This window comes from Rhodospirillales bacterium (assembly GCA_016872535.1).
GTDB lineage: Bacteria > Pseudomonadota > Alphaproteobacteria > Rhodospirillales > 2-12-FULL-67-15 > 2-12-FULL-67-15.
In genome coordinates this window covers 1-56945 of record VGZQ01000006.1, presented here as the reverse complement: position 1 = coordinate 56945, position 56945 = coordinate 1, and the positions used below count along the sequence as shown (strand labels likewise).

General features: G+C 63.8%; 55 protein-coding genes (1 of these 55 running past the window's edge). 32 read left to right on the top strand and 23 right to left on the bottom strand.

Going from position 1 to position 56945, the window contains the following annotated elements:
- The 5 genes from FJ311_02560 to FJ311_02540 form a co-directional block, all read left to right on the top strand.
- Nucleotides 1-658, top strand: partial view of a D-glycerate dehydrogenase gene (locus tag FJ311_02560; GenBank protein ID MBM3950314.1) — the 3' portion only. The gene continues 308 nt to the left of window position 1, outside the view; 658 of the gene's 966 nt are visible here — the last part of the coding sequence; its start codon lies off the left edge, out of view; it ends in the stop codon at nucleotides 656-658.
- A 223-nt stretch (nucleotides 659-881) separates the two neighbouring features.
- The gene (locus FJ311_02555) at nucleotides 882-2009 is read left to right on the top strand and encodes a TRAP transporter substrate-binding protein (protein MBM3950313.1); all 1128 of its coding nucleotides are present in this window, start codon (nucleotides 882-884) and stop codon (nucleotides 2007-2009) included.
- Between the two features lie 124 nt (nucleotides 2010-2133).
- The gene (locus tag FJ311_02550; protein MBM3950312.1) at nucleotides 2134-2742 is read left to right on the top strand and encodes a TRAP transporter small permease subunit; all 609 of its coding nucleotides are present in this window, start codon (nucleotides 2134-2136) and stop codon (nucleotides 2740-2742) included.
- A gap of 2 nt (nucleotides 2743-2744) precedes the next feature.
- Nucleotides 2745-4094, top strand: coding sequence for a TRAP transporter large permease subunit (locus FJ311_02545; GenBank protein MBM3950311.1), 1350 nt, complete (start codon nucleotides 2745-2747; stop codon nucleotides 4092-4094).
- Between the two features lie 16 nt (nucleotides 4095-4110).
- The gene (locus FJ311_02540; protein MBM3950310.1) at nucleotides 4111-5490 is read left to right on the top strand and encodes an amidase; all 1380 of its coding nucleotides are present in this window, start codon (nucleotides 4111-4113) and stop codon (nucleotides 5488-5490) included.
- A 200-nt stretch (nucleotides 5491-5690) separates the two neighbouring features.
- On the opposite strand, the gene FJ311_02535 is transcribed toward FJ311_02540, so the two are convergent.
- Nucleotides 5691-6866 (bottom strand): site-specific tyrosine recombinase XerD, encoded by a 1176-nt coding sequence (locus FJ311_02535; protein MBM3950309.1) that lies wholly within the window; start codon nucleotides 6864-6866, stop codon nucleotides 5691-5693.
- 1911 nt (nucleotides 6867-8777) lie between these two features.
- Here FJ311_02535 and FJ311_02530 point away from each other — a divergent pair.
- From FJ311_02530 to FJ311_02510, 5 genes are all read left to right on the top strand, one after another.
- Entirely contained in the window at nucleotides 8778-9356 is a 579-nt protein-coding gene (locus FJ311_02530) for a shikimate kinase (protein ID MBM3950308.1), read from the top strand.
- A complete protein-coding gene (locus tag FJ311_02525; GenBank protein MBM3950307.1) occupies nucleotides 9353-10507 on the top strand; it encodes a 3-dehydroquinate synthase in 1155 nt (384 codons plus the stop codon). The genes FJ311_02530 and FJ311_02525 overlap by 4 nt, the downstream gene beginning before the upstream one ends.
- A gap of 52 nt (nucleotides 10508-10559) precedes the next feature.
- Complete coding sequence (locus FJ311_02520; protein ID MBM3950306.1) at nucleotides 10560-11855, top strand: HlyC/CorC family transporter; 1296 nt, start codon at nucleotides 10560-10562, stop codon at nucleotides 11853-11855.
- Nucleotides 11856-12011: 156 nt separating this feature from the next.
- Nucleotides 12012-12458, top strand: a complete 447-nt coding sequence (locus FJ311_02515; protein MBM3950305.1) for a CBS domain-containing protein — start codon at nucleotides 12012-12014, stop codon at nucleotides 12456-12458.
- Nucleotides 12459-12471: 13 nt separating this feature from the next.
- The gene (locus FJ311_02510) at nucleotides 12472-13026 is read left to right on the top strand and encodes a DUF2889 domain-containing protein (GenBank protein ID MBM3950304.1); all 555 of its coding nucleotides are present in this window, start codon (nucleotides 12472-12474) and stop codon (nucleotides 13024-13026) included.
- Nucleotides 13027-13030: 4 nt separating this feature from the next.
- Here FJ311_02510 and FJ311_02505 read toward each other — a convergent pair whose 3' ends face one another.
- The gene (locus tag FJ311_02505; GenBank protein MBM3950303.1) at nucleotides 13031-13303 is read right to left on the bottom strand and encodes a BolA family transcriptional regulator; all 273 of its coding nucleotides are present in this window, start codon (nucleotides 13301-13303) and stop codon (nucleotides 13031-13033) included.
- Between the two features lie 104 nt (nucleotides 13304-13407).
- Here FJ311_02505 and FJ311_02500 point away from each other — a divergent pair, with 104 nt between their 5' ends.
- From FJ311_02500 to FJ311_02480, 5 genes are all read left to right on the top strand, one after another.
- A complete protein-coding gene (locus FJ311_02500) occupies nucleotides 13408-14007 on the top strand; it encodes a J domain-containing protein (protein ID MBM3950302.1) in 600 nt (199 codons plus the stop codon).
- A 58-nt stretch (nucleotides 14008-14065) separates the two neighbouring features.
- Nucleotides 14066-15073: a cobaltochelatase subunit CobS gene (gene cobS / locus FJ311_02495; GenBank protein MBM3950301.1), complete on the top strand. Its 1008-nt coding sequence runs from the start codon at nucleotides 14066-14068 to the stop codon at nucleotides 15071-15073.
- 7 nt (nucleotides 15074-15080) lie between these two features.
- Nucleotides 15081-16961 (top strand): cobaltochelatase subunit CobT, encoded by a 1881-nt coding sequence (gene cobT / locus FJ311_02490; protein MBM3950300.1) that lies wholly within the window; start codon nucleotides 15081-15083, stop codon nucleotides 16959-16961.
- A gap of 19 nt (nucleotides 16962-16980) precedes the next feature.
- Nucleotides 16981-17229, top strand: a complete 249-nt coding sequence (locus FJ311_02485) for a DUF1272 domain-containing protein (protein ID MBM3950299.1) — start codon at nucleotides 16981-16983, stop codon at nucleotides 17227-17229.
- A gap of 65 nt (nucleotides 17230-17294) precedes the next feature.
- Nucleotides 17295-18260: a hypothetical protein gene (locus tag FJ311_02480; GenBank protein MBM3950298.1), complete on the top strand. Its 966-nt coding sequence runs from the start codon at nucleotides 17295-17297 to the stop codon at nucleotides 18258-18260.
- 53 nt (nucleotides 18261-18313) lie between these two features.
- Here the strand turns inward: FJ311_02480 and FJ311_02475 are convergent, their stop codons facing one another.
- The 3 genes from FJ311_02475 to FJ311_02465 all read right to left on the bottom strand — a co-directional run bounded on the left by FJ311_02475 (nucleotide 18314) and on the right by FJ311_02465 (nucleotide 20593).
- A complete protein-coding gene (locus FJ311_02475) occupies nucleotides 18314-18622 on the bottom strand; it encodes a 50S ribosomal protein L28 (protein MBM3950297.1) in 309 nt (102 codons plus the stop codon).
- Nucleotides 18623-18749: 127 nt separating this feature from the next.
- Complete coding sequence (locus FJ311_02470) at nucleotides 18750-19964, bottom strand: NADP-dependent isocitrate dehydrogenase (protein ID MBM3950296.1); 1215 nt, start codon at nucleotides 19962-19964, stop codon at nucleotides 18750-18752.
- A 44-nt stretch (nucleotides 19965-20008) separates the two neighbouring features.
- Nucleotides 20009-20593: a TIGR00730 family Rossman fold protein gene (locus FJ311_02465; protein MBM3950295.1), complete on the bottom strand. Its 585-nt coding sequence runs from the start codon at nucleotides 20591-20593 to the stop codon at nucleotides 20009-20011.
- 162 nt (nucleotides 20594-20755) lie between these two features.
- Between FJ311_02465 and FJ311_02460 the strand changes: the two genes are divergently transcribed.
- Complete coding sequence (locus FJ311_02460) at nucleotides 20756-21751, top strand: LysM peptidoglycan-binding domain-containing protein (protein MBM3950294.1); 996 nt, start codon at nucleotides 20756-20758, stop codon at nucleotides 21749-21751.
- A gap of 6 nt (nucleotides 21752-21757) precedes the next feature.
- Here FJ311_02460 and FJ311_02455 read toward each other — a convergent pair whose 3' ends face one another.
- Nucleotides 21758-22078 (bottom strand): helix-turn-helix transcriptional regulator, encoded by a 321-nt coding sequence (locus tag FJ311_02455; GenBank protein MBM3950293.1) that lies wholly within the window; start codon nucleotides 22076-22078, stop codon nucleotides 21758-21760.
- A 155-nt stretch (nucleotides 22079-22233) separates the two neighbouring features.
- On the opposite strand from FJ311_02455, the gene FJ311_02450 reads away from it, so the two are divergent.
- From FJ311_02450 to FJ311_02395, 12 genes are all read left to right on the top strand, one after another.
- The gene (locus tag FJ311_02450) at nucleotides 22234-22659 is read left to right on the top strand and encodes a DoxX family protein (protein MBM3950292.1); all 426 of its coding nucleotides are present in this window, start codon (nucleotides 22234-22236) and stop codon (nucleotides 22657-22659) included.
- A 51-nt stretch (nucleotides 22660-22710) separates the two neighbouring features.
- Nucleotides 22711-23316 carry a glutathione transferase GstA gene (gene gstA, locus FJ311_02445; protein MBM3950291.1) on the top strand — a complete coding sequence of 202 codons (606 nt, stop codon included), beginning with the start codon at nucleotides 22711-22713 and terminating at the stop codon, nucleotides 23314-23316.
- A 151-nt stretch (nucleotides 23317-23467) separates the two neighbouring features.
- Nucleotides 23468-24154, top strand: a complete 687-nt coding sequence (locus FJ311_02440; protein MBM3950290.1) for a phosphatidylserine decarboxylase — start codon at nucleotides 23468-23470, stop codon at nucleotides 24152-24154.
- Nucleotide 24155: 1 nt separating this feature from the next.
- A complete protein-coding gene (locus FJ311_02435; GenBank protein ID MBM3950289.1) occupies nucleotides 24156-25001 on the top strand; it encodes a phosphatidylcholine/phosphatidylserine synthase in 846 nt (281 codons plus the stop codon).
- A 97-nt stretch (nucleotides 25002-25098) separates the two neighbouring features.
- On the top strand, nucleotides 25099-26076 hold the full coding sequence (locus FJ311_02430) for a tripartite tricarboxylate transporter substrate binding protein (protein MBM3950288.1): 978 nt from the start codon (nucleotides 25099-25101) through the stop codon (nucleotides 26074-26076).
- Nucleotides 26077-26154: 78 nt separating this feature from the next.
- Nucleotides 26155-26637: a tripartite tricarboxylate transporter TctB family protein gene (locus tag FJ311_02425; GenBank protein ID MBM3950287.1), complete on the top strand. Its 483-nt coding sequence runs from the start codon at nucleotides 26155-26157 to the stop codon at nucleotides 26635-26637.
- Nucleotides 26638-26651: 14 nt separating this feature from the next.
- On the top strand, nucleotides 26652-28328 hold the full coding sequence (locus FJ311_02420) for a tripartite tricarboxylate transporter permease (protein ID MBM3950286.1): 1677 nt from the start codon (nucleotides 26652-26654) through the stop codon (nucleotides 28326-28328).
- Between the two features lies 1 nt (nucleotide 28329).
- On the top strand, nucleotides 28330-29121 hold the full coding sequence (locus FJ311_02415) for an alpha/beta fold hydrolase (GenBank protein MBM3950285.1): 792 nt from the start codon (nucleotides 28330-28332) through the stop codon (nucleotides 29119-29121).
- A gap of 48 nt (nucleotides 29122-29169) precedes the next feature.
- The gene (locus tag FJ311_02410; GenBank protein MBM3950284.1) at nucleotides 29170-30762 is read left to right on the top strand and encodes a gamma-glutamyltransferase family protein; all 1593 of its coding nucleotides are present in this window, start codon (nucleotides 29170-29172) and stop codon (nucleotides 30760-30762) included.
- A 100-nt stretch (nucleotides 30763-30862) separates the two neighbouring features.
- Complete coding sequence (locus FJ311_02405) at nucleotides 30863-31144, top strand: hypothetical protein (protein ID MBM3950283.1); 282 nt, start codon at nucleotides 30863-30865, stop codon at nucleotides 31142-31144.
- A 55-nt stretch (nucleotides 31145-31199) separates the two neighbouring features.
- Nucleotides 31200-32054 carry a ferritin-like domain-containing protein gene (locus tag FJ311_02400; GenBank protein ID MBM3950282.1) on the top strand — a complete coding sequence of 285 codons (855 nt, stop codon included), beginning with the start codon at nucleotides 31200-31202 and terminating at the stop codon, nucleotides 32052-32054.
- The gene (locus FJ311_02395) at nucleotides 32051-32740 is read left to right on the top strand and encodes a hypothetical protein (GenBank protein MBM3950281.1); all 690 of its coding nucleotides are present in this window, start codon (nucleotides 32051-32053) and stop codon (nucleotides 32738-32740) included. Before FJ311_02400 ends, FJ311_02395 begins: the two co-directional genes overlap by 4 nt.
- A 7-nt stretch (nucleotides 32741-32747) precedes the next feature.
- Here the strand turns inward: FJ311_02395 and FJ311_02390 are convergent, their stop codons facing one another.
- Complete coding sequence (locus FJ311_02390) at nucleotides 32748-33977, bottom strand: M20/M25/M40 family metallo-hydrolase (protein ID MBM3950280.1); 1230 nt, start codon at nucleotides 33975-33977, stop codon at nucleotides 32748-32750.
- 195 nt (nucleotides 33978-34172) lie between these two features.
- Between FJ311_02390 and FJ311_02385 the strand changes: the two genes are divergently transcribed.
- Both FJ311_02385 and selD read left to right on the top strand, forming a co-directional pair.
- Complete coding sequence (locus FJ311_02385) at nucleotides 34173-34793, top strand: glutathione S-transferase family protein (GenBank protein MBM3950279.1); 621 nt, start codon at nucleotides 34173-34175, stop codon at nucleotides 34791-34793.
- Entirely contained in the window at nucleotides 34730-37087 is a 2358-nt protein-coding gene (gene selD, locus FJ311_02380; GenBank protein ID MBM3950278.1) for a selenide, water dikinase SelD, read from the top strand. The genes FJ311_02385 and selD overlap by 64 nt, the downstream gene beginning before the upstream one ends.
- On the opposite strand, the gene FJ311_02375 is transcribed toward selD, so the two are convergent.
- Nucleotides 37041-38045 carry a TIGR04348 family glycosyltransferase gene (locus FJ311_02375; GenBank protein MBM3950277.1) on the bottom strand — a complete coding sequence of 335 codons (1005 nt, stop codon included), beginning with the start codon at nucleotides 38043-38045 and terminating at the stop codon, nucleotides 37041-37043. The two genes, selD and FJ311_02375, sit on opposite strands and share 47 nt — an antisense overlap.
- A 26-nt stretch (nucleotides 38046-38071) precedes the next feature.
- Between FJ311_02375 and egtB the strand changes: the two genes are divergently transcribed.
- On the top strand, nucleotides 38072-39370 hold the full coding sequence (egtB, locus tag FJ311_02370) for an ergothioneine biosynthesis protein EgtB (protein ID MBM3950276.1): 1299 nt from the start codon (nucleotides 38072-38074) through the stop codon (nucleotides 39368-39370).
- Here the strand turns inward: egtB and FJ311_02365 are convergent.
- From FJ311_02365 to FJ311_02330, 8 genes are all read right to left on the bottom strand, one after another.
- On the bottom strand, nucleotides 39367-41046 hold the full coding sequence (locus FJ311_02365; protein ID MBM3950275.1) for a hypothetical protein: 1680 nt from the start codon (nucleotides 41044-41046) through the stop codon (nucleotides 39367-39369). The two genes, egtB and FJ311_02365, sit on opposite strands and share 4 nt — an antisense overlap.
- Complete coding sequence (locus FJ311_02360; GenBank protein MBM3950274.1) at nucleotides 41046-41672, bottom strand: BON domain-containing protein; 627 nt, start codon at nucleotides 41670-41672, stop codon at nucleotides 41046-41048. Before FJ311_02360 ends, FJ311_02365 begins: the two co-directional genes overlap by 1 nt.
- A 66-nt stretch (nucleotides 41673-41738) precedes the next feature.
- Nucleotides 41739-42605 carry a dienelactone hydrolase family protein gene (locus FJ311_02355; GenBank protein MBM3950273.1) on the bottom strand — a complete coding sequence of 289 codons (867 nt, stop codon included), beginning with the start codon at nucleotides 42603-42605 and terminating at the stop codon, nucleotides 41739-41741.
- A 26-nt stretch (nucleotides 42606-42631) separates the two neighbouring features.
- Entirely contained in the window at nucleotides 42632-43456 is an 825-nt protein-coding gene (locus tag FJ311_02350) for a metal-dependent hydrolase (protein ID MBM3950272.1), read from the bottom strand.
- 97 nt (nucleotides 43457-43553) lie between these two features.
- Nucleotides 43554-45053 carry a 3-hydroxyacyl-CoA dehydrogenase gene (locus FJ311_02345; GenBank protein MBM3950271.1) on the bottom strand — a complete coding sequence of 500 codons (1500 nt, stop codon included), beginning with the start codon at nucleotides 45051-45053 and terminating at the stop codon, nucleotides 43554-43556.
- Between the two features lie 6 nt (nucleotides 45054-45059).
- Entirely contained in the window at nucleotides 45060-45533 is a 474-nt protein-coding gene (locus tag FJ311_02340; protein ID MBM3950270.1) for an adenylate/guanylate cyclase domain-containing protein, read from the bottom strand.
- Nucleotides 45534-45574: 41 nt separating this feature from the next.
- Nucleotides 45575-46240, bottom strand: a complete 666-nt coding sequence (locus tag FJ311_02335) for a cupin domain-containing protein (GenBank protein ID MBM3950269.1) — start codon at nucleotides 46238-46240, stop codon at nucleotides 45575-45577.
- Nucleotides 46104-48308, bottom strand: a complete 2205-nt coding sequence (locus FJ311_02330; protein MBM3950268.1) for a hypothetical protein — start codon at nucleotides 48306-48308, stop codon at nucleotides 46104-46106. Before FJ311_02330 ends, FJ311_02335 begins: the two co-directional genes overlap by 137 nt.
- A gap of 151 nt (nucleotides 48309-48459) precedes the next feature.
- On the opposite strand from FJ311_02330, the gene FJ311_02325 reads away from it, so the two are divergent.
- Entirely contained in the window at nucleotides 48460-48927 is a 468-nt protein-coding gene (locus FJ311_02325; GenBank protein MBM3950267.1) for a MarR family transcriptional regulator, read from the top strand.
- Between the two features lie 8 nt (nucleotides 48928-48935).
- Here the strand turns inward: FJ311_02325 and FJ311_02320 are convergent, their stop codons facing one another.
- The 7 genes from FJ311_02320 to FJ311_02290 form a co-directional block, all read right to left on the bottom strand.
- Entirely contained in the window at nucleotides 48936-49748 is an 813-nt protein-coding gene (locus FJ311_02320; GenBank protein MBM3950266.1) for a phosphate ABC transporter substrate-binding protein, read from the bottom strand.
- A 1-nt stretch (nucleotide 49749) separates the two neighbouring features.
- Nucleotides 49750-51039: a TRAP transporter large permease gene (locus tag FJ311_02315; protein ID MBM3950265.1), complete on the bottom strand. Its 1290-nt coding sequence runs from the start codon at nucleotides 51037-51039 to the stop codon at nucleotides 49750-49752.
- A 16-nt stretch (nucleotides 51040-51055) separates the two neighbouring features.
- The gene (locus tag FJ311_02310) at nucleotides 51056-51595 is read right to left on the bottom strand and encodes a TRAP transporter small permease (GenBank protein ID MBM3950264.1); all 540 of its coding nucleotides are present in this window, start codon (nucleotides 51593-51595) and stop codon (nucleotides 51056-51058) included.
- A gap of 28 nt (nucleotides 51596-51623) precedes the next feature.
- Complete coding sequence (locus tag FJ311_02305) at nucleotides 51624-52571, bottom strand: TRAP transporter substrate-binding protein (protein ID MBM3950263.1); 948 nt, start codon at nucleotides 52569-52571, stop codon at nucleotides 51624-51626.
- Between the two features lie 196 nt (nucleotides 52572-52767).
- Nucleotides 52768-54552 (bottom strand): asparagine synthase (glutamine-hydrolyzing), encoded by a 1785-nt coding sequence (asnB, locus tag FJ311_02300; protein MBM3950262.1) that lies wholly within the window; start codon nucleotides 54550-54552, stop codon nucleotides 52768-52770.
- Between the two features lie 87 nt (nucleotides 54553-54639).
- Nucleotides 54640-55758: a glycosyltransferase family 4 protein gene (locus FJ311_02295; GenBank protein ID MBM3950261.1), complete on the bottom strand. Its 1119-nt coding sequence runs from the start codon at nucleotides 55756-55758 to the stop codon at nucleotides 54640-54642.
- A gap of 5 nt (nucleotides 55759-55763) precedes the next feature.
- Complete coding sequence (locus tag FJ311_02290; GenBank protein ID MBM3950260.1) at nucleotides 55764-56795, bottom strand: glycosyltransferase; 1032 nt, start codon at nucleotides 56793-56795, stop codon at nucleotides 55764-55766.
- Between the last annotated feature and the right edge of the window lie 150 nt (nucleotides 56796-56945).

Genomic DNA, 56945 nt, shown 5'->3' with positions numbered 1-56945 from the left:
CAACGACGCGACCGCCGAAATCGCCATGCTGCTGATGCTCGGCGCCGCCCGGCGCGCGGCCGAGGGCGAGCGAATCATGCGGAGGGGCGAGTGGCGGGAATGGAGCCCCGCCTTCATGGTCGGGACTCAGGTCACCGGCAAGATCCTCGGCATTCTCGGCATGGGCCGGGTCGGGCGGATTTTCGCCAAGCGCGCGCGCGGTTTCGAGATGAAAATCCATTATTTTAATCGCCATCGCCTGCCGTCCGAGCAGGAAGAAGGTGCCGTCTACCATACGCGCGTGGAAGACCTTCTGCCCCACGCCCAGTTTCTGTCCATCCACTGCCCGGCGACCCCGGAGACGCGCGGGCTCGTGAACGCCGAACGGCTGGCGCTGCTGCCCAAGGGCGCGATCGTGATCAACACCGCGCGCGGCGCCGTCGTCGACGACGAAGCCCTGATCGCCGCCCTGAAATCGGGCCACATCGCCGCCGCCGGGCTCGATGTCTTCAACAACGAGCCCCGCTTCCATCCCGGTTACGCCGAGCTTTGGAATACTTTCCTTCTACCGCACATCGGCAGCGCCACCCGGGAAACCCGCAACGCGATGGGATTCAAGGCCCTCGACAACATGGACGCCATCGTCGCCGGGCGCGAACCCACGGACCGGGTTGTGTAATCCCCCTTCATCAGAGCCCGCTGATGTAATCCTTCGACGGCATTTGCATTGCATCCAAAGAGCCCGAAACCTCTTGCGATGGCGTGGCAAATGGCCGAAAGTACGCCCCCAACGACCGCCGCTTTGCGGGCGTTTCAGAAGGCCCGGAAGGCGCGTCAAGCTGCACCAAAGGGCTCTATCCTTGCCCGTTCCGGGCAACCATCGACAACTGGGAGGAATGGATATGACCAAGATCGACAAAAACTATTCTCGCCGCAAGTTCCTGCGCGCGGGCGCCGTTGCTGCGGGCGCGACCGCCGCGACCATCGCGATGCCCAACGTCAGCCGCGCGCAGACCGCGGTTTTCAAGATGCAGGGCTCGTGGGGCGCCAAGGACGTGTTCAACGAAATGGCAGAGGACTACGTCAAGCGCGTCAACGAGATGGGCGGCGGCCGGCTCAAGATCGACTATCTGGTCGGCGGCTCGGTCGTGCATCCCTTCCAGGTGTTCGACGGCGTCCATGGCGGCCAGATCGACGCGGCTCACACCGTGACGGTCTACTGGTACGGCAAGCACAAGGCCGCCTCGCTGTTCGGCACCGGCCCTGTGTTCGGCTTCAACGCCAACGAAGGCCTCGGCTGGATCCACAACGGCGGCGGCAAGGAGCTGTTCGACGAGCTCCAGACCCAGATCATGAAGGTCAACATCAAGAGCTTCTTCGCCATGCCGATGCCGACGCAGCCGCTCGGCTGGTTCAAGAAGCCGGTGAAAAGCATGGCCGACATGAAGGGCCTCAAGTACCGCACCGTCGGCCTCGCCGCCGATCTGATGCAGGCCATGGGCCTGGCGGTCGCGCAGCTTCCGGGCGGTGAAATCGTGCCGGCCATGGAAAAGGGCGTGATCGACGCGTTCGAGTTCAACAACCCGACCTCGGACCGCCGCTTCGGCGCCCAGGACGTCGCTAAGAACTACATGATGGGCAGCCACCATCAGGCGACCGAGTACTTCGAACTCATGTTCAACAGGACCAAGTACAACGCCCTGCCGAAGGAACATCAAGCGATCCTGCAGTACGGCGCCGAAGCCATTTCTTCCGCCAACGAGTGGAAGGGTATGGACTACTATTCGAAGGATCTGGTCGAACTACGCGAAAAGGACAAAGTCAACGTGCTGCGCACGCCCAAGGACGTGTTCGACGCCCAGATCAAGGCCTGGGATGGTCTGATCGCCGTCCTCGAAAAGGACCCGTTCATGAAGAAGGTCATGGAGTCGCAGAAGGCGTGGACCAAGCGAGTGGTGTACTACAACATGTTCAACGCCACCGACTACCGCGGCGCCTACGAGCATCACTTCGGCAAGCTGGCGCTGTAACCGGTCCTCGTCACGTAACGTCATCGGCTTGTTCACGGGAAGGGCGGCGCAGGCTTGCGCCGCCCGACCTGCGAAGAGCCCCGTGCATAGGATAAGGGCGACCTAAGCCACCGTTCGGGCAGACATGACCAAATTTCTTTTCTTTATCGATTCCCTTAGCACCTGGGTCGGCAAGGCATTCGCCTGGCTGCTCCTGCTGCTCACCTTCGGCGTCGGCTACGAAGTGTTTGTGCGCTATGTCCTGAACGCGCCGACCACCTGGGCGTTCGACGTCAGCTACATCGCCTATGGCGCCATGTTCCTGATGGCCGGCGCCTACACGCTGTCGCGCAACGGCCACGTCCGCGCCGACATGCTCTACCGGCTGTGGCCGCCGCGCGTGCAGGCGCTTATGGACCTTTCGCTGTATATCTTGTTCTTCTTGCCGGCGGTCGCGGCGTTCATTTATTCCGGCTGGAATTACGCGGAAATGTCGATCCGGTTCCGCGAAGTCAGCATCTTCAGCCCGGCCGGCGTGCCGGTCTTTCCCTTGAAGACCTTGATCCCACTCACCGGCGTGTTCCTGCTGCTGCAAGGGATCGCCGAGATCATCCGCTGCATTATTTGCATCCGCCAGAACGGCTGGCCGCAGCGGCTGCATGACGTCGAGGAAATGGAAAGCATTATCCTGCGCGAGCAGCAATACCTCAAGGAACACGGCGAGGCGGCGTCGCCCGGCCGGAAGGGAGCCTAACGATGACCGATCCTCAGGTCGGCATGTTGATGCTGTTTCTGTTCATTTTCGTCATCGTTTTGGGCTTCCCGATCGCATTCTCGCTGATGGCCATGGGCGTCGGATTCGGCTTCTATGCCTTCTTCGTACCCGCCCAGGAATTCGCCCAGAACCGGATCTTCACCTTGTTGGTGCAAAAGACCTTCGAGGTCACGTCCAACGACGTGCTGACGGCGGTGCCGCTGTTCCTGCTCATGGGTTATATCGTCGAGCGAGCAAACATCCTCGATCGCCTGTTCCACGCATTGCAGATCGCGGCCAGGAACATTCCGGGTTCCCTCGCCGTCGCCACCATGGTGACCTGCGCCTTGTTCGCGACCGCAACCGGCATCGTCGGCGCGGTCGTGACGTTGATGGGGCTGCTCGCGTTTCCGGCGATGCTGCGCGCCGGCTACAACACCAAGCTCGCCGCCGGCGTGGTGTGCGCGGGCGGCTGTCTCGGCATCCTGATTCCACCCAGTATTTTGCTGATCGTGTACGCCGCCATGGCCGGCGTTTCGGCGGTTAAGCTCTACGCGGGCGCGTTCTTTCCCGGATTCATGCTCGCCGCATTTTATATCCTGTATATCATCGTCCGCGCCGTTCTCAATCCGGCGCTATGCCCCAAGCTGCCTCCGTCGGAAACCCAAGCGTCCGTGACGCAAATATTTTTGGAACTTTTGACATCCTTTTTCCCGCTCGCGATCCTGATCTTGTCGGTGCTCGGCGCGATCCTGTTCGGACTGGCGACGCCCTCCGAAGCGGCGGCGGGCGGCGCGCTGGCCAGCATAGCGCTCGCCGCCGGATACCGCTCGTTCAATTTCCAGATGCTGAAGGAATCGGTCTATCTGACGACGCGTTCGACGGCGATGATCTGCTATCTGTTCATCGGGTCGTGGACGTTTTCCGCCGTGTTCTCGGTGCTAGGCGGGCATCACGTGATCGAGAGTTTCATTCTCGGTCTCGATATGACCCCGGTCCAGTTCCTGATTCTCGCCCAGATCATCATCTTTCTGCTCGGCTGGCCGCTGGAGTGGACGGAAATCATCATCATCTTCGTGCCGATCTTCCTGCCCCTGTTGAAGCATTTCGACATCGATCCGATCTTCTTCGGCATCCTGGTCGCGCTTAACCTCCAGACGTCGTTCAACACGCCGCCGATGGCGATGGCGGCATTCTACCTCAAGGGCGTAGCACCACCGCATGTGAAACTGACCGACATCTTCAACGGTTCGTTGCCTTTCGTGTTCATGGTCTTCCTGAGCATGGTCCTGATCTACATCTTCCCGCAGATCGTGCTCTGGCTGCCGGATTATCTCTACACGCCGAAGTGAGGACCCCGTTCCGGCGATGAACCCGCACGAGCTGTCGCTGGCGCAGGCCGCGCTCGAGATTCGCGAGGGGCGCCTGAAGTCCGCCGAACTGGTGCGATCCTGTCTCGATCGCATCGCGGCGGTCGACAAGGACGTCCAGGCCTGGCGGTGCCTCGATCCCGAACACGCCATGCGCCAGGCGGAAGAGCTCGATTCCCGCCGCTCCCGGGGACAAGCCGTCGGTCGGCTCCACGGCATTCCGGTCGGAATCAAGGACCTGTTCGACACCGCCGACTATCCGACCGAGTACGGCTCGCCCATCTACGCCGGTCACGCGCCGCGACGCGACGCCGCCTGCGTGGCCAGCTTGCGCGCGGCCGGCGCGGTGATCCTGGGCAAGACCGTGACCACCGAGTTCGCCTATTTCTTTCCCGGCAAGACCCGCAATCCGCACGATCCCAAGCGCACCCCCGGCGGCTCCTCGAGCGGATCGGCGGCGGCCGTCGCCGCAATAATGGTGCCGGGCGCGATCGGCACGCAGACCAACGGCTCGGTGATCCGGCCGGCGTCCTATTGCGGCGTGGTCGGCTTCAAGCCGACACATGGGTTGATCCCGCGCACCGGCGCGTTCCTCCTTTCCCGTACCCTCGATCACGTTGGCACCTTTGCTCGCACGATCGAGGACGCGGCGCTGCTGGCCGAGATCATGGCCGGCCACGACGAAGACGATCCCGACACCCGTTCGGTCGCGATCCCACCGCTCGCGCAGACGGCCGCGGAAAACCCGCCGCTCCCTCCCCGCTTCGCGTTCGTCAAGACGCCGGTCTGGAACCAAGCCGAGCCGACGACGCATGCCGCCTTCGCCGAACTGGTGAACGCGCTCGGCGACGCTACGGGTGAGGTGGAGTTGCCTATGATCGCGCGGGAAATCGTCGCCATGCACCAGATCGTCATGGACGTGGAAATGGCCCGCAATCTGCACCGCGAATACGAGAAAGCGCGCGATAAATTAAGCCGGCAGATGCGGGAACTGCTCGAGCGCGGGCGCAAGCACCTGGCATTCGACTACCGCCGGGCGGTCGACATGATCGAGCCGATCAACGCCACGGTCGACGCCGTATTCGACGAATACGACGCCATTTTGACGCCTGCGACCACCGGCGAGGCGCCGGTCGGCCTGGACGCAACCGGCAGCCCGGTTTTCTGCACGATTTGGACTTATCTCGGCTTGCCCGCCGTGACCTTGCCGCTGCTCACCGGTCCGAACGGACTGCCGGTCGGCGTCCAACTCGTCGGCCGACGCGGTAACGACGCCCGGCTGCTCAGAACCGCCCGTTGGCTCGCCGCGACGCTGTCGGGCAAGCGCCCGGGCACGAAGTCGAAATCCGCAAAACCGAAGAAAGGCAGAACCCCATGACTCTCCTGATCTCCGGCATCATCGGCGCGATCCTGATGATCGCATTTCTCGGTTTCATGGCGGCCTGGGTCAAGGCCCCCCCGCTGGTCACCATCATCCTGATCGTCGTCGCTTTGATGGTTTTCGATCTCTATAAAGAAATCCGTGCCAGCCGTGATAACAACGCTTAAGGGCCGCTCCGGATCCTTGCGTGCCCTCGACTATCCGCGCTTGCGCGCGAGCGGATGGCTTGCCGCCACCAACGCCTTGAGGCGATCCTCCAGCACGTGGGTGTAAATCTGGGTCGTGGCGATGTCCGCGTGCCCAAGCATTTGCTGAAGCGCGCGCAAATCCGCCCCGCGCGCGAGCATGTGACTGGCAAACGAATGCCGGAGAACGTGCGGGGATACCCGTCGGGGGGCGACGCCGGCCTCGACCGCCAATTCCTTGAGCAGCTGCTGGAACCGCGCGCGGGTCAGATGCCCCCCCTTGCCGCGCGACGGAAACAGCCATGGGCTCTCGCGCTCGCCCCGCCGACCCTTGACCGTGCGCCCCGGAAGAAACTGCTCGCGCACTTTTTTCCAGTCCCCGAGCGCGGCCTCGGCGGGGTCGCTTAACGGCACCATACGTTCTTTGCCGCCCTTGCCGCGTACGATCAGCATGCGGCCCGCGCGCGGCAGTGCCGAGAGCGGCAATGCGACCAGTTCGGAAACGCGCAAGCCCGTCGCGTACAACACCTCAAGCAGGGCAACCAACCGGATTCCCTCCGCTCCTCCCCGCGCGCGGGCGGCGTCCAGCAACTTGTCGACCTCTACTTCGCTCAGGTACTTGGGCAACGGCCGCGACGCACGTGGGCCTTCCAGGGCCGCGGTCGGGTCGTCGCCGCGCAGCCTCTCGCCATGGAGAAAGCGAAAGAATCGGCGCAGCGCCGACAAGCGGCGCGCCGACGTGGCTGCGCTCATGCCCGTTTGCGCCAAGCGGGCGAGATAATCGCGCAAAAGCCGCGCGTCGGCATCCTCGGCCTTGTTCCCGCGCTTGGCGGCGAAGGCGGCAAAATCCGAAAGATCGCGGCGGTAGGAGTCGATAGTGTTGGCGGCCGCGCCACGCTCGGCCGCGAGCATTTCGAGAAACGTTTCCAGATGCCGGGATTCGCCTTCACGTCCGAATGTGGTCCGGCGGGCCTCTCCGCCGGAACCTCGGCGAAGGCGGGTCACAGGCCGAGCGCCACTGCCGCCTCGAGGGCGAGCGCGCGCGCCTCGGCTTTGAACCCGGCGGTATCCAGCGCCCGTAGCGTGCGGGTGAGCGTGAAAGGACCGGCCTGCGCCGGCCCGCCTTCGCCTAGCGCCAACAGGGCGAGCAGCACGGTTTCGCCGATCCGGCGTTCGCGCGCCGCCGATTCCAGCCGTGCCCACAACGCCGGGCTCGCCACCGGCACGGGCGTGCGCTCGGCCGTCTGCAACAGCAGGTCCCAAGTCGCGGGCGGCACCGGCTCGACCATCAGGTCGTAGAGACTAAAGAACATTTCCGCAAGAACGCGGGCATTATCGCGGCCCTTGGCCGTTTCCCACCACTTGGCGAGATCGGCCGCCTGGAACCCCTGTCCCTCGACCGAGCCTGCGAGCTTGGCGAGCGGAACAAGCGACGCCAACGCGCTCGCCGCATCCTTGTCGACGTGGGACGCACCGCGCAGGACGGCGAACCAGCCGCGTGCGGCCTCGGCGTCGCCCGCGAACAGCGACGCGCGCGCAGCTTCGGGCGCGAGCCACAGCAGGTCGGCCGACGCCGGAATCCGCTTCAGCACCGGCATGAATACGCGCACCGCCGACGGATAGCGCCCGCCGCGCCGGGCGAGCGCCAGCGCCTTGGTCACCGGTTCGGCCTGCGCCGCCGGCACGGTTTGGATCATGGCGGTGCGGTAGAGCAGTGCCCGGCTCAAGGGACCGCTCTCGGCTTCGGCCTTGCTCAGCGGATTGGCGAGGTCTTGTTCGGTGAAGGAGACACCCATGTAGAGCTGGCGGAGCGCCTCGGTTGGCAGCGCGCCCGCCGTTTCCGCGCGCTCGGCGGCATCGAGCCGCACGTCGATGGGCGCGTTGGGGCTGATGGAAATGGTCCTGAGCACCCCCGGACTGGTGACGCTGAGAACATCCTTGGGCAATTGCACGTTGGCGGCACGCGCCATGGCGATGTGCAACGGTGTCGGGTTGCGTAGCGACGCGAGCGGCGTAGGCGCCGCACCGGCAAAGCGGTCCATGATCTGGGTGAAGACGGCGTCTTCCTCGCCCATTTCTCGGAGCAGCGCGGACGCAAGCTGAGCCTTGCCCACCTCGCCTGCCAGCGCTTGGCAGAAGGCGAATGCCTTGAGCCAGTAAGAATCGCGCCCCTCGCGCACTTGGCCGGCGGCGGTTGCGCACGCGCGCGCATTATCGTTGCCGAGAAAGCGTACGTCGGTTTCCAGCCGGAGAAGAGCGGGATTGTTGGCGCGACCCGGTATCGCTTCCAACAACGCCGTCACCCCCGCTTGGTCGCCCATGGCGGCGAGAAGTCGCGTACGTTCGACGATCAGGCTCCCGCCTTCCGTCGGCCCTTCCGGCGCCGCCGCCGGCGTCAACAACAGCCGTCGCATCAGGCCGCGCATCGCCGGCGAAACCACGTTGACCGGAAGCTTCGGCAGCAAGGAGTCGACCAACGATCTGGGGGTACCTTTCCACATCTGCGCGCCGAGACCGCCGTCGGCGTCGGCCAGCGTGCCGGCGCTGTCGAAATTGAGGCTGGTGAGCTTATCGACCTGCACTTCGGGCCCGACCAAGGCCGCGGGCGGCTGGACGCGCTCGCCGCCGCCGTCCGCCCCAGCCGGGGCCGGTACGGACGGCGGCGGCGATCCGGTCGCCGACGGGGGAATCAGGCGCACAGGCCCCTCCTGCGCGCCGACGGAGAATGCGGACGCGAGCGACATGAGCGCGAGCACCGCGACGAGGTGGCCCGGCCGCGCGCGTCGGAAATTTGCGTTAACGCGGAAAGCGTTCATCGGGGATGACTTTCTCGACCTTGGCCTTCGGCGCCGGAATTTCCCAGGTTGCCAGAAAAACTCCACCGCCCACCAGCACCAGGATCAACACCGACAAAACGACGATCGAGAGCCCTTTCATGAATTTCCTTCGCGGGCGGGAAAGCCTCGCGGTTTGGGGAGGGCGCCTTGGTTGTCCGCCCGCCGGTATGTTAAGCTGGAAACGCGGCGAATTTCGGGCAGTTTATCGGCCGCGCCCCCGGCTTTCAACGCCTCGTCGCCGGCTATGGACCTTTCGAATCTCATGACCTCGACCGCCTCCTCCGCCTCGACCGGCCGCGCTCTACCCCTGACATCGGGCAAATCCGTGGTCCTGGTCGGACTCATGGGTGCGGGCAAGTCAAGCGTCGGCCGCCGGCTAGCCAAGATTCTCGACCTGCCTTTCGTCGACGCCGACGAGGAGATCGAGCGCGCCGCCGGCTGCTCGATCGAGGACATTTTCCGCCTCTACGGCGAACCGGCCTTCCGCGACGGTGAGGAACGGGTCATCGCCCGCCTGCTCGAATCGGGACCCCAGGTGCTCGCCACTGGCGGCGGCGCGTTTATGAACTCGCGCACCCGCGAACGCATCCGCGAGCGCGCGATCTCGATCTGGCTCCGCGCCGATCTTGACCTGCTGGTCCGGCGCACCGCGCGCCGGGGCGGGCGTCCCCTGCTCGCTCATGGCGATCCGCGCGCGACCTTGGAACGCCTGATGGCCGAACGCTATCCGGTTTATGCCGAAGCCGACATGACTGTCGACACCACCGACGAGAACATCGAGCGGATGATAGACCGGATTCTCGCCGGCCTGCACGAGCGGGCCGAAAAGAGGGTGCCATGACCGCGCCGGTTCGCGCCGCCGATGCCGCTGGCGAGGAGCGCCTGACCGTCGGGCTCGGCGCGCGCGCCTACGACATTGTCATCGGCGAGGGGCTGATCGCCGACGCTGGACGCCATCTCCGGCCGCTCCTTAAGCTGCCCCAGGTCGTGATCGTCACCGACACCAACGTGGCGGCCAAGCATCTTGATCCATTCCGCGCCGGGCTCGAACGCGCCGGAATCGCGAGTGAACCCATCATCCTGCCACCCGGCGAATCGACCAAGAGCTTTTGCGAACTCGAAAATCTGAGCGAAAATATTCTCGCTCTCGGCATCGAGCGCTCGACCGTGCTGGTCGCCCTCGGCGGCGGCGTGATCGGGGATCTGACCGGCTTCGCCGCGGCAATCTTGTTGCGCGGGATCGATTTTGTTCAAGTGCCGACCACGCTGCTGGCCCAGGTCGACAGCGCGGTCGGCGGCAAGACCGGCATCAACACCCGCCAGGGCAAGAACCTGGTCGGCTCCTTCCATCAACCGCGTCTGGTGCTGGCGGACATGGGTGTGCTCGACACTCTCCCTCCGCGCGAACTGCTCGCCGGTTATGCCGAAATTGTCAAATACGGCTTAATCAACGACGCCGGCTTCTTCGCGTGGCTGGAGGCGAACGGCCGGGCCCTGATCGCGGGCGATCGCGCGCTTCGTCGCCACGCCGTGCGTGTCAGCTGCGCCGCCAAGGCGGCCATCGTCGCCGCAGATGAAAGGGAAAAGGGCGAGCGCGCGCTCCTCAATCTCGGTCACACCTTCGGCCACGCCCTGGAAGCGGAAACCGGCTTCGGCCCGGCGCTGATTCATGGCGAGGCCGTCGCCGTCGGCCTCGCGCTTGCGTTCGATTTCTCCGCGCGGCTCGGTCTCTGCCCAGCCGAGGACGCGGCGCATGTCCGACGCCATCTCGACGAGGTCGGCCTGCCGGCCGCCCTCGACCGGCTCGGCGATTATGGACGTAAAGATGGCTGGACCGCAGCCCGGCTGATGGCCCATATGGGCCGCGACAAGAAGGTCGCTGGCGGCAAGCTCACGTTCATTCTCGCGCGCGGTATCGGTCGGGCCTTTGTTTCCCACGACGTCGACGAAGCCGAACTCGGCCGGTTTCTCGCGGACCGCCTCGGCGGCTGAACCGCGATCCCGCGTGTGCGCTGGGCTTTTTCCTGATCGATGAGGTAATCCCATGACCCTGATCGCCATTTTTTTTCTGCTGATCGCATCCGCCTTTTTTTCCGGCGCGGAAACGGCATTGACCGCCGCCTCGCGGCCGCTCATGCACCAACTTGCCACCACCGGCGACAAGCGCGCGGCGATGGTCAACGAACTCCGCCAGCATCGCGAGCGGCTGCTCGGCGCACTCCTTGTCGGCAATAACATTGTCAATATTCTCGCGTCGGCACTGGCAACCGGCGCACTGGTCGCAATGTTCGGCGAGGTCGGCGTCGCCTACGCCACTGTCGCCATGACCGCCCTGGTCGTCATCTTCGGTGAAATTCTTCCCAAGACCTATGCTTTCCGCAACGCCGATCGCGCCGCGCGCGCGCTCGCGCCGCTGGTGGTACCGGTGGTGTTTGTGCTGGAGCCCGTCACCCATGTTCTCAACACCGTGATTCGACGCGGCTTGTTACTGTTCAATGTCGATTTCAAGGCTGAGGACGGTTTCGCTGCGTCGGTCGAGGAACTGCGTGGCGCAATCGAATTGCACGCGGGCGAGGATATCAAGGCCGTCCGCCACGAGCGCGCCATGCTCCACGGCGTGCTCGATTTGTCCGAGCTCCAACTCGGCGAAGCGATGATCCACCGCAGCCACGTTGTCGCCTTCGATGCCGACGAGCCGGCCGAGGCGATTTTCGAGAAGGTCCTGGCAAGCCCGCATTCCCGCTTTCCCCTTTGGCGCGAGAATCCTGACAACATCGTCGGTGTACTGCACACCAAGGACATTTTCCGCGCCGTGCGCGACGCCGGCGGCGACGCACGCAAAGTGAACATCGCCCAGATCGCGACCAAGCCCTGGTTTGTTCCGGAAACGACGCCCTTGCTCGATCAGTTGCGCGCGTTCCGCGAGCGGCGCGAGCAGTTCGCGGTGGTGGTGGACGAATACGGCAGTCTGATGGGCATCGTCACGCTCGCCGACATTCTCGCCGAGATCGTCGGCGATATGCCCGAAGCCCGCGATACCGCCGGATCAGCCGAGCCGCTGCCCGGCGTGCGCCCGCAGGCGGACGGCAGCTACCTGATCCAAGGGTCCGTGACCATCCGCGATCTCGACCGCGAGTTGAACTGGAACCTGCCCGATGAGGCGGCGACGACGCTCGCGGGACTGGTGTTGCATGAGTCCCGGCGTATCCCCGAGGTCGGCCAGGCGTTCATCTTCCATGGCTTTCGCTTCGAGATCGTCCGGCGCCAGCGCCACCAAATCACCCTAATCCGAGTGACGCCGCCCGGCGACCGGAATCGCTCTAGGGTCCGGACCCAATAACCGGTACCGAGCCGCGTTTCGAAGGAAAATCGCCGCATACCCAGGCCGACCTTTCCAGGAATGTATATTTGCGTATTATGATGGATATTCGCGTGTGAACCTGTCGGACCCGAGAACGACAAGGGTACGCGCACACGGCCAAGGGAGGACGTCGCCATGCAGCTCAAGATCATTCCCGATGTGGTCCCGCGCCGGAATATCCGTACGGTCAAGGAGAGCACGTCGATCCTCGAGTGCGCCAAGCTGATGACCGAAATCCATGTCGCCGCCATGATCGTGGTGAACGATATCGGCAAACTGATCGGCATTCTGACCGAACGCGACTTGGTCCAGCGAGTGCTGGCCAAGGGGCTCGATCCGGTCAAGACCACGTGCGGCGCGATCATGACCGCCAATCCCGACACTCTGGCACCCGATGACGGAGCGATGGACGCCCTCGAACTGATGACTTCGCGCAACTATCGCCACCTGCCCGTGGTCGAGGACGGCCGTTGTGTGGCAATGGTCTCGATCCGCGACCTTTACGCCGCGGCTAAGGCGGGGCTCGAGGAAGACATCCGCGAAACCGAGGCTTTTGTCTTCGGCGACCGCTACGGGGCGTAAGCGTACCAGTCTTATGCCGCTCTCGAAACCGGTTCGCCGCCAGCACCTGCACACGCGCGAGATCGTCTGCCGCGGCTACAAGCGCGACGACGGTTTGTGGGACATCGAAGCAGGTTTGACCGACACCAAGACGTATGCGTTCGACAACATCGACCGTGGCGTCATCAGCGCGGGCGAGCCGCTGCACGGCATGTTCATACGCCTCACGGTCGATGACTCGCTAACCATGATGGATATCGAAACGGTGAGCGATCTCACGCCCTTCGCCGTATGCCCCGCTGCCGCATCCGCCTATGCGTCGCTCAAGGGCCTGCGCATGGGGCGCGGCTGGCGCGAAGCAGTGCGCGAGCGCGTTGGGGGAGTCAAAGGCTGTACCCATCTGACCGACCTGCTGGTAGGGCCGCTGCTGACGGCAACAATCCATACTGTCAACGCCGCGCGCGAAAAACTGAGCCACGCCGGAACCGACGGGAAAACCCGCCCGCCGCTTCTCGAAACTTGCCAGGCTTTCGCGACCTCGAGTCCGGTGGTCAAACGGCGCTGGCCGGCGTTCTACACCGGTGACTGATTCCTTACCGGTCTTCGGCCGGCGTCAGCGTGGCAAGCGAGAGCGCGTGGATGCGGGTTGCCATAAGCTCCTTGAGCGCCGCGTAGACCATACGCTGGCGCTCGACGCGGGATTTGCCGGCGAAGGCATCGGCAACCACCGTCAGGCGGAAATGGGTCTCGCCCTCGGGTCGCGCGCCGGCGTGCCCGGCATGGCGATGCGATTCGTCCTCGATCTCCAGACGCACCGGATCAAGTGATTCCCGCAAATTACGTTCGATCGCGTCGCGAACCCGCATTTTTGCTCCTCGGAAATCATGTGAAGATGGCGCCGATTTCCGCCGGGGCCGCGCGTGCGCCTTCGGCGCTTGCCTCGCGGGGGCCCGGGAGCCATATTTACCCGATGCTCCAGTCGAAGCAAACCCGAGGGAAAACGGATGCCAAGGGCCGCGCGCTGCACCCCGCACGGAACGCTGGCCACGCGCGCCCTTGTTCCTGGCCGGGCTGCTCCGAAGAGGGCAAATTCCGCGCGCCCAAGTCCCGCGAAAACCTCGCCGTTTACCACTGGTTCTGCCTTGACCACGTCAAGGCCTACAACATGTCCTGGAACTACTATGCCGGCATGAGCGAGGCGGAGGTCGAGGCCGATCTGCGCCACGACACGGTTTGGCAACGCCCGTCTTGGCGCTGGGGTACCGGCAACGGGCCGAGCGAGGACATGCTGCGCGAAGCGATCCGTATGCATGCATTCGGCCCCGAATTCGCCGAAGCCGATGCCGCGCCGCCCTACCGCCGCCGCGGCGGGGTCGAAACCGAAACCGATAAGGCGATGGCCGTGCTGGGTCTGAAGCCTCCGTTGACGAAAAGCGCGCTCAAGACCCGCTACAAGGAACTGGCCAAGCGCCATCACCCCGACGTCGCCCGCAATGATGAGGCGTCAGCCGACAGGATCCGCGAGATCAACCACGCCTATAAGGTCCTGATGGACGGTCTGACGGTCTGACCGCCTGACGCCCAAGTTTCGCCGCCTGTCGCCCGCAACCCCAACCGGAAAAGCACTCATGCCCACGCCCGCCGCCGACTCCGCGCCCGCCCGCAGCCTGCAAGCGCCCGATATCAAGTTGTCGGTGCGCCAAGTGTTCGGTATCGACACCGACATGGAAGTGCCGGCCTTTTCCACGCGCGAGGATCATGTGCCCGATCTCGACGAGGCCTATCGGTTCGATCGCGATACGACCATGGCGATTCTCGCCGGGTTTGCCTTCAACCGGCGTGTCATGATCCAGGGCTACCATGGCACCGGCAAATCGACCCACATCGAGCAGGTGGCGGCACGCCTCAACTGGCCGTGCGTGCGCGTCAACCTCGACAGCCATATCAGCCGCATCGACCTAATCGGCAAGGACGCCATCGTGCTGCGCGACGGCCAGCAGGTAACCGAGTTCCGCGAGGGCATCCTGCCTTGGGCGCTCAGCAACCCAACCGCGTTGGTGTTCGACGAATACGATGCCGGCCGCCCCGACGTCATGTTCGTGATTCAGCGCGTGCTCGAAGTCGAGGGCAAACTGACGTTGCTTGATCAGAATAAGGTGATTCGCCCGCACCCGTACTTCCGGCTCTTCAGCACCACCAACACCATCGGGCTCGGCGACACCACCGGCCTCTATCACGGCACCCAGCAGATCAACCAAGGGCAGATGGATCGCTGGAACATTGTCGCCACTCTCAACTACCTGCCGCACGACGCGGAGGTGGAGATCGTGCTCGCCAAGGCACCCTCTTACGCCAAGACCAAGGAGGGCCGCGAGGAAATCTCGCGCATGGTCCAGCTCGCTGATCTCACCCGCGCCGGGTTCATGGGCGGCGATATCTCGACCGTCATGTCGCCGCGCACGGTCATCACCTGGGCCGAGAACGCGCTTATCTTCAAAGATCGGGCTTACGCCTTTCGGGTCACGTTCCTCAACAAATGCGACGAACTCGAACGCCCGGTGGTGGCCGAGTATTACCAGCGCTGCTTCGGCGAGGAACTTCCGGAATCCGCCGCCAAGCGCGTAGGCCCGGCCTGATCCTCCGATGGCCGGCGCCGAAGATCCGGGCGATCTGGCGAAGCGGGTGACGGCGGCCGCATTCAAGGCGGTGGCCGACCGCAAGGACCTGACCGTTACCTACGTCCAGGGAGCGGCCGGAGTCGCCGCCGACGGCGCGCGCCTGCCGGCGCCGCAGGGCCGCGTGGATGAGGCGGCGTTCGAGCGGATGCGCGGTGTGGCGGATTCGCTCGCGGTCCGCGTCCGCTACCACGACGACACCCTGCATCGCCGCCGCCAGCCCCAGAACCGCGATGCTCGCGACGTGTTCGACGCGGTCGAGCAGGTCCGCTGCGAGGTGGTGGGCGGGCGCGACTTTTCCGGCATACGCCGCAACCTCGCCCGTCATTTCGAAGAACGCTGCCGCGCACGCGGCTACGGCGGCGTGACCGAGCGCCACGAAACCATGCTTGCCGACGCCGTCGCACTGATCGCGCGCGAGCGCCTGAGCGGCCAGCCGCTGCCGGAGATCGCCCGCGCCATGGCCGAGGAATGGCGCGGCTGGCTCGAATCCCGCGCCGGAGCGGAAATGACGCGACTCGCGCGCACGGCCGGCGATCAGGGCGCGTTTGCCGCCGCCGCCCTCGACCTGTTGCGCGCTCTCAAACTGCTCAAGGACCAGGATTCCGGGGCCGACGAAGACGAAGACAACGACGACCAAGCCGAGACCAGCGAAGGTGAATCCGAACCCGACTCCACGAGCGAATCCCGCGAATCCGAGGGCTCGATGGCCAGCGACACCGGCGAAAGCGAAAGCGAGGCCGCCACCGAGGCCGCCGCCAGCGGGCTGGAAGAGGACGCGCTGCCCGGCCAGGGCGACGAGGAGCCAGCGGGACCGTCCTCGCGCGAGACGCGCTGGCCCTCGAACGCGCCGCAAGCGTCGGCCTACAAAGCCTTCACCACCGCCCACGACGAAGTGGTCGATGCGGTGAGCTTGTGCGATCCGGGCGAACTGGCCAGGCTCCGCCATCAGCTCGACCAGCAGCTTTCGCACCTTCAGGGCATTGTCGCCAAGCTCGCCAACCGCCTGCAACGTCGCCTGATGGCGAAGCAGACCCGCAGCTGGGAATTCGACTTGGAGGAAGGGTTGCTCGATTCCGGGCGACTCGCGCGCGTGGTGATCGATCCGGTGCACCCCTTGAGTTTCAAGCGCGAGCGTGACACCGATTTTCGCGACACCGTGGTTTCGCTCCTGATCGACAATTCGGGCTCGATGCGCGGCCGGCCGATCACGATCGCCGCCATTAGCGCCGACATCCTCGCGCGAACGTTGGAGCGTTGCGGCGTCAAAGTCGAGATTCTCGGTTTCACCACGCGCGCCTGGAAGGGCGGCCAGTCGCGCGAAAGCTGGGTCGCGCGCGGCAAGCCGAAGAACCCCGGCCGCCTCAACGATCTCCGTCACATCGTCTATAAGTCGGCCGATGCGCCCTGGCGTCGGGCGCGCCCGCAACTCGGGCTGATGCTGCGCGAAGGCCTGCTCAAGGAGAACATCGACGGCGAGGCGCTGCTGTGGGCCCATTCCCGCCTGATGGCGCGATCGGAGCAGCGGCGGATCCTGATGGTGATCTCCGACGGTGCGCCGGTCGACGACGCGACCCTTTCGGCCAATCCCGGCAATTACCTGGAGCGGCATCTGCGCGAAGTCATCCATTGGATCGAAACTCGCTCGTCGGTCGAGTTGATTGCCATCGGCATCGGCCACGACGTGACGCGCTATTATCGCCGCGCGGTGACCCTGCTGGATGCCGAGGAACTGGGCGGCACCATGATGCAGGCGCTCGCCGATCTGTTCGATGAGGAAACGGCCTCCGACCTGCGCCGCGCCGGCACCAAGACAAGTGGGCCGCGCGCCCGAATGACGACCCATTGAGAAAGCAAGGGAGATCGCCATGCTTGAATTGAGGCCCAATTGCGAGTGTTGCGACAAGGATCTACCGCCTGACTCGACCGAGGCGCTCATCTGCTCCTACGAATGCACGTTCTGCCGGACGTGCGCCGAAACGAAGCTCGGCGGACGCTGCCCTAACTGCGGTGGCGGGCTCGTGAGCCGCCCGATACGGCCGGCCGAGCGATTGGCCAAACATCCGCCCTCGACCAAGCGCGTTTTCAAGCCTGCGGGATGTGCATCGGCGGCTTAGTTCTCTTTTTTGCCGCACAAGAGTTGCGTCGGCGCGACTCGTCCATCCGAGGATAATCCCGTGCCATGCTTCGCGCCTTCGTTTATTCGTTCCTGGTCGCCGACGCCCTCCTCGCCGCCGTGCCGGCCTGGGCGGTGGCGATCGAGGTGCACGCCGAGCCGGTGTCCCTGAACGAGCAGGACCCGGCGCAAGCGACGACAGGTAAGCTTCGTTACCGGGGCGGTGTAGTGCTTAAATCGCCCGATTCCCGCTTCGGCGGCTTTTCCGGCCTTGCCGTCGCCGTCGACGGTTCACGCTTGATCGCGGTTTCCGACCGCGGCCTTCGGCTTAGTGCGGAAATCGTCTACGACCCCGACGACGATCTTGCGGGCATCGCGGATGCCGATCTCGGCTCGCTCGCGGGCGAGGACGGGCACTCCCTCCGCTCCAACACCGAGCGCGACGCCGAAGCCTTGGCGGTCGGACCTGCGGGAGAAATCATCGTCGCCTTCGAGCGCGACCATCGCCTGCTCCGTTATCTGCCCGGCCAACTGGTGCCCGAGCGGATTCCGGCGCCGGAGGAACTGACGGCAGCGCCCGCCAACGGCGGTATCGAAGGCCTGACGTTTCTCGATGACGGACGGCTGTTCGCCGTCGCCGAGGAATTGAAATGGGGGGATCGGGCCGTCGGCTGGGTCAGCGACGAAACCGGTTGGTCGCCGCTCACTTATGCCCTGAGCGACGGCTTCGTGGTCACTGATCTCGCTAAGCTACCTTCGGGCGACGTGTTGGCGCTGGAGCGACGCTACACCATGCGAATCGGCGTCGCCGCGCGCGTGCGCCGCATCGCCAAGGACGCGATCGCACCTGGTGCTGAACTAATGGGCGAGTTGCTCGCCGAACTGCGCCCGCCGCTGACGGTCGACAACATGGAAGGAATTTCCGCGCGCCGCGACGCGGCGAGCGGCAAGACGCTGATCTATCTGATCTCCGACGACAACTTCAACATCGCCCAGCGCACGCTTTTGCTGATGTTCGAATTGATTGAATGAAAAAGCCGGCTCTTCCGAACCGGCCTCGATCACATGGATCGGTTGACGCCGAGTCAGGCCGCTGGCTGCGCCGGCACCTTGCGCGCGAGGGCTTTCTTGACCCGGCGCTTGAGTCGGAGGCCGTCGGCATCCAAAGTTTCCGCGCGGGCGCCGAGCAGATAAGCATCCAACCCGCCCCGCTTCTCGACCGTGCGCAGGCCGCTGACCGAGAGCCGCACCCGCACCGTCTGGCCGAGGACGTCGCTCAACAGCGATACCGTCTGCAGGTTGGGCCGGAACCGGCGCTTGGTGCGGTTGTTGGCGTGGCTGACGTTGTGGCCGACTTGGGCGCGCTTGCCGGTCATGGAACAACGGCGGGTCATGGCGAAAACTCCAGAGGGTCGGGGATACGAACGGGAGGCCGCTTTTTAGGGGATGGGACGTGCCTCGTCAAGCCGAGCCCGAGCTCGGCCTAACCTGGAAATCTCTGAAATCGCTTCCATTTTCGACTCAGCCCATGGCCTTTTTCAGGTTCTGGTCGATCGCGTCCAGGAACTGGCGGGTGGTGAGCCAGGGCTGGTCCGGTCCGATCAGGATGGCAAGGTCCTTGGTCATCACGCCCGACTCGACCGTCGCGACGCAGACCTTTTCCAACGTCTCGGCGAAACGGGTGACGTCGGGCGTGCCGTCGAACTGGCCGCGATAGGCAAGGCCGCGCGTCCAGGCGAAAATCGAGGCGATCGGGTTGGTCGAGGTCTCGCGCCCTTTCTGGTGCTCGCGGTAGTGGCGGGTCACGGTGCCGTGCGCGGCTTCGGCTTCCACCGTCTGGCCATCGGGGGTCATCAGCACCGAGGTCATCAGGCCGAGCGAGCCGAAGCCTTGTGCCACCGTGTCCGACTGGACGTCGCCGTCGTAGTTCTTGCACGCCCACACGAACGCGCCCGACCACTTGAGCGCGCTCGCCACCATGTCGTCGATCAGGCGGTGCTCGTAGACGATGTTCTTGGCCTTGAACTGGGCGGCGAATTCCTTATCGAACACCTCTTGGAACAGGTCCTTAAAGCGCCCGTCGTAGGCTTTCAAAATCGTGTTCTTGGTCGAAAGATAAAGCGGCCAGCCGAGCGAAAGCGCGTAGTTCATACAGCTCCGCGCGAAGCCGCGGATCGAATCGTCAAGGTTGTACATGGCAAGTGCGACGCCGCCATCGGGAAAGTTGAACACCTCGTGTTCGATCGCCGGACCGCCCCCCGCCGGCTCGAAACGGATGGTGAGCTTGCCCTTGCCCGGCACGACGAAGTCGGTCGCACGGTACTGGTCGCCGAAGGCGTGACGGCCGATGACGATCGGCTGGGTCCAGCCCGGCACCAGACGCGGCACGTTCTTGCACACGATCGGCTGACGGAAGATAGTGCCGCCGACAATGTTGCGGATGGTCCCGTTGGGTGACTTCCACATTTTCTTGAGGTTGAATTCCTTGACCCGGGCTTCGTCGGGGGTGATGGTCGCGCACTTGACGCCAACGCGGTACTTTTTGATCGCCTCGGCGGCTTCGACCGTGACCTTGTCCTCGGTCTTGTCGCGGTATTCGATGCCGAGGTCGTAGTACTTCAGGTCCACGTCGAGATAAGGGAGAATCAATTTTTCCTTGATGAACGCCCAGATGATGCGCGTCATTTCGTCGCCGTCGAGTTCGACGACCGGATTCTTGACCTTGATTTTCGCCATGGAATGCTCCTTCGGCCGGAAGCGGCCGGGAATTTAGATCGGACTCAGAGGTGGCTGGTCAAGACCCGTTCGTCCACCGCCGGCGCGGCGCGGAGCGCGGGCAGGACGGCCTCGGGCGTTTCGACCAGGGTGAACAGGTCGGCGACGGCGGGGTGGGCGAACCCACCCGCGACGATCGCCCGAACCAAGTCGGCGAAAGGCGACCAGTAACCATTGACGTTGAGCACGACGATCGGCTTCGAGTGCTGGCGCAGCTGCTTCCAGGTGACGATCTCGAAAGTTTCGTCGAGGGTGCCGAGCCCGCCCGGCAGAATGACAAATCCATCCGCAAGCTCGAACATGCGGCGCTTGCGCTCGTGCATCGAATCGACCACCACCAGGTCGGTGATGCCGGTGTCGGCAACCTCGAGCTTGATCATGAAATCGGGAATCACGCCGCTGACCCGCCCGCCCGCGCGCATAACGGACTGGGCGACCACGCCCATCAGGCCGATTCGGCCGCCGCCGTAGACGAGACGAATGCCGGCCTCCGCGAGTAGAACGCCGAGCCGGTCGGCGGCGCGAGCCCAAGTCGGATCGTTGCCGAACTTGGAACCGCAAAATACGCATACGCTGTCGATTTTAGCCACGCTTCTCTCTCCCGGATCGGATGCGCGACTGTATCAGGCCGATCTTGTCGCGTCGCCGGCTTTGCTCGGCCCGAGGTCCGGTGTATGATGAACGCCTTCCCCGCCGACGGCTTTCCCTTCGCGGGCGAAGACCCAAAGCCCGTCGCCCAGGAGCTCGACGATTTGAAGCAACCCATCGTCATCGCCACGATCGGAGCCGCCGCCGTGTTGACGGCGATTGGGGTCAATCTGTTCCTCTGGAAGGAGGACAAGGCCTCGCTCCCGTCGACGGCCGCGCCCGCCGTCGTCGCGCCGACCCCGTCACCAGCGACGGCCCCGAAGACCGAAGGGCTGCCTTCGTTCGACGTGGTGCGGGTCAACCCGAACGGCGACGCGGTCATCGCCGGCCGCGCGCTGCCGGGCAGTACCGTAGTTATTTTCGAAAACGGTCGGCCGATCGGCGAGGTCCGAGCCGACGCGCGCGGCGAATGGGTGTTCGTCCCGGCGAAGCCGCTGGAGCCGGGCAATCGGGAGTTGTCGCTCGAAATGCGCGCCGCCGATCAGCCGCCGGTGCTCTCGGACCACATCGTCACGCTGGTGATTCCCGAGCGCGACAAGGACGTCGCCGGCCGGCCCTCCGCCGGCGGCCAAGCGCTGGCGCTGCGCGTGCCGCGCGACGGCCGCGGCCCGGCTCAGGTTTTGCAGAAGCCCGCGCTCGAAACCGCCGTGACGTTCGCCATCGACGCGATCGACTATGACGACAAAGGCGGCATTTCCATCAGCGGCCGGGGCACGCCCAAATCGACGGTCCGGCTCTACCTTGACGGCCGCTTCATCGGCAGCGCCGAAGTCGGCGCCGATGGGCGCTGGCTGTTTCTGCCGCGCACCGCGATTCAACCCGGCACCTACACGCTCCGCGCCGACCAGTCGGGACCCGACGACAAAGTGACGGCGCGAGCCGAGATCCCCTTCGCCCGCGCCGAAGCCATCCCCCAGCTCGAGCCGGGTTCGACCGTGGTGGTGCAGCCGGGCAATTCGCTTTGGCGGCTGGCGCGGCGTACCTACGGCCAAGGGACGAGCTACACGGTCATCTATGAAGCCAACAAGTCGCAGATCCGCGATCCGGACCTGATCTTTCCAGGTCAAATCTTCCAGCTACCGAAGCAGACTGGCGGCTGAACGCCGTCACGCCGCCGACCGTTTGGGGCGAGCCGTATCTTCCGCCGCCCAACGCTGCGCGATTTTATTCAATTGATCGATGACGCCGGAAAGCTCCTTGCCCCGCGGCGCCAAACTGTATGTCACCTGCGGCGGTATGCTCGGCACATATTCGCGCCGCACCACTTCGGCCGCCTCGAGGAGCCGAAGCCGCTCGGTCAGCATTTTGGCCGAGACTCCGCCGACTTGGCGCTTGAGTTCGCCGAAGCGGGTCGGCCCCCGGGTGCGCAGGACATAAAGGATATACGTGGTCCACGGACCCATCAGCAGGCGCAGGATAGCGTCCATGGGGCAGCCTTTAGGGCTTTTGGGCAGGCTCATTGGCGGACTCCGTGAGGTTACGGACGGCTCACATAGTTACTATAAAGTATCTACTTTACAAAATATATCAAGATAAAAATATTATACAAGTTACTTTTTTAAACTTAAACAGGAGAAACGCCATGACTGATACCGCGACCGCACCCTACGGGGCCCTGCTGCTGAGACTGGCTTTGGGCACCATGTTCATCGCCCACGCCTTGCTCAAGCTGTTCGTCTTTACGCTCCCCGTTACCGCGAAGTTCTTCGCGTCGATCGGATTGCCGGGCTGGCTCGGCTACGCCGTGTTCGCGGCCGAACTTGCGGGCGGCATCCTGCTGATCGCCGGCGTCTATGCCCGCGCCGTGGCGCTGGCGCTGGTGCCGATCTTGCTCGGGGCTACTTGGGCACATCTCGGCAACGGTTGGCTGTTCACGAGCCCCAACGGGGGCTGGGAATATCCGCTGTTTCTGACCATCGCGGCGTTGGTGCAAGCACTCGTCGGCGACGGCGCCTTTGCCATCAAGCTCACGCCGTCTTTCGCTCGCTCGTTGCCGCGAACAGCGTGAGCCCCATCCCCTCGACAACCACCCACTCTTCCCTCCTAGGAGAATACCCTTATGAAACTCTACTTTTCCCCCGGCGCCTGCTCGCTCTCCCCGCATATCGTGCTGCGCGAGGTGGGCTTGCCGTTCGCATTGGAGCAGGTCGATCTCGCTACGAAAAAAACCAAGCGCGGTGACGACTTCTCCGCCGTTAACCCGAAGGGCCAAGTGCCAGTGTTGCAACTCGACGACGGCGCGATCCTGACCGAGGGTCCGGCCATCGTGCAGTACCTCGCCGACCGGAATCCGGCATCGGGCTTGGCGCCCGCCAACGGCACCCTCGATCGCTACCGCCTCCAGGAATGGCTCAATTACATCACCTCGGAACTGCACAAGGGTTTCACGCCGCTGTTCAAGCCGAATACGCCGGATGCCTATAAGACGATTACGCGGGACAACCTCGCCAATCGCTTTGGCTATCTCGACCGTCACCTCGCCGGCAGGCCGTATATAATGGGCGAGCGCTTTACCGTCGCCGACGCCTACGCATTCACCGTGGTCGGTTGGTCGAAATACATGAAGATCGACCTGACGCCTTGGCACAACCTGAAGACGTACATGGACCGCATCGCTGGGCGACCCAAGGTCCAGGAAGCGATGAAGGCCGAGGGCTTGAACTGACATTGCGGGCGGCGCGGGGTGCATTCCTGCGCCGCCCGCGATTAACCGTTAATAGCAACGGCGTTTCCGTTCCCCCGCGAACCGTTTATTCTGGGCCCGCCTGTCCAACCGTCCGGCCAACAACCCGCTGGCAACCCTGGGCCCCGACCGCATGCGCTATACTCTGATTCCGCCGATTCACCGCGCCGGTTTGCCGTTCATCGGCGCGTTCGCGATCGCGACGGCCGTGCTCGCCGCTATCGCCGCGCCGTTGGGCTGGTTCGGAGCCGTTCTCACCCTCTGGTGTGCGTGGTTCTTCCGCGATCCCGAACGGGTGACGCCGACCCGCGACGGCCTGATCGTCAGTCCCGCCGACGGGGTCGTCCGCCTCATCGATCGGGTCCCGCCGCCCGCCGAGCTGGAGATGGGGACGGAGCCCCGCTGGCGGGTCGCCGTGTTCATGAACGCGCTCAACGTTCACGTCAACCGATCGCCCGCCAGCGGCACTGTCGCCCGCCTCGTCTACCGGGCGGGGAAATTCATCGATGCCTCCCTCGACAAGGCGAGCGAGGATAACGAGCGGCTCGCGATTCGCCTCGTCCTCGGCGACGGTCGCGATCTCGCCTGCGTTCAGATCGCGGGGCTCATCGCCCGCCGCATCCTGTGCGAAACCGCCGAAGGCCAAACCCTGGCCGCCGGCCAACGCTATGGCATGATCCGATTCGGAAGCCGTCTCGATGTCTACCTGCCGGAAGGGGTCGAGCCCCTGGTCGCCGAGGGCCAGACCGCGATCGCCGGCGAAACCGTGCTTGCCGACACCGCGTCGAGCGAGCCCCGGCGCGATGGACGGTTGAGCTGACATGCGCGCGCTCTTCCGCCGCCGCCCACCGCGCCAGCGGTTCAAGGGATTATCTATCAACCGGATGATTCCGAACATGCTGACCCTGTTCGCGCTGTGCGCGGGCATGACCGCGATCCCGTTTGCGATCCAGGGCCGCTGGCAGGCCGCCGTCGCCGCCATATGCATCGCCGCCGTACTTGACGGGCTTGACGGGCGCATCGCCCGGCTACTCAAGGGCTCCAGCCGGTTCGGCGCCGAGCTCGACAGCTTGTCGGACTTTCTTTGCTTCGGCGCGGCACCCGGAATCGTCGTCTATCTCTGGTCCCTGCAGTCGCTCGGGGCGCTCGGCTGGCTGCCCGCATTGCTGTATGCCATGTGCGCGGCGTTGCGATTGGCGCGCTTCAACGTCGCCCTCGACGAGCCGATCCTGCCGCCTTGGGCATTCAACTTCTTCAGCGGCGTGCCCTCGCCTGCCGGCGCCGGCCTCGCCGTCCTGCCCTTGATTTTCAGTTTCGTGATGGAAACCGAGCTGTTCCGCAGCCCGTGGTTGACCGCACCCGTCCTGGTCGTCGTCGCCGGGCTGATGATCAGCCGCATTCCCACCTACTCGCTCAAGAAATTCAAGGTGCCGCAGCTGTGGATTCTACCGGTAATGCTGGCGATTGGGCTGTTCGCCGCCGGCATCGTCACTCAGCCTTGGGAAACGCTCGCGCTGATCGGCGTCGCGTACATCGTCGCGCTGCCGTTCGGAGTCATGTCGTACCGACGGCTCGAGCGTATGGCCGCCGAGTTGCAGGGAACCTCGGCAGAGACCCGCGCGCCCGACCATGAACCGCCCTCTCCTGGTTCGCCGTCCGCTCCTTGACTAACCTCGGTCGTTTGTATCCAATCTTCCTTCTCCGAGGCCGCGTGCCCGGGTCAATAACTAATAAAGAGAAACGTAATATGGGAGGAGATAAGCCATGATTCGCTCGCATCGTTGGACAATCGCCTGCGTCGCTATCGGCGCGCTCGCCGCCGTCGCCCCGTCGCCCAGTTTCGCCGCCGTCGATCTGCCCTGCCGCGCCGTCCGCATGATCGTGCCATGGAACGCGGGCGGCGACACCGATCTGATCTTCCGTCCGGTGGTGGATGCGCTCAACGCGCTCAACCCCAAGGCCCAGTTGCAAGTGGTCAACATCGGCGGCCAAAGCGGCAACAAGGGGGCGCGCGAGGTGCGCGATGCAAAGCCGGACGGTTGCACCCTGCTCGCCATGCATGACAGCCAGATCACCACTTATCTCGCGGGCGGCGTCGATTTTACGTGGGATGCGTTCCAGCCGGTGGCGCTGCTCACCTACACGCCGTCGATGCTCGCGGCCGGAACCAAGACCCCCTACAACGACATGGCCGGCTTGATTGACTACGCCAAAAAGAACCCGGGCCAGATCAAGGCCGGTGTCACCACCGGCTCAACCAGCCAATTCCTCCAGTTGATGATCGAGGATGCCGCCAAGATCAGCTTCAAGTACGTGCCCTATGAAGGCACCCGCGAGCGCAACACCGCGCTGCTCGCCAATAACATCGATGTTGGTGAATCGAACATCCTGACCGCCAAGGAATACGTCAAGAACAACCAGATGAAGGCGCTCGCCATCGCCACCGAGAAACGCGATCCGCTCATGCCCGACCTGAAGACCATGCGCGAATACGGGCTGGACGTGGTGTACGGTTTGTCCCGCGGCGTGGTCATGCCCAAGGGCGCGTCGGCCGAACTGGTCACCTACTATGAAGACCTGTTCCGTCGCGCCATGCAGGCGCCCAAGGTCAAGGAAGTCATGGATACCCACAGCACGTGGATCCAATTCAAGGGCGCCAAGGACTACGCCGCGTTCCTCAAGAGCGAATACGAGAAGTCCGAAAAGCTGGCAATCAAGATCGGCCTGTACAAAAAGAAGTAATCCATCGGTCAAACCGCCCGTTCGAGACCCGCTCGACGGGCGGCTCCTTTTTTGCTGCGCCGGAAAGTCCGTATCGCCATGCGTCGCATCACCGCCGACGTCGTCATCGCTGTGTTGTTCCTGATCCTGGCCGGCGTCCTGTTCGCCGCCACCTATACATTCCAATCGCCGCCGCTGTTCAATTTCAGCATCCGCACCTGGCCGCGCGCGGTGGTCGGCACGTTTGCCATCCTGGCCCTGGTCTACCTGGTCCAATCGCTCGCGCGCGCCGGACAAGGGTCACGCCGATCATTCGATCGGGGGGTTTGGTTCAAGACCTACCGCAACGTCATTGTTTGCTTTGTTTTGTTCGCGTTGTTTCTCGCCACCTTGCCGATCTTCGGCATGCTGATCGGGGGCCTGCTGTTCGTTTACGTCTCGTTCCTGATGCTCGGCGGCTGGCATGGCTGGAAGACGCAGGCCATCAACCTCGCGGTGACGTTGATATTCGTCGGCGGCATGTGGGTGGTGTTTACCTTCGCGCTCCGCGTCATTTTACCGGGCGGCATCCTCAACATCTAGATCGACCGCAGCCGATGCTCGAACACGCATTCACCGCCCTCGCCGCCCTGCTCGCCCCGGGTACGTTCGTCTTGCTCGCGCTCGGCGTGTTCGCCGGGCTGATCGCGGGCGCGATCCCCGGCTTCACCATCACCATGGCGGTGATCCTGACCCTGCCCTTCACCTTCGGCATGCCCCCGATTCAAGGGCTTGCGACCATGATCGGGGTTTTCGTCGGCGGCCTGTCGGGTGGCTTGATTGCCGGAATTCTGACCGGAATCCCGGGCACGCCGTCTTCGATCGCCACCACCTTCGACGGCCATCCGATGGCCAAGAAGGGCGAGCCCGGGCTCGCGCTCGGCATCGGTGTGTGGGCGTCGTTCTTCGGCGGAGTGATCAGCGCCTCGCTGTTGATGACCGTGGCGCCGGTGCTGGCGGCGATCGGCCTGGAATTCGGGCCGTGGGATTTATTCGCCTTGATGATCTTCGCGCTCACCATCACCACCAGTCTCGCCGGCGAAGACATGGTCAAGGGCCTGATCTCCGGCATGGTCGGGCTGCTCGTAACCTGCGTCGGCCAAGACCAAACGGCGGGCATTGCCCGCTTTACCTTCGGCGTTGACGCCTTGGGCAAAGGCTTTCCGTTCCTCGCTGTTCTCGTCGGCCTATTCGCCTTCAGTCAATTGTTACGCGACGTACGGGACGCCGACGCCGCGCGGCAGCCACTGTCTCTCGGCGGCGGAGGCCGCGTCGCTATTGAGCACATAAAGGCCATTAAAATCGTGCTTCGGAAATGGCGGGTCACGATCCATGCCGCCCTCACCGGCGTGTTCGTCGGCGTGTTGCCCGCGGCGGGCGCTTCGGTCTCCAACATTCTCGCTTATGACCAAATCAAGAAGGCTTCGCCCTACCCAGAGAAGTTCGGAACCGGCATACCCGATGGAGTTATCGCCTCGGAAGCGTCCAACAATGCCACCGCCGGCGGCGATATCATGACCACCATCGCGCTCGGTATTCCAGGTGACGTGGTTACCGCCATCCTACTTGGCGCGCTGATCATGCACAATGTTGCGCCCAGCCCGACGTTCATCAGCACCCAGCCGGTGCTCGCCTACGGTATCATGATTTCCTATCTGCTCGCCCATGTGGTCATGGTCGTGCTGCAGGCCGGTTGCCTCCGCATCTTTGCCCTGGTGACTCGGGTGCCGATGTATCATCTCGTCGGCGTAGTATTGTTCTACTGCGCGGTCGGCGTTTTTACCCTCAACAACATCGTGTGGGACGTGTGGGTGTTGTTCGGATTCGGCGTGCTCGGCTATCTGATGCACGTGTTCAAGTTTCCCCTGACTCCGATGATCCTTGGCGTCGTGCTCGGTGACCAGGCGGAAATCAACCTGGTGCGGGCGCTGGCAACCGAGGATAGCTTGCTACCGTTCGTCACTCGGCCGTGGTCGCTGTTCTTCCTGATCATTGCGTGCTTTTCGCTGATTTTCCCCTGGTATCAGAATGCACGGGCGCGGACGCGTTGGACCTTGTGCTATACGCCGCTGCTCGCGCTATTCGCAGCGGTACCATTCTTCATGATGAACGACTTATTCCGCGCCGTGGTCGGCGCCGGTCTTGTCGCGGTCGGCCTGTGGCTGCTGTGGCAACACCATCGCCGCGGCTGGGCGCTACCCGCCGCACCCAGCGCTGTTACCCTTCGCGAATAATATGCCTACCCTCGCCGCCAACGGTATCGAGACCTATTACGAGATCCACGGCTCGGGCCCGCCGGTCCTACTCGTCGCCGGGCTCGGCGGTGCGGGTACCTATTGGCGCGAGCAGGTCGAACCGTTCGCCCGGGCGCACACGGTGATCATCTACGACCAGCGGGGTTCGGGACGCTCCAGCCACATCCCGGTCGCCTCGATCGACGAGTTGGCCGGCGATGCGCTTTCGCTGCTCGACGCCCTCAAGATTGAGCGCGTCCATTACGTCGGCCACTCGACCGGCGGCGCGATCGGTCAAGTGCTCGCCCTCGACCGGCCCGAACGGCTGCAAAGCCTCGTCCTTTACGCCACCGTGCATCACTCCGATCCGTTTCGGCGGCGGATGTGGTCGCTGCGCAAGGCGGTGCTCGCCGAGATGGGCGCCAAGGCTTACGCCCAGATGACCTCTCTCGTCCTCTACCCGCCCGCATGGATCGCCGCCAATGATGCCCGCTTGATCGAGGAAGAATCGATCGCCGAGCGAATGTTATCGAAGCCCGCCGTTATGGCCAGCCGCATCGATGCGATTCTCGCCCACGACCGGGCGGCGGACTTGGGCAAGATCCGCACGCCAACCCTGGTGCTATGCGCGCACGACGACTTGATGACTCCGGTCTATTTTTCCGAGGATATCGCCGCCCGCGTTCCCGGTGCCGAATTCGTGCGACTCGACGGCGGCGGCCATGCCTGCTCGAAGACCCGGCCCAAGGAATTCAACCGTCATGTCCTTGGGTTTATTGCCCGCCATGCCTGAAGGCGCTGGCTTGTCGAATCGGCTCTCCAACCGTTAGTTTATAAACTCATGCGCAATTTTCACCTTCCCGGCCGCTCCCGCGCCTATGCCAATCACGGCATGGCGGCGACATCGCATCCGCTGGCGACCCTCACCGCGCTCGATGTTCTGCGTGCGGGGGGCAACGCGATGGACGCGGCTGTTGCCGCATGCGCGGTGCAATGCGTGGTCGAGCCGCAATCGACCGGCATCGGCGGCGACTGTTTCGTGCTCTACAGTCGGGGTGGCTCCGACGACATCGTCGCCTTTAACGGTTCGGGCCGGGCGCCGAGCGGGGCGACAATCGAGTATTTCGCCAAGCAGGGCATCGGCGCCATCGATTCTCTATCACCGCATGCGGTTACGATACCCGGTGCGGTCGATGCCTGGTCGCGCTTGATCGCCGATCACGGCACCAAGGATTTAGGCGAACTGCTCCAGCCTGCCATCGCCTATGCCCGCGACGGCTATCCAGTCCACGACCGGGTCTGGACCGATTGGCATTACGCACAAGCCACCATCCGCAACGATACCTCGACCGAAAGCGTATTTATGCCGGACGGCCGCCTGCCCGCGCCGGGCATGCTGCACCGTCAGCCGAACCTCGCCGCGACGCTCGAACGTATCGCGCGCGAAGGCCGCGACGGCTTCTACAAAGGTCCCGTCGCTGAGGATATCGTCGAACACCTTACCCGGCGCGGCGGGACGCACACGATGGTGGATTTCTCCGCTGCCTGTGGCGAATACGTAAAGCCGATCAGAGTCACTTATCGCGGCCTGGACATCTACGAATGCCCGCCCAACGGCCAGGGCATCATTGCGCTTCTGTTGCTCAACATCGTCGCCGGGATCGGGTTCAAGGATCGTGATCCGCTGTCGATCGAACGTCTGCACGCCATGATCGAGGCGACACGCCTTGCTTACGCCGACCGCGACGCGTTCCTCGCTGATCCGGCCCAGGCCGAGGTGCCCGTGGCTAAGCTGCTGTCACCGACCCGCGCCGAGTCTTCCCGTGCCCGCATCCGCGGGGATGGCCGCATTGAGCCGCTCGCGCCCTTGCCGCTGCCCGCCCACGCCGACACAGTATACCTCTGCGTCGTCGACAAGAACCGTAACGCGGCGAGTTTCATCAATTCGCTGTTCAGTTCGTTCGGGACCGGCCTGATGGCACCGCGCTCGGGCGTTGTGTTGCACAATCGCGGATCGGCCTTCGTCGTCAAGCCGGGGCATCCGAACTGCATTGCGCCCGGCAAGCGGCCGATGCACACCATTATTCCCGGCATGGCGGTGCGCGATAGCCGTGTTGTCATGCCCTTCGGGGTCATGGGCGGCCATTATCAGGCCATGGGTCACGCTTGGTTCCTGACCAACTTCCTGGATTTTGGCCTCGATCTGCAGCAGGCTATCGATCTGCCGCGCCTCTTTCCCACTCCCGCCGGACCGCTGGAGGTGGAAACGGGCGTGCCGCCGGAAATCGTGGCGGCTTTAAAGCGCCTCGGCCACACGCCGATGACCCCCGACCGGGCGATCGGCGGCGGCCAAGCGATCTGGATCGATTGGCAAACGGGCGGCCTGACCGGAGCGTCGGACCCGCGCAAGGACGGCATGGCGCTCGGGTACTGAACGGCAACCGCGAGTCATCCGCATTCTCGTCCGTCTGCCCGGCACATATCGCGCAGATGGATTATATTTTACCTATACGAACATTGCGAGGAGACGGGCCATGCTGACCATAGAGGATTGCGTCGCCCTTTCCGGCCTGACCGAAGCCGAAATCCTGGCGATCGCCGAACACGAGCACATCCCCTTCACCGCCGCCGCCGAGATGGGCCGCTGCCTGTTCTGCGCCGAACACGGCCTGGACACGCTGAGGCTCATGATCCTGGAGGATATCTGGGCTGCCAAGAAACGTGGCGACCGTGCCCATGTGCGGGAGCTTAAGCAAGCGCTCAAGGATTACGCGGCCACCCGCCGGGAAAAAACCGACGCGGCGCCTTACGCTTGAAGAGGGACGGAAGCGCTCTTTCGTCCGGGCGGGGCACGCATTAGTGTGTCCCGCCATGCCGATTGCCGTATCCGCCGCGCGCCCGCCCGAAGGCCCGATCCGTATCGGTTCGGAAGAGCATAAACAGCTCTTTTGCCGCGTCTTTCTCGACACCTTCGATCCCTACAAGCCCGCCGTCATCCCGTGGCCCCGACTCGATCCGGACGCGCTCGCGCGCCTGACCGGCCTGCCTTTCTGGCAAATGGCGGTCGAAACTGAGCACGAAGCGGGCGGACGGATGCAGGCCGCCGCCGACGCCAGCGCCGACCCCCTGATCCGCGAGGCCATCGCCCTCAACGCCTTCGAGGAGAACCGGCACAAGATCGTGCTTGAAAACATGATTCGTTTCTACGGCATCGAAATCGCGCCCGATCTGCAACCGCTTCACCTTCCGGACCCCGAGTGGGCGTTCATGCAAACCGGCTACGGCGAGGCGTTCGATTCTTTCTTCGCGTTCGGCTTGTTCCGCATCGCCAAGGATTCGGGATATTTCCCGCTGGAATTGGTCGAGGTGTTCGAGCCCGTAATTCAAGAAGAAGCCCGCCACATCCTCTTCTTCGCCAACTGGGTCGCCTACATGCAGGTCAACCGCCCGCTCCCGGCGCAGCCGTTCTTCCTCGCCCGACGGCTGCGCGCCCTCGCGGGGAAGGCCTGGAACCGCCTCCAGTTCGCGCGCGGCGGCGACAACCGCAGCTCCATGACCATGGACGGGCACAAGTCGATCGGCATTTCGCTCTCGCCGCGCAAGTTCTTCGAGTTGTGCCTAGCCGAGAACGACCGGCGCATGAGTCGCTACGACGGGCGTCTTTTGCGACCCCGCTTCATGCCGACGCTCGTGCGCCTCGCGCTCCCCCTCATGGGGCGCGCTTGATCGTCAGAACCGCCGTGACGCGCCTCGACCCCGCCTTGATGTCGTTCGACGTGTTCGGAACTATGGTCGACGTGCGGGCAGGTTCCTACGGCGCCTTCCAATCGATCCTCAACGAAGCGGGCGCCCGTGATGTCGACATCAAGGCGTTCTGGGAATACTGGGAACATCGCAACATCGCTCATTATTGGGAGCCATACCGGCGCTATCGCGATATTTGCGAGCTGTCGCTCGCCGAAACGCTCGATCATTTCCACGTCCGCACCAATTCCAAGCTAATTGAGCGCTATTTCGATTCGTTTGCCAATTTCCGTTTGTACGACGACGTGACTGCGACACTGGATCGGCTATCCCGGCGCGCCCGTCTCGCCGTTGTTTCCAATATCGACGACGACTTGCTGGCCCTGACCCCGCTCAAACGAAACTTTGATCTCGTCTGCACCGCCGAGCGCGCCAAGGGCTACAAGCCGGACGGGACTTTGTTCCGTTACCTGATCGCGCACGCCGGAACGGCCAAGGAGCGCATTTTTCACTCCGGCCAATCTCAGTTCACGGACTTGGTCGGCGGAAAGCCGCTCGGGCTCACCATCGCCTGGATCAACCGGCGCGGCATCGCACTCGACAATTCGGTGCCGAAACCCGACTATGTGTTCGGCGATATCGCTTCGTTGCTGACGTTAGTGACGTGACGGCAAATCACTCGGTTTCGGGCTTCCCGGTCCGGAGAAATTCGGCGAGCGCACAGGCAAGCACTTCGGTTCCCCGGCGAAGATCGTCGAGAACAAGATTCTCGTTCGGGCCGCCGACATGGGCGTCTTCTGGCTTTTCCGGGCCAGCGCCATACAGAACCGCAGGGATGCCGACGGCCGCGTAATGACGTGCGTCCGAAATCGTCGAGCGCGCGGCTTCGGGAATTTCGCGGCCGAGAACCGTGACTGCGGCGCCTTGAAGCGCATCGACCAGGGTATCGGTGCCGGGTGCAGGCTTGAGCGGCGGGGTAAGGTCAACGCGCCGGATGCGGCAAACGACCCCTGGCATGCCCGCCACCGCCTTGCCGAGCTGGACTGCGAGGCTCTGTTCCGCCTTGCCCGGGTCTTCGTCGGATGCGAGTCCGCGTGTCACGTTGATGGTGACGACGCCCGGCGCCGCGTCCTTGCCGCCCTCACCGTGGATGCCGCCGACGGCGAGCGCCGGCGGCGGGTCGACGCCGGCGGCGGCTGGGGAGGCCGCCTTGCGCAACTCGTAAAGAGTATCCAGCACACGGGCAGTCGCTTGGCCGGCTTCCGCGGCGGCGGCGCTCTGGCTCCGCACCTCGACCGCGAGACGAAGCGCGCCATGGTGGCGCGTCACGATGCTCCAGGTGCCGCCGGTGCAGACGGCATAATCGGGGTTGACGACGCCATGCTCAAGCAGCCAGGGCACGCCGAGCATCCCGCCAGCCTCGTGGTCGTAGGTGATATGAAGTTCCACCGCGCCGCCGAGTTCGCCCGCGACCGATTTGAGACCGACCAGCGCGAAGGCGTGCGCCGCAAGCGAACCCTTGGCCTCGACCACGCCGCGGCCATACATCACGCCTTCACGGATGTCGGCGGCGAACGGATCGCCGCTCCAGCCCGCGCCAGCGGGCGCGGTGTCGCCGTGTGCCTGCAATGCGATGGTCGGTCCGGGGCCGAATTCGTGACGAACGACGAGATTGGCGAGGCTTTTCAGGCCTTGGGCGCGAACTTCCTCGTCCGGCACCGGATGGCGAACGGCAGTCAGGCCAGCGAACTTTTTGAGCCACTCCGCCGTCTTGATCGCGTGTTGGCCAAGATCGCCCGGCGGGATTTCCGACCTCATCCGGACCAATTGTCCGAGCAGGCGGAACTGCTCCGCCCGGCGCGCGACCAGGGTCTTCCGAATCGTTTGGCGGATGGCTTGGTCCATGGATCCCCCAATGATCGGGACAATACCACCAGACCCGGCGGGGAAGCGCAAGAATCCAGCCACGATTCATGGTCTTAACCGAACCGGCGAAACCGTGACATGGCTCGCCTCGGCCTCTAACATCGGCCAACCCGGGGAGCCGCCCGCCCCGTTTCACCCGCACTCATCGTAAAGGACGCAAAGGACACGCCGCCCATGCTCAAGATTCTCGGACGCAAGAACTCTTCCAACGTGCAGAATGTGATTTGGGCGTGCGAGGAGATGAGCCTGACCTTCGCGCAGGAAGACATCGGCGGCCCGTTCGGTCGCAACAAGGATCCCGAATATCTGGCACTCAATCCCAACGGCACCGTTCCGACCATCGTTGAGAATGGGTTTTCCATGTGGGAATCGAACGCCATTATCCGCCATCTCGCCTCCCGGCACGGAGTCGGAACCCTGTGGCCGAAGGACGCAAACGATCGCGCCCATGCCGATCAATGGATGGATTGGCAGCAAACCGTGGTCAACGCGGGAATGCTGCCCCTGTTCCTCCAGCTCATCCGCGTCAAGCCCGAGGAACGCGACGCCAACCTGATCAAAACGGCGCGCGATAAGGCCGCCGCCGCGTTCGCGATCCTCGACAAGCACGTCGCCAAGAACAGCTACGTCGCCGGCGCGAACTTCACCATGGGCGATATTCCGCTCGGCATCGCCGTCTACCGCTGGTACACCCTGCCGATCGAACGGGAGAACTATCCCGCGCTCAAAGGATGGTACGATCGGATTTGCGAACGTGCGGCGTTCCGCAAGAACGTCATGATCGGCCTGACCTAGCCGATCGAAGGGTCAGGATCGAGTCCGTGCGTTCGTCTGCGGCGTCGCCCATTGTCAAGGATTTGGTGCTGGTTGGCGGCGGCCACGCCCACGTCGCCGTGCTCAAGAGCTTCGGCATGGAACCGATGCCGGGCGTGCGCGTCACCCTGATCACGCGGGATATACATACGCCTTATTCCGGCATGCTCCCGGGATTCGTCGCCGGCCATTATGGCTTCGACGACATGCATGTCGATTTAGGCCCGCTTGCCCGGTTCGCCGGCGCGGCCTTGATTCACGACGAGGCGGTCGGCCTCGACCTCGCCAACCGCCGGGTGATCTGCCGCGACCGGCCGCCGCTCGCCTACGACGTGCTTTCGCTCGATGTCGGCGCCGCACCCGATCTGTCGGCGCTTCCCGGGGCGGAAACACATGCCGTGCCGATCAAGCCGATCGGAAGTTTCCTCGCCCGCTTCGAAAAACTGCGCGCGCGCGTGCGCGAACGACGGCTTCCGACCCGTATCGGGGTCGTCGGCGCGGGCGCGGCCGGAGTCGAGATCGTGCTCGCACTGCGCCACCGCCTGCGCGCCGAACTGGCTGGGCTCGGGCGCGATCCCGACATTCTCGAATTCCACCTGATCGGGACGTTTCCGGAACCGCTTCCCGCCTTTCCCGCCGTCGCGCGGGCGCAGGCACGGCGCCTGCTCGAAGCCCGCGGCGTACACCTGCACTTCGGCCAAGCGGCGTCCTTGATCGAACCGGGATGTGTGCGCCTCGCCGACGGACAGGCGATCGATTTGGACGAAATTCTTCTCGCCACCCCCGCCGCGGCCGCGCCATGGCCCAAGGCGTCCGGTCTTGCGGTCGATGACAACGGCTTTGTTCAGGTCGACGAGACGCTCCGCTCGCTTTCGCATCCCGAGATATTCGCCACCGGCGACATCGCCGACATGATCCGGAGCCCACGGCCCAAGGCCGGGGTCTTCGCCGTGCGCCAGGGCCCGGCGCTGGCGGAAAATTTGCGCCGGGCGCTGGCCGCGCGCCCGCTCAGGCCGTTCCGGCCCCAGCGCCGATATCTCGCGATTCTGAGCGCCGGCGACAAATATGCGCTCGCCGCGCGCGGCGGATTTACGCTCGAAGGTGCCTGGGTCTGGCGTTGGAAAGATTGGATCGACCGGCGCTGGATGCGCCGCTATAGCGAACTACCCGCCATGCCGACGGCCGACCCCGACGTCGCGGCAGGGATCGCGGACGAGACCGCGCTCAAGGAAATCTCGGCCTTCGCCATGCGTTGCGGCGGCTGCGGCGCCAAAGTCGGCAGCGATCTATTGACCCGCGCCCTGCAGGGGCTCGATCCGGGACGGCGCGAGGAAGTCCTGGTTGGGCTCGATTCCCCAGACGACGCCGCCGTGGTCCAAGTTCCCGCCGGCAAGGCGCTGGTCCAGACGGTGGATTTTTTCCGTTCCTTCATTGCCGATCCCTACGTGTTCGCGCAAATCGCCGCTAACCACGCGCTCGGCGACATCCATGCCATGGGCGCCGAGCCGCAAACGGTGCTGACCATAGCCGTGATCCCGTTCGGCTTGGAAGCCAAGGTCGAATCCCAACTCGGCCAGCTCATGGCCGGCGCGACCAAGGTGGTGCGCGAAGCGGGCGCGGCATTGGTCGGCGGCCATACCGCGGAAGGATCGGAACTGGCGATCGGTTTCGCGGTCAACGGGCTTGTCGATCCCGCGCGCGTGTTGCGCAAGGACGGGCTTAAACCTAGCGATGCGCTCGTTCTTACCAAGGCGCTCGGAACCGGCACCCTGTTTGCCGCCGACATGCGCGCCCGCGCCAAGGGCCGCTGGGTCGAGGGCGCGCTTGCCTCCATGCTCCAGTCGAGCGGCGAAGCGGCCAAGATTCTGATCGCTCACGGCGCGCACGCGTGCACCGACGTGACCGGGTTTGGCTTGCTCGGCCATCTGGTCGAGATGACCAGGGCATCAAACGTGGACGCGGAGATCGCAATCGGGCGGCTCCCCGTGCTCGACGGCGCGGTGGAGTGTCTGAACGCTGGTATCTTTTCTTCACTCCAACCCGCCAACGTCCGCCTGCGCCGCGCGATCCGCGATCAGGCGACGGCGGCGACGCATCCGCTCTACCCACTGCTGTTCGATCCGCAGACGGCGGGCGGATTGCTCGCGGCCGTGCCGGAAGAAAATGTCTCGGCGTGCCTCGCCGCCCTCAAGGCTGCGGGCTATGTCCGCTCGGAGCGGATCGGGCGCATCAGCGCGCGGAGCGACCGGCCCGGACCGATCGGGATCGTTCTCTAGCTGCGGCAACAGCGCGCTTGAGCGCCGCCTTGAGCATCCGCCGTTCGCGCGCGATGCGAAACAATTTCGCCCGCTTCGCGACCGCGCGCTTGAGTCGGGCAAAGAAGTCCGGCTGTTCCTCCGCGCGCCGCAGCAGCCGCGCCAGCGCCCGAGTATCCTTGACGGCGAAATATCCGGGGTAGTTGCGCCCCAAAAGCCCAACGTTACCGGGAATGCGCGAGGCGATCACCGGCAATCCGGCGACGGCAGCCTCGGATACGACATTGGCGCCGCCTTCCATCACCGAGCTGATGACCATGACGCGGCTCTTGCGCATGGTTTCGCGCACTTGTCCATGGCTGACTTCGCCGAGCCAGCGGTAGCGGGAATTGCGCGCCGTTTCCACTTCTGCCGCGCGTGCCCATTCGGGTCCGATCGCCTGGCCGAGCTGGGTGACGCGCACGCGCGAAGCCATGGGCAAAAGCCGCGCCGCATAAGCGGTACGCAAGGGATCTTTTTCCGCGCGCAGGTGTCCAACCACGCAAACCTCGAACTGCGACGTTGGAGGCTTGGGCCTGCGCGCGAGCGGGCGGGCTGACTGGTGCACGACGGAAATCTTATTGCGAAAACGCGCGGGGATATGCGCGGCAACTTGGTCGTGAAGCGTGACCAGCCTATCGGCCAGCGCCATCGAACGACGCGTCGAAACCGGGTGGCTGAACTGAAAACGGTGGATATCGGTGCCGGTGAGTGCGACGATCAACGGCCGGTCGGGAAAATCCTTTGCGAACCGCCTGATCGCATCGGCGCTGCGCCAGGCGTGCAGCGCGATCATCGCGTCCGCTTCTCCGCCTCGGTATTCGGTCGTTATCGTCACCCGATGGCCTAGTGCGCGGAGATGCCGCGCCCAACGCACCGCCGTGGCGCGATTTCCGGCCCTTGAGCCAGGTTTGGCGGGCGTAATAAGGTTGATGCGCAACGAACCTACCCCCGTGGAGGCGACCGATGGCGGACGCGGAAGCCGAAAAGCTGGCCGGTCTCCTGGCCGAGGCCCACGCCCGCACGCTCGCCCTAATCGACGGGCTTTCCGATGTTCAGCTTATGGGCCCGCGTCTCGATATCGTCAACCCTTTCCGCTGGGAAGCGGGCCATATCGCCTGGTTCCACGAATATTTTGCGCTGCGCGGGCTCGACCCCGCCCACCGCCCCGCTATCGCCGGTGCCGACGCGTTGTACAACTCCTCGACGGTTCCCCACGACGCCCGCTGGATTCTCCCCCTGCCCGACCGCAACGGCACGGTCGCCTATATGACCAGCGTGCTCGATGCCATGCGCGCGCGGCTGGCGCAAGGACCGCTCGACGATCGCGTACGATACCTTTTTCGCCTGACACTGATGCACGAGGACATGCACGGCGAGGCGTTCACGTACATGCGCCAAACCCTCGCCTATCCCGCGCCGGCGATCGCCGGAAAGGCGCCCGAAAACGCCGAGGCCGGCCCGCATCCCGGCGACGTCGCCGTGCCGGGCGGTATCTTTCGGCTCGGCAGCGAACCGGGAACGCCGTTCGTCTTCGACAACGAAAAATGGGCGCATGAGGTGCGGATCGAACCCTTTCGCATCGCCCGCGCGCCGGTGACTAATGCCGAGTTCCAGGCGTTCGTGGCGGACAACGGCTACCAACGCCGCGAACTCTGGAGCGAGGACGGTTGGGCATGGCGGACATTGGCCATTGCCGAGCATCCAATCTATTGGATTCGCGACGGCGACGGCTGGCGCGTCCGCACCTTCGACCGCGAGGCCGAACTTCGCCCCCATCGGCCGGTCTACCACGTCAACTGGCACGAAGCGGAAGCCTACTGCCGCTGGGCCAACCGGCGCCTGCCGACCGAAGCCGAGTGGGAAGCGGCGGCGGCGGGAACGCCGGTCGGCGGCACCCTCGCGCCCGGCAAGCGTAAATACCCGTGGGGCGAAGCCGGACCAGATCCAGCACGCGCCAATCTGGACGGATACGCACTCGGCCCGGTCGATGTCGCGGCGTGTCCGGCGGGCGACAGCGCTTTCGGCTGCCGGCAGATGATCGGTAACGTCTGGGAATGGACCGCGAGCGATTTCGAGCCCTATCCCGGATTTTCGCCCGACATCTATGCCGACTATTCCCAACCCTGGTTCGGAGGTACTCACAAGGTGCTGCGCGGCGGCGCCTGGGCGACGCCCGGCCGACTTGCGAATTGCGCTTACCGCAACTTCTTCGTTCCTGAACGCCGCGACGTGTTTGCGGGATTCCGTACTTGTGTGCTTTAGCCCAGGCGGGCCAAAACCCAGTTGACGCGATAAAGGCTCAAGAACCTTCCGGGCAGATCGGGATCGGAGAAGCGCGTCACGTGGTCAATGCCCGCCGGCCGACCGCACGCCCGCGCGACATTGTCGCAAACGATGCGCGCAAATACCGTTGGATCGAGCGAGATCTCGGCGGACAATAGAACGAAGACCGGCCGGTCGTTTCGCATGCCGGTTGGGGGATAGCGATCCAGTTGCCGCGCATCCCGTCCGGCAAGGGTTTCAAGAGGGGTTGCGATCTCGGGGCCGCCCGTTCCATAGGACAACGCGCGCCAACGATGGGTGCGCCCGTAATCGGATAGCATCAACACGGCATTAGGCGGGAGATGCCGTGAAATGTCGCCCATCAAGGCGCGGAACGAACCTTGCTTCTGGTAATAATGGCCCCAGGCGGGAGTTTTGTCCGGCGACCGCAGGCGCGGCGTGTCGACGGCCATATGTCCGCCTACGATCACCAGCATCGCCAATCGTAACCACAAAATTCGCGTCCGCCATACCGCCACGACCGCCGCGGCCATACCCAGCGCCAGAAAGGGAACGGCGTAGACCGACGTGCGGTCATATTGCCTGAACTGGGTCATGACGATCGACACGAGCAGATGCACAAACACGATCGCCAACGGCAGCGGACACCGGCCGCGCCACGCCAGCCACACAAGCCCCACGAGGCCCAAGCCGAGACCGGAAACGGAGAACATATCGGCATGGACACGAAACCATTCCAGCGCGCTTTGCCAGGACAGCGACCCGCCCGATGGGGAAGGAGTCACCGTCAACGTCAGGAAATAGAGCCACGATTGGTTGGCTCCGCTTCGGCCGGACGCGATTTCCAGAATGACGATACCGGCAACCGGCACCAGCGCCGCCGCTGTAGCCATGCCGTGCCATAGGATTAACCGCACGCGCCATGACCCCGGTATATCCGGCAAGAACAAAAGCGATAAGAACACCGCGACCGGCAGAAGGAATACGATGCTGTAATACGTGTAAAGCGCAACGGCCTGAAGAATGAAAGCAACGGCGATTTCCCGCCTCGAGGGTCCTTCCGGTATTGTCGCCTTTTTGAGAACGCGATCAAAAGCCAGCAGCGCCGCCATCAAGGCAAGTAAGGCGACGTTATGGGCCCCTAACGGCGCGAAGCCGTGCAAAAAGGATGCGCCAACAGCGAAAACGATCGCCAGCGTCGCGATCGCGGGGCCACCGTTACGGGCCGAAAATCCGATGACCCCGAGCATGCCGATGGCAGCGGCCTGCGCCGCGATGCTGAGGGCGATTTGCCCCACCGAATCCGCGCCGACAAAAAAAGACCCGAGGTAAAACCAGGACTGCGCGACGAGGGTAAGAACGAGCAATCCGGCGGCGTGAATCGGGCGTAGCAGAGTATGAAGCCAGCTTTTGTCGTCTTTGCTCAATGCGACGATCAGAGAATCTCCCGCCTGACCTGCCGGCCAGAAATGTTCGGCACTTCGCAGCGATTGAATCCACTGCATGGAAAAGGCGTGATCCTGGTTCGGCTCCAGGCCCTGAAACAACCAGACGCGCGTAATCACTGCCGCGCTCAAGCCAACGAAAATGCCCGCGATCCAAACCCGATTGATCGGAGATTTTCCATCGCCCACGAACAAACGACGCGACGGCATTACGACTTGGGTCGAATTTTGGCCCGGCTGACGACCAAGACGACGCCGGAAACGTCCTTGGCGATCTGAACCGCCTTCGCGTGCTCGTCCTTGGTCAAGGCGCGCCCGAACAGGAAGACGCGCCCCTTGACCGAACGCCATCGCCAGTTGGTGACGTTAATACCCTTGCCTTCGATGTAGAGCGCCTTGATTTTGGCCTCGATCACCGTGTCGTCCACGATATTGGCGGTGGGCTTCCCCTTGTCGTCGGCAGCGATCACGCTCTCCAGCAGCACTTCGTTATAAACCTTCTTCACCCCTTCGACCCCGGCCGCGACCTTGCCGGCGGATGTCTTGGTTTCGGCCGTTGAAACCGTTCCGGTCAGCATCACCTCCTGCTCGTAAACGTCGACGCCCAGCAGCGCGCCTTCCTTACCGAGATTGTCGGTGAGTCGCGCAACGATCACGGTCTTGATCTTGGCATCGGCGGCGATGTCAGCTGCGCTGCGGTCCTCGGCTGCCGCCTCGATCGCGGACACAACGCCCGAGAAGGGATTGAACTGCGCCAATGCCGGCTCGGCGGCCAAACTCGTCACGAGCGATACCAGCAGGATTGAAGCGTATCGATGGCCGCGCATGGCGGCCATCCTAGCAAAAAAAATCGCGGGGGATGAAACGACTTTTGTCCCCCGCGACCCTTCGTTCCGGGATTCTCAAACCCCGTGTTTCTTGAACCACTCCTGCATCTTCTTCCAGCCGTCCTTGGCCGGTCCCTCGCGGTAGGTCGGACGGTAATCGGCGTGGAAGGCGTGCGGCGCGTCAGGGTAGACCACCCAATCGGTCGCGACCTTGGCCGCCTTCAGGGCCGCCTTCATCTGGTCGACCGTGGCGACCGGGATGCCCTGATCGGCGGCGCCGTAAAGCCCCAGTACCGGCGCCTTGAGTTCGGCGGCGATGTCGACCGGCTGGCGCGGGGTCATGGCATTCTTGTCCCCGACCAATCGGCCGTACCAAGCGACGCCCGCTTTCACCCGTGGGCTGTGCGCCGAATAGAGCCACGTGATGCGCCCGCCCCAGCAGAAGCCGGTGACGGCGAATTTGTCGGGGTTGGCGCTCTTCTGGGCGATGGCCCAGGCGGCAGTCGAGTCGAGATCCGCCATCACCTGCGCATCCGCAACCTTTGAGACGATTTCCTTGAAGATGGTCGGCACGTCCGGGAGCTTCGACGGATCGCCCTGGCGGAAGTAAAGCTCAGGCGCGACGGCCATGTACCCGAGCTTGCCGAGGCGGCGGCAAACGTCCTTGATGTGCTCATGCACGCCGAAGATTTCCTGCACCACCAGCACGGTCGGAAACGGTCCGCCGTTGGCCGGCATGGCGTAATAGGCCGGCATCATGCCACCGGCGACGGGCACCTGTCCCATCCCGGCGATCAGCCCGCCCGTATCGGTGGTGACCACTGTCTGGGCGTTGACCGGACCCGCCGCAATAGCAAATCCGGCGATCGCGGTCGCGCCGGTCACGAAAGAACGACGGCTGATGTCGGCCTTCGGCATCAAACTCAGGACATCTTGGTGCATGGTATGAACGGTCCTCCTTATGGGTGCTAGAAGTTCACTTTGTCGCCGGGATTGATCGGCATCACCTTGGTGCGGGTCTGCCCGAGTTCGGATTGATACTCGGCCGGAGTTCCCTTCAGCGGAGGGAATGTGCCGTAGTGAATCGGAATCGCCAGCTCGGGCTTCAAGTATTCGCGCGTGGCGAAGGCCGCGTCCTTGGGGTTCATGGTGAAATGGCCGCCGATCGGAATCAGGATCAGGTTTGGCTTGTAGTATTCGCCGATCCATTTCATGTCGGCGAATACGCCGGTATCGCCCATGTGATAGATCTTGAATCCGTTCTCCAGCTCGACGACAAACCCGACCGGCTCGCCGCCGACATGAGTTTCGTCCTTGCCGGTCATGGGGTTTTTCCAAACCAGTTCGGACGAATGCTCGGCGCGGGTCATGGTGATTTTGATGTCGGGACCGAGCGGCGTGATTACGCCGCCCTTGTTCATGCGCGGCACCAGATTGGCGGGCAGGATTCCGAGATTGAGCAAGGATTGATTCAACCCTGCCGGGGCATAGATCGGCACGTTGTGCATCTGCGCCAATTCCGGCGCGTCGCCGAGATGGTCGCCGTGGCCATGGGTAACCAAGATAAGGTCGATCTTGCCGAGCGCCTTGAGGTCCTTATAGGCGTCCGGGGTTTTCGGATTCTTAGTCAGGAACGGATCGATCATGATCACCTTGCCGCCGGGCGTGGTGATCTTTGTCGCCGCCTGACCGAGCCAATGAACTTCGGTCTTCCCACTCTGAGCCTGGGCCGGGCCAGCCACCAACGTCAGCGCCGCGACCAGCACGGCGCCGAACGATACGTATTGAAACATGGTTGTCGCCTCCCTGGAGACGGCCGCCAGTGAAGCATGGCCCGTTGATCGGCACCAGAGCCCTCCGATCATCACGCCCGCGTGAACGCGGGGCACATTAGATAGGCGTCACATTAGAACGCACCGCGACGCGATAACGGGATTCGCCCTCGGCCTTGGCCAGTGCGGTCAGCGCCGACCGAATCCGCTCGGGACCGATTGTGTTCGCCCAGGCCAACGGGCCCAAAGGATAGTTCGCGCCGAGGCACATGGCGGTATCGACCGTCTCCTCGTTGGCAACTCCATCTGCAACCGCCCAGGCAGCTTCGTTGGCAAGCCGGACGACTAAACGCAACATCACCAGCGCCGGCGCGTCCGGCAAGGGCGAGGCCGCCTTACCTAGCGATTGGATCAATCCGGCCGCGGCGGCAAGAGCGGACGGATGCGTGGATACCCCGGCCGCAAGCCCGATCCGGCGCGCGCGACGGTAATCCAGCGCGAGATCGAACAACACCAAGTTGGACGGCGCCCCCTCCGCCACGCACCGTTCGGCCGCGCGGCCATCGGTCAGCATCAGGGTCGCGCCGTCAATCACCACGCACCCTTTACCCGACCCTCGCACGCAGGGAATCTCGCTTGCCATGATCGCTTGGGCCAAGCCTTCCGCAGGGCCGAGGTCGCCTTCCATCGTCACGCGCGTGGGTTTGGGTCCCGGCGGTAACTCCTGGGGCGGCAAGCGCGCCGCGCCGGCGCGATAATCGTAAATGCCCTGCCCAGATTTTTTCCCGAGCCGGCCGGCGGCCACGAGTTCGGCTTGCGCGCGCGACGGCGCGAAGCGCGGATCGCGATCGAACGCCTCGAAGACCGCTTGGGTGACGGCGGCGTTCACGTCGTGCCCGATCAGGTCCATCAACTCGAACGGACCCATGCGAAAGCCCCCCGAGTCGCGCACGACCGCGTCGACAGTGGCGGGATCGGCGCCGTGGCGTTCCAGCAGGCTCAGGGCTTCGAGATAGAACGGGCGAGCCACGCGATTGACGATGAACCCGGGCGCGTCGCGCACTACTACCGGTGTCTTACCCCAGGCGCGCATCAACATGCACAGAAGATCGATGACCGCCGCGGCCGTTTCGCGTCCACGCACGACTTCGACCAACGTCATCACCGGCGCCGGATTAAAGAAATGCAGGCCCGCGAACCGTTCCGGCCGCTTGAGCGCCCGCGCTAACGCAGACACCGAAAGCGACGAGGTATTGGTGGCGAGTAGCGCGTCCTCGCCGACGACCGTTTCCAAGGCCCCCAATAGTTCGCTTTTCGCCGCCATTTTTTCGGTCACGGCTTCGATCACGAGAGCGGCGGACGCGAGGTCGCCGAGCGTGGCGGCAACGGTCACGCGCCGGGCGGCAGCTTCCGCCTCGGAACCCGCGATCCGACCCTTGGCCGCTCGCGCGGCAAACGAGCCGGCGATCCGCGTCCTCGCCTTGTCCGCCGCGCCGGGCACGGCATCGAACAATCGTACCGAATGTCCGGCCTGCGTCGCGACTTCCGCGATGCCTGCGCCCATGGTGCCCGCGCCGACGATACCAATGATGGCGGACGGAGCGAGCAATGTACCCATGGAAACTCAGCCGATGCGATGAACGTTGAACGGCCCGTTGATGCCGGAGATTTCATATACCGGTATGGTGCCGCTGACCCCCTTCACCTTGACGTTCAGGTGTCCGGCGATGCGGACGATATCGCGAGCCTCGGCGAAGGTCGCGTCTGAGGCGAAGATTTGGCCACCGCTGGCGAGCGATTCGAGCCTGGCCGCGATATTGACCGAACTGCCGATCACGCTGTACTTGACCCGCAAATCGGAGCCTATGTTGCCGGCGACCGCGTCGCCGGTATTCAAGCCGATGCCCATGTCCAGCGGCGGCAAATCCTTGTTCCCGTTCGCGGCGTTGACCGACGCCATGGCATTGTGCATTTCGACCGCGCAGGCGACGGCACGGGCCGCGTCGTCGGGTTTGACCACAGGAACGCCGAAAACGGCAACGATGGCGTCGCCGACGAAGTTGTCGATGCTATCGATCGTTTGTTCCCGCTTGCCCATCGTTGGTTGTGCCGCGGATAGGGCTGCCCCTGTGACACCAATTACTTGGTGTAGGTGCTCGCCTGCAACTCCAGCAGGCGTTCATCCTGGTAATGCGGACGGTCGGGCTTGGGCTTCGACAGCAACGTCTGGATCGCGCACGGTCCCGGACCGAAATTGTGGATGTCGTGATGAACGAACGCCGGCACCGAGATCAGGTCCCAGCGGCCGAGCTTCACCGTGCATGTCTCGCCGTCGCGGAAGATATTGACCGTGCATTCGCCGTCCAGGATGAAGAACGTCTCTTCGGTTTCATGGCAATGCACCGGAATCTTATTGCCGGGCGGCATGGTCTGAATCGACATGGTGAAAGCAACCGGGTCGACGGCGTTGATCTCCTGATGATCGATCGAGCCCGAGGCGCCGACATAACGGCGCTGACTACGCGCATACTTCGGATCGAGCTGGGTCTCGAACCCGAACACGGCCCAATCCTCGCGGCGATCAGCGTAGCGCGCGATGCGCGCCTTCATGTCGTCGGCCAAGCTCACGGCTTTCCCCATATTTGGAAATTCGGCTGGCGCACGAATGTTAAGCCAGGCGTCCGGCCGCGGCAAGTTTGGACTTTGCCGCGCCAAGATCGAGTTCATCGAGGCACCGCGCCGTCTGCCAACCGGTCGCGCAATCCCAATCGTGGGCGGCGTAGTAATCGTCGAGCATGCGCGCATAACCCTGCGCGTCCAGCTTCGCGCCGGCGTAAGGTCCGCCTGAAATCGACGTTTCGAAAAATCGCGCCGGCGGCATGTCATGCGCGCGCGTAAATCCAGCATGCAACGTATTAAAGGCCTTCTCCAGATTCTGGATGCGCCGCCCGGTACGGGCGAGTGCAGCGGGATCGGTCTTGAAACCCGCCGCCTTTTCCAGCAAGACCGCGATCTGCTCCAGACCGATCAACTCGAGATCGATCCAGTAGGTTGTGTAGTAACAAAGCCCGACTGAATCGACGACGGCCTTGAAACTTTCAAACCAAGCCGCGACCGCGCCCTTCCCTTCGTACGCTTCCGGCCGCGCCGCCGCCGCGGTGCCGAAAACCGCCTTCGCTTTCTCCGGGTCCATGCCGAGCCGCTCGACCAGCGCCGCACCGTTCAGGTGCCCGCCGCCGCGCGTCGAGGTGAAGATGCCGAGCGCCCAGCCCTTGTGCGAGCGCACCGTCTGCTCGTTCAAGCCCTGGCCCTTGGCGTGCATCGCGAACGCCTCGCTACCGCGCCCGAGCTTGCGCGCGGCTTCGGCAACGCCATCCGCGAGAAGGTCGCCGAAGCCCTGCCGTCGGGCGATACGCGGCAAGAGCGCGAGCATGGCGTCGGCGTTACCCCAGACCAATTCCAACCCATCGCTCTCCGCTTTGCCGAGAAGTCCACGTTCCCAGGCCTCGAAAGCCCACGCTAGCGCCGACCCGACCGCGTCAACGTTGAGGCCAAGCTGATTGATCAGCGCCTGCCCCTTGAGTACGGCCTCGGCGTCGGTGATATCGAGGTTCGAGCCGAGCGCTCGTACCGTATTGGTGTGCATACCCTCGACCGTGAGCGGGCCGTGCCGGCCGCCGGGCAGGTGATACATGTGCGTGCATGAGGTTGGACAGGCGGTGCAGGCGGTACGACCGATTTCCCACCGTTCGCGGTAAACGATCTCCTTCAGGTTTTGCCCTTTGTCGGCGGGCCAATACTCGTCTTGTTGATTGCGCACGCCTTGCGGGACGCGGCCGTCCGGCCCGCCCACGCCGTAGGCACCGTGCGTGCCATTACGCCTGAGAATGCCGCTTGCCCGCGAGTTTTCAATTTTCTTCAGCAGCGCCTGGGTGTAGTTCCAGAAGCCACGCGGATCGGCGAGGCGGATCGGCTGCGTCCCGCGCGCGGCAATAGCCTTCAGGTTCTTGGCGCCGAAGATCGCCCCTGCGCCCCAGCCGGCGGCGCGGCCCCGGTCGACGATCACGCACGCTTGCGCGCAGCGGTTTTCGCCCGCAGGCCCGATGCTCGCCACCCGCATACGCTCGTCGTCATGGGTACGACGGATTTCGGCCTCGGTATCCCAAGTATCGCGTCCCCACAGCGCGCGCGCATCGCGCAGTTCGGCGGCGCCGTCGCGAATCGCCAGGTACACCGGATGGCGGGCCTTGCCGCGCACCACGATCTGGTCGAACCCCGCCAGCTTCAACTCCAAGCCAAAGTGGCCGCCGACGCTCGAGGTGGCGATGCCGCCGGTGGCCACGTTCTTCGCCGAAATGTTGGTTCGCGAGGCGGACGGAGCCAGCGTCCCGACCAACGGCCCGGCGCCGAGCGCAACCACGCTCCCGGGATCGAGCGGTCCGACGCGCGGGTCCGACTCTTCGAACACGATCGCATCGGACATCCCGCGGCCACCCAGAAACTCGCGCCACGGGTCGATCGGCTCGACGCGACAGCAAAGGGAGTCGAGGTCGACGCGGAGCAGCCGCCCCGCCCAGCCGTGGTCGGGCGCACGATTCATGACACGGCCTCTTCCGTCCCGGTCCGGCGCCGGCGGCCGAGGCGCAGCGCGCGCGGCGCACAGACGGCGATGCAGAGCGGTGTCTCGACGCTGCGGCACACGTCGCATCCGTCGAGCACGCGGATATCGGCGAGGCCGCTCGCCTCGTCGCGGCGGACGCGGACGTAGGATTGCGCGGCGCCGGCCTTCTTCGACCAGCGAAAGGCGCACGCCAATTCGCACGCAAGGCAGGCGGTACACGCCCGCGTGTCGGCGAGAATCGTTTCCGCCCATGCGCCCACCGCAGCCTCCGCCGCCGACAGCCGATTTAATTAGTATACTAACATTATGCCGGAAATCGGGCTCGCACGCAAGCGGTGAGCCAAGCGCGGAACTCGACGACGGGCGAAAAAAAGCCGAAGGTAGGCACTAGGAGCACAATGCGATGAGATCCCGCGGCGACTTGAGTCTTGGCGACCGGCCTGGCTTTCTGGTCCGGCGACTGCACCAGATTCATCTAGCGTTGTTTACCGAGGAATGCGGCCGCTTCAAGGTGACGCCGGTACAATACAGCGTGCTTACCGCGCTCGAACGGCACGGCCCGCTCGACCAAGTCTCGCTTGCGATGGCAGTCGGCATTGATCGCGCCAACGCAACCGGCGTGCTGTCGCGTCTGGAGGCGCGCGGGCTCATTCAGCGCGATCCCGACCCCGGCGACCGGCGCATCAAGCGCTGCACGCTGACGGCTCTTGGCCGTAACCTCACCCGGCGCATGGCAAACGCGGTCGAGCGCTGCCACCGTCGAACGGTCGCCGCCCTACCCGCGCGCGAACGGCGCAATTTCCTGACGAGCCTTGAGCGACTGGTGCGGGCCAACAATGCGCTCGGCCGCGCGCGTCTGCGGCTCGAGTGACCTTTGTTTCAGCGCAGCGCCGGATAACCGCGCTCTGCGGCTTCGCATTCGTAATCCAACAGCCGGGCGTAAGCGGCCGGATCGGGCGCAACGATGTCCTTGAGCATCAAACCGTCGCGCACAGACGTCCATTCCGGCGACTTGCCGACACGTTGCAGCGCCGCCCGCAGCCTGTCCACGGTCCTGGACGGGGTCGCGCAGGACGTGACGAACGGGATCGACGGGCTGGGCGGCGTTGTATCCAGAACTCGGAGGCGGCGGCCAAGTTCCGGACGATGGCGGCGGAAGAAAGCAAAGGTGACACAATCCACGCAGGTAGCGTCCGCTTCGCCCTTGGCCACCCGCTCGATATTGCCGGGTTGGCTATGGGTTTCGGCGACACTCGCAAACAAGGCCCTGCCACCGGCGATATCGGCCAGCGCGCGGCGCGGTAGGTTCATACCGGAATTGGAATGGATGCTATTGAAGACGAAGCGGCAGCCGCGCAGGTCTTCCAACCGGCGATAGGGGGAATCATCGCGGACCAGGAATACCCCGACGTGAGTAGCACCGTGGCAATATTCGGCCGTATAGACCGGTGCCCCGAGCAGGACTGCTTGACCGCGGAAGATGGTTTGCAAGGGATAACCGCAGACCTGGGTGAACGTCACCGTGGGCTCGATCGTGGACGGCACCGGCGGGCGCGCGAAGTCGAGGTCGATCGGAAGATCGTTTTCGCCCGCGTGCGCCATTTCGGCGCGGACTGCCGCCCAAAACGCGGCATTGTGGGGCCGCATCTCGGGCAGATTATACATGGGCAGGCTGGCGAGAAGTGCGCTCACGTCAGCGAATTCCCGGGTACAGCCGCTGCGGCAACCATAGGCTCAATTCGGGAATATACGTGATAATTGCCAGGCTGAAGAGAGCGAGACCCAGCCACGGCAGCACCGCCCGGACGACTGCGAGGTAGGGCCGATCGAACGCGCCGCTCGCAACGAACAAGTTCAATCCGAATGGCGGCGTGATGTTGCCGATGTCGACATTCACGGACGTGACGATGCCGAAATGGACCAGCCCGATGCCCGCCGCATTGACCATCGGCAACAGCATCGGTACCAGGATCAAGATGTTGGAAAATACGTCGATGAACATGCCGATGCCCAGGAAGAGTCCATTGGCGATGAGAAGCACAAAATCGGATGACGGCTGGCTGGCGGCAATTGGCCCGACGATCGCGTTGGTCGTGCCGGTTACGGTCAGCAGCCAGGAAAAAAGCGTCGCCGCCGCAACCATGATCATGATGCGCGCGCTCGCCAACGCCGACTCTAGGCAAACTTCCCAAAGTCCCTTGAGATCGAGTTCGCGGTAAATCACCACGCACACGAACGCCGCGTACACCACCGAAACGGCCGCCGCCTCGGTCGGCGTGAACACGCCGCCGTAAATGCCGCCCAGAATGATGACCGGCATGCCCAAGCCCCAGGTGACTTGGCGCGCGGACGCCATCCGCGCGTGCCAATCTGCCCGCGGGGTGCGCGGAATATCGTTGATCCGGGCCCATATCGAACAATAAGCCATATAGACGACGCTGAAGACGAGTCCGGCGCCGATACCCGACATGAACAACGCCCCGACCGAGGCTCCCGCCACCGCGCCATAGACGATCATCGCGTTGCTGGGCGGGATGATCATGCCGATCAAGGCCGACGACGTGACCACGCCGAGCGCAAAATGCTCGGGATAGCCCGCGCGCAATAGGGCCGGATAGAGGATGCCGCCAACCGCGACGATGGTCGAAGCGCTCGATCCGGTGATGGCGCCAAACAGCATACAGGTCATCACCACGGTGATGCCGAGCCCACCCGGCCAATGTCCGACCAGGCTTTGGATGAAGTGCACCAGCCTCGCCGACAGCCCGCCACGGCCCATGATGTTGGCGGCAAAGATGAAAAACGGGATCGCCATCAATGGAAAGCTTTCGAGCCCCGCAAATACCCGTTGCGGCAAAATCGAGAGCGGTATCGGCGACACCAGCCAAAAAGTGAGGAAGCTAGCCCCGGTCAATACTACGAACATCGGCAACGTGGCGAACAGGCCGATCACCAGTAGCGGAAATACGATCAGCGCGCTCATGCCCACGCGCCCCCGATCAATCCTGCAAATCCAGCCGGTGCTGATCTTCCACCGGGCGAACCACCAATCGCGCCAATAACTGAATAGTGCGCAGTCCCATAAGGAAGCTTCCGACCGGCATGGCGAGATAGGTCAACCACATCGGCGCCTGCAGCACCGGCATCACCTGTCCACCCGCGCGGATGCGGAGCGTGTGCGCACCGCTATAATAGAAAAACACAGCGAAAAACGCCGCCATAACGACGGCGACGGCGATAGCCAGACGCCGGCGGTTGGCGGGCGACAGCATCAGCGGCAACAAGTCGATGGCAATATGGCCGCGGGTACGCACGGCGACGCTGCCGCCGACGAATACAATCCAGACGATCAGGTAAATCGAGACTTCTTCCGCCCAGGGAATCGGATCACGGAAGATATAGCGGAGGACGACATTGACGAACAGAAGCCCGCTGGCGAATGCCAGCGCGCCGCCAATGAATCCATTTTCGGCGGCGCACAGAACCCGATCGGCACGATCCAAGGCCGCCCCGATCGGCGACGGTCGCGAAACAGCCACGGCCGCGAAAGATAAAGATTACGTGCCGTTATTTGCCGGAGGCTTCCCTGACGGCCTTGCGGACCATTTCCAATGTTTCTGGGCCCTGACGCTGGGTAAACCAGTCGTATACCGGGCGAGAGGCTTCCTCGAACTTCCGGCGCTGCTCGGGCGAAAGCTGACTGATTTCGAGACCGGCGGCACGGAACGTCTTCAGGTGCTCGGCCTCCGAGGCGGCGATGATCTCGCGCTGGAACTTGCCGGCCTCGCGCACCGCGTTGACCAGGATTTCGCGTTGTGCTGCCGGAAGCTTGTCGAGAAACGGCTTGTTGAAGATGAAAGCGTAGGCAATGAAGCCGTGATCGCTGAGGGTGAGGTACTTCTGCACCTCGAAGAAGCGCATCAGCGCGATGGTGGCGATCGGATTTTCCTGCCCGTCGACCACCTTCTGCTGCAACGCCCCGTATAGTTCCTTGAAGTCGATGGCAACCGGCGTGGCGCCGAAGGCCTTGAATTGCTCCATGATCACCGGGGCTGGCATGGTCCGGATCTTGTGGCCCTGGTAATCCTTGGGCTCGCGGATCGGAAAGTGTCCGGTAAACTGCTTGAAGCCGCTTTCCCAGAAGGCGACGCCCTGGATGTTGACCTTGTTGAGCGGCTTCAAAATTTCCTGGCCGACCGGGCCGTCCATCACCTTGTAGGCAACCTCGCGGTTCGGAAACAGGAAGGGGAGATCGAGCACCTGCACCGGCGGCGAAACCGGGGCGATCCAGCCGGTCGGTAGCACCGCGGCCTCGACCGCGCCGGCCTGGACCTGTTCGACCATTTGCGTGCCGCTGCCGAGCTGCATGGCGGGAAAAACCTGGATGCGCACCTGGCCGTGGGTACGGGCTTCGACCAGCTCTTTCCATTTCAGCGCCGCCTGATGATGCGTGCTGCGATCGGGCTGGTCGTGGCCGAGCTTGATGGTGGTTTGCGCGGTGGCGCCGAGCGACATCGCAATACATGCGACGACGATGACGAAGGCGAAACGGGCGGCGCGAAAGGCGGTGTTCATAGAACCTCTCCCTGTCCAAGTCATGGTCGCGGGCCGGATCAACGTACCGGTTGTACTAAAGATAGTAACAATCGCCCGTGCCCGGCGCAATCGGGTCCGCAATCGGAACCGGTTGCGAAAATCGGGTATGGAAAATCTATATTAGCCCGGCAGTGAAATGGGCATGAACCTGTCGCGCCCAACCGCGCATGCCCCGCTCCGCTGATATTGCAGGATTCTTGATCCATTCCTGCACAGGGACGGAAAAACCGCTTTTAGGCCGTGCGAACAGCTCCGATGGCAAGATCGGGGCCGCCGTGGCGACAACCTCGCGTTTGGTAAGGTCCGGGTGGGCCGCAATCACGGGGGCCGCCGCCCCAAGCAAACTCCAATCCACCAAAGGAACGCGGATTTCCAAGGAATGCGCCATGCCCGCCCAATCGGAATCGCGTAGGAGTTGATTGCGCATGTACCAGCACATCTCCAGCGCCGAAATGGAAAGCCGGGCCTCGGAAATACCTTCCGACGTCGCTTCCAGGCGCGCACGTGGCTCGAGCTTGTTCCAGCCCTCGCGGGCCATGTCGGAGTCGAGCACGTGCGGCAATTCCCAGGGCGCATACAGTCCGCGACGAAGCAGATAGGCCCCACCCAAGCTGCCGCCATATTCGATCAAACCTGCGTACTTGGGGGAAGTGAGGTGGGCAGCAAGCCGAGCGGTCGTTAGTCGGAAGAGCTTACCCAATCCCGGAATCTGAGCGGGATAGCGAAACAGCCCCGCGACCCATGGAACTTCGCGGAAGGTGGAATAAGATCCGAACAGCTCATCGCCCCCTAATCCGGAGAGCGCGACCTTGAGTCCCCGGGAGGCCGCCGCCCGGGCCACGAACCAAGTGTTGACGCCGTCGACTGAAGGCTGATCCATGGCCGCGAGCAGATCTTGGCGCGCAGACTCGAAATCCTCTCGGGACACCCGCCGGGTGACGTGATCGGCATTGATGGCGTCGGCCACGGTTTCGGCGAGTGGTACCTCGTCATTCTCCATTCCGGCATATTCGTCGAAGCCTAAGGTGACGGTCTGAGGTCGTTGGCCCATGGCCGCGACTTCGGCGGCCAGCAGCGTGGAATCGAGCCCGGCGGAAAGAAACACGCCCACTGGCACGTCCGCTTCCAGGTGCGCCGCGACCGAATCACGAATGGCGCTGGAAATTATTCCAAGGGCTTCCCGGCGATCCATCCAGGCAGGCTCACGGACTGCGTTCGACAGCAAATCCGTGACGTTCGCGAAGGAAATCGCCTCGCGTGGGCCAGTTGTGTCCACGTACATCCAATGGCCGGACGGCAATGCATGAATACCACGATAAAGCGTCCAGGGTTCGGGGATCGATCCCCACAGAAAGAACCCGGTGTGACCGGCCGGTTCGGGACGGGTATCGACGTCGGCTTTCCGCAGCGCCTTGACCTGGGAAGCGAAGCGAAACGTGCGGCCGTCATCGGACCAATAAAGCGGCTTGATGCCGAAGGGGTCGCGGGCCAGAAAAAGCCGCCGGGCCTCACCGTCCCACAACGCCATCGCATACATACCCCGCAGGCGCGAAAGCATCTCCGGCCCCTGCTCGGCGTAAAGAGCCAGCACTACCTCGGTATCGGAATGGGAGCGGAAAACGTGACCGCGCGCCTCCAATTCCGCGCGCAGAGCGCGATAGTTGTAGATCTCGCCGTTGAACACGATCATATGGCGTCCGCGCGCCATGGGCTGGGCGCCGGCTTCGGAAAGGTCGATGATGGCGAGCCGCCGGTGCGCCAAGCCGACGGCTCCGGCGTCGCTGAGCCATAGGCCCTCGCCGTCGGGACCGCGCGCCCTCATGGCGTCGCGCACGGTCAACAGTTCGTCGCCATCGACTTTGCCTCCGGCACGCGAAAATACGCCTGCGATCCCGCACACGGTCCTTCCCTCCTTGGGTTCCGGCGGCCATGGGAAGATTACGGGCAAATGGCCGACATAAGTATGTGTTTTCTGTTCTAGCGGCGATCAAGTCCGACGCGCCCGAAGGATCCCTTCGAAAACCTGCAACAATCGATCGACATGGGTCTCCCAGTCGAATCGGGTTTCGGCCCGCTTGCGTCCCTCGACGACCAGGCGCTGCCGCTCCGCCGGCACCGCGTCGAGTCGACGAATCGCCTCAGCCAGTTCGCTGAAACGCAGCGGCGTGTAGTAATGCGCGCATTCGCCCAGGATTTCCCTGTTGATCGTCGTTTCCGCCGCGACGACCGGAATACCCGCCGCCATCGCCTCGACCATCGGATGGCCGAAGGTTTCCGAGACCGACGGAAAGACGAACACATCATGCGCCGCGTACAAGGCTGGAAGATCGGCGTAAGGCACGGAACCCAGTTCGACCAAACCCTTGGCGACGCCGCGACGGATATGGAACAAATCCCAGCTTGAGCCGGGAGTTGCTGCGATCTGCGCCTCGTCCATGGTCATCCGGACCCGGCAGGGAATGCCCGTTTCGTTTAATCGTTCCGTCGCCAGAATCAGGTCGGCGGGAGCCTTGTGCGGATAATAAGCGCCAACATAAAGGATTTTGAGAATCCCATCGCCCCGCCACGGCCGCCGGTCGCCAACGGCGAAGTTGCCAAGAATTGTGCCGTAGGGGATCGCTTCGCATCTACTTGCCGCACTAGGTGCATGTGGACGGATCAACCCCAGAAGAGATTGAGAAGGAACCACCGTCTTGTTGCTCATCGCCATGGAAGCGACAATCAGTTTGCGGCGCAATTGGCGCAACAATGCGACCTTGACGCCTTGTTCGGGCGCGATCATACGGACGTAGAACGGGTCGAAAAGTCCGCCTTCACGCACCAGCAATACTTGCGCAATCGAACTCGCCAACAAGGCGTAATTCGCCGATGAAAACAGGATATCCGGCTTCCAGCGGTTTACGTAGCGGCGCCATACGGTCTGTTCCCAAAGGAAACGGCGCAACGGACCGTAATCGCTGGCCGAAAAGCTTACGGCATTGGGCAAGTCGGACAGGCGCGCCGGTACGGCAATGCGAAAATCGATGCCCCGGCGATGGAGCGACCGGGCGAGATTCGAAGTATAGGTGACGATCCCGCCCAGCTTCGCCGACAAGGCGTTGATCAATATTTTCACGGGGCTCTCTTCACCTGATCCAAGATTTCCCGCCAGCGCGCGCTGTGGCTAAATCCACCCTCCGCCACCCGACGATGGCCGGCCAGGGCGATCGCTGCCCGCCCCGGCGCCTGAAGCCATGCCCGGCACTGGGCTATCAATTCACCAGCATCGCGAAAATAGACGGCCTCGCGGCCGGGAACAATTAATGCGGCCATTTCCGCGCTGTATTCGTGCGCCATGAATCCGCCCATGGCCGGTATCTCGATCGACCGGCACGTCTGTCGGTCACGGTTGGCGTGCCGGAGAAAGCAAAGATTGATAGCGCTGGCTGCGACCACACGACGGTAATCGTCGCCGTAAACCGGGCGGTTTTCGATGGTCAGGGCCGGATGAGCGTCTTGCATGCGCGACCAGCCGTTGCCCCAGACTCGGACGGGAATCCCCGCCCGCGCTAATTCCAGCACCATGGTTGCACGCGGGGATTCGAAACTGCCAACGAAGCTGACCAGCGCGCCCCATCGGATACTTTCTTCGTCCGAAATGGCGATCGGACGATGCGCGTGCGGGCAGTACGTGTTGTTGACGAAAAGTACCCGGCGTGCGCCGAGTGCTGGAAGTTCCTCCGGTTCAGCGTTGAATGATTTGGTCGTGATGCAAAGGTCGAATAGTTCCAGGGATCGTTCGGTCCATCGACTTCTGTGGATGGGGTTCAGCATGTCGTCTTCGCTGAACCAGAGGATCTTGATGTCCGGAGCGGCTTGCCGGGCCGCACGCAGTGCGCTGGGTCGAATGGCGCGGGCATTGTCGAGAACAATCAGATCGTGCGCCGGCGCCGACCAAGCCATGTCGCGCCCCGCACCCGGCCAATCCCAAGGAAGGCGTAAGCGATAGAGCATGCGGTCGATCGGCCCCGGTCTGCTTTGTTCATTCCATCCTTGCGGCATTGTGCTGATCGCCGTTACTTCGTGGCCGAAATCACGCAGGGCCTGGACCCGCTGCGGGGTGCGCGAGCCGTGGTGCGTCTCGCCGACCATAATGATTCTCATGGCCGCCTGCGATCACGCATTACCGCATCCAGGGCGGTCCGTAATCCCTTGATGTTTGCCCCGAAGTTCCATCCCGCGATCTTGCGGCGGGCAGCGACACCAGCCTCCCCCGCGCGCACGAGAACGTCGACCAACGCCCGGCTCAGAGCC

Excerpts from the sequence above, each read along its gene's own strand:
- FJ311_02480 (MBM3950298.1), top strand. The coding sequence starts at position 17,295 with ATGCTTCGCGCCTTCGTTTATTCGTTCCTGGTCGCCGACGCCCTCCTC.
- FJ311_02365 (MBM3950275.1), bottom strand. The coding sequence starts at position 41,046 with ATGCCGTCGCGTCGTTTGTTCGTGGGCGATGGAAAATCTCCGATCAAT.
- FJ311_02290 (MBM3950260.1), bottom strand. The coding sequence starts at position 56,795 with ATGAGAATCATTATGGTCGGCGAGACGCACCACGGCTCGCGCACCCCG.
- FJ311_02440 (MBM3950290.1), top strand. The coding sequence starts at position 23,468 with ATGCGCTATACTCTGATTCCGCCGATTCACCGCGCCGGTTTGCCGTTC.
- FJ311_02360 (MBM3950274.1), bottom strand. The coding sequence starts at position 41,672 with ATGGCCGCCATGCGCGGCCATCGATACGCTTCAATCCTGCTGGTATCG.
- selD (MBM3950278.1), top strand. The coding sequence starts at position 34,730 with ATGGTACGATCGGATTTGCGAACGTGCGGCGTTCCGCAAGAACGTCAT.
- FJ311_02315 (MBM3950265.1), bottom strand. The coding sequence starts at position 51,039 with ATGAGCGCGCTGATCGTATTTCCGCTACTGGTGATCGGCCTGTTCGCC.
- FJ311_02520 (MBM3950306.1), top strand. The coding sequence starts at position 10,560 with ATGACCCTGATCGCCATTTTTTTTCTGCTGATCGCATCCGCCTTTTTT.
- FJ311_02525 (MBM3950307.1), top strand. The coding sequence starts at position 9,353 with ATGACCGCGCCGGTTCGCGCCGCCGATGCCGCTGGCGAGGAGCGCCTG.
- FJ311_02545 (MBM3950311.1), top strand. The coding sequence starts at position 2,745 with ATGACCGATCCTCAGGTCGGCATGTTGATGCTGTTTCTGTTCATTTTC.
- FJ311_02410 (MBM3950284.1), top strand. The coding sequence starts at position 29,170 with ATGCGCAATTTTCACCTTCCCGGCCGCTCCCGCGCCTATGCCAATCAC.
- FJ311_02505 (MBM3950303.1), bottom strand. The coding sequence starts at position 13,303 with ATGCGGGTTCGCGACGCGATCGAACGTAATTTGCGGGAATCACTTGAT.
- FJ311_02485 (MBM3950299.1), top strand. The coding sequence starts at position 16,981 with ATGCTTGAATTGAGGCCCAATTGCGAGTGTTGCGACAAGGATCTACCG.
- FJ311_02515 (MBM3950305.1), top strand. The coding sequence starts at position 12,012 with ATGCAGCTCAAGATCATTCCCGATGTGGTCCCGCGCCGGAATATCCGT.
- FJ311_02455 (MBM3950293.1), bottom strand. The coding sequence starts at position 22,078 with ATGGACGCTATCCTGCGCCTGCTGATGGGTCCGTGGACCACGTATATC.
- FJ311_02435 (MBM3950289.1), top strand. The coding sequence starts at position 24,156 with ATGCGCGCGCTCTTCCGCCGCCGCCCACCGCGCCAGCGGTTCAAGGGA.
- FJ311_02540 (MBM3950310.1), top strand. The coding sequence starts at position 4,111 with ATGAACCCGCACGAGCTGTCGCTGGCGCAGGCCGCGCTCGAGATTCGC.
- FJ311_02385 (MBM3950279.1), top strand. The coding sequence starts at position 34,173 with ATGCTCAAGATTCTCGGACGCAAGAACTCTTCCAACGTGCAGAATGTG.
- FJ311_02475 (MBM3950297.1), bottom strand. The coding sequence starts at position 18,622 with ATGACCCGCCGTTGTTCCATGACCGGCAAGCGCGCCCAAGTCGGCCAC.
- egtB (MBM3950276.1), top strand. The coding sequence starts at position 38,072 with ATGGCGGACGCGGAAGCCGAAAAGCTGGCCGGTCTCCTGGCCGAGGCC.
- FJ311_02530 (MBM3950308.1), top strand. The coding sequence starts at position 8,778 with ATGACCTCGACCGCCTCCTCCGCCTCGACCGGCCGCGCTCTACCCCTG.
- FJ311_02350 (MBM3950272.1), bottom strand. The coding sequence starts at position 43,456 with ATGTTTCAATACGTATCGTTCGGCGCCGTGCTGGTCGCGGCGCTGACG.
- FJ311_02430 (MBM3950288.1), top strand. The coding sequence starts at position 25,099 with ATGATTCGCTCGCATCGTTGGACAATCGCCTGCGTCGCTATCGGCGCG.
- FJ311_02420 (MBM3950286.1), top strand. The coding sequence starts at position 26,652 with ATGCTCGAACACGCATTCACCGCCCTCGCCGCCCTGCTCGCCCCGGGT.
- FJ311_02450 (MBM3950292.1), top strand. The coding sequence starts at position 22,234 with ATGACTGATACCGCGACCGCACCCTACGGGGCCCTGCTGCTGAGACTG.
- FJ311_02400 (MBM3950282.1), top strand. The coding sequence starts at position 31,200 with ATGCCGATTGCCGTATCCGCCGCGCGCCCGCCCGAAGGCCCGATCCGT.
- FJ311_02330 (MBM3950268.1), bottom strand. The coding sequence starts at position 48,308 with ATGGGCGGAAACGATTCTCGCCGACACGCGGGCGTGTACCGCCTGCCT.
- FJ311_02500 (MBM3950302.1), top strand. The coding sequence starts at position 13,408 with ATGCTCCAGTCGAAGCAAACCCGAGGGAAAACGGATGCCAAGGGCCGC.
- FJ311_02470 (MBM3950296.1), bottom strand. The coding sequence starts at position 19,964 with ATGGCGAAAATCAAGGTCAAGAATCCGGTCGTCGAACTCGACGGCGAC.
- FJ311_02405 (MBM3950283.1), top strand. The coding sequence starts at position 30,863 with ATGCTGACCATAGAGGATTGCGTCGCCCTTTCCGGCCTGACCGAAGCC.
- FJ311_02355 (MBM3950273.1), bottom strand. The coding sequence starts at position 42,605 with ATGCACCAAGATGTCCTGAGTTTGATGCCGAAGGCCGACATCAGCCGT.
- FJ311_02345 (MBM3950271.1), bottom strand. The coding sequence starts at position 45,053 with ATGGGTACATTGCTCGCTCCGTCCGCCATCATTGGTATCGTCGGCGCG.
- FJ311_02305 (MBM3950263.1), bottom strand. The coding sequence starts at position 52,571 with ATGTCGCTCGGCGCCACCGCGCAAACCACCATCAAGCTCGGCCACGAC.
- cobS (MBM3950301.1), top strand. The coding sequence starts at position 14,066 with ATGCCCACGCCCGCCGCCGACTCCGCGCCCGCCCGCAGCCTGCAAGCG.
- FJ311_02325 (MBM3950267.1), top strand. The coding sequence starts at position 48,460 with ATGAGATCCCGCGGCGACTTGAGTCTTGGCGACCGGCCTGGCTTTCTG.
- FJ311_02415 (MBM3950285.1), top strand. The coding sequence starts at position 28,330 with ATGCCTACCCTCGCCGCCAACGGTATCGAGACCTATTACGAGATCCAC.
- FJ311_02335 (MBM3950269.1), bottom strand. The coding sequence starts at position 46,240 with ATGCGCGCATGCTCGACGATTACTACGCCGCCCACGATTGGGATTGCG.
- gstA (MBM3950291.1), top strand. The coding sequence starts at position 22,711 with ATGAAACTCTACTTTTCCCCCGGCGCCTGCTCGCTCTCCCCGCATATC.
- FJ311_02555 (MBM3950313.1), top strand. The coding sequence starts at position 882 with ATGACCAAGATCGACAAAAACTATTCTCGCCGCAAGTTCCTGCGCGCG.
- FJ311_02425 (MBM3950287.1), top strand. The coding sequence starts at position 26,155 with ATGCGTCGCATCACCGCCGACGTCGTCATCGCTGTGTTGTTCCTGATC.
- FJ311_02390 (MBM3950280.1), bottom strand. The coding sequence starts at position 33,977 with ATGGACCAAGCCATCCGCCAAACGATTCGGAAGACCCTGGTCGCGCGC.
- FJ311_02340 (MBM3950270.1), bottom strand. The coding sequence starts at position 45,533 with ATGGGCAAGCGGGAACAAACGATCGATAGCATCGACAACTTCGTCGGC.
- FJ311_02510 (MBM3950304.1), top strand. The coding sequence starts at position 12,472 with ATGCCGCTCTCGAAACCGGTTCGCCGCCAGCACCTGCACACGCGCGAG.
- cobT (MBM3950300.1), top strand. The coding sequence starts at position 15,081 with ATGGCCGGCGCCGAAGATCCGGGCGATCTGGCGAAGCGGGTGACGGCG.
- FJ311_02550 (MBM3950312.1), top strand. The coding sequence starts at position 2,134 with ATGACCAAATTTCTTTTCTTTATCGATTCCCTTAGCACCTGGGTCGGC.